The organism is Synechococcus sp. O70.1 (assembly GCF_047462215.1).
Lineage (GTDB): Bacteria > Cyanobacteriota > Cyanobacteriia > Thermostichales > Thermostichaceae > Thermostichus.
Window position 1 is genome coordinate 56938 of sequence record NZ_JANSIT010000003.1, and the last position, 55648, is coordinate 112585.

Sequence of the window (55648 nt, forward strand, 5' to 3'; positions counted from 1 at the left end):
AACTGGTACAAGCACCGCCGCCTGCTGGATCTGCAAAACGCCTTGCTGGACAGCCTGCGCCGCCTAGGCCAGGTGCCAGCAACGCCAGGAGACGAGGCCACGCGCTGGCAAAAGGTGGTGGAAATTGCCAGAGGGCTGCGGGATCTGGCCGCCTCCGTGGAGCCCTTGTTGCAGGCAGAAACCTGGCAGGCGCAGCCGCAGTTGCAGTCGCTGTCTGTGGCTACTTTAGTGCGCAAGAGCCTGCGCCGGCTGGAGGGTCTGGCCCAGAAACGCAAGCTGTGGCCGCGCGCCCACGGCGACCTGAGCCTTACCGTCTGGGGGGATCCCGGACGCCTGGAGATGGTCCTCTGGGAGGTGCTGGTTGCCGCTGCTTTGCGCAGCCCGGAGGGGGGGCGGCTGGATCTGTGGAGCCGGGTCGCCGTTGGCGAGAGCGGTGCGGAGCACTCTGGCTATGCAGAACTGCTGGTGGTGGATCAAGGCCGCTTTGATCCCCACCTGCTGGCAGCCCTGCAAGGGGATCCCCAGCAAGTCGTCTCTGCCGATCCCTTGTTCCAGTCCCTGCTAGCGGCCAGCCCCGGCTTGGAGCTTAGCCTTTGCCAGCGGATTGTGCAGCGCCTGGGAGGGCAGCTGTTTTTCTACCTCTCCTCTGATGGGCGCTCGGTTTCCCAGCTGCTCCTGCCGCTATCTTTAGGGCGACAAAGCTCTCAGCAGCCAAAACAGGGGCAGGAGGGCCAGCGCTCCTCGATCTAGCCGCCGTAGCTGCAGACGGTGCCAGCGCAGAGGATGGTCGGGACCAGTTAGCCCTCGAGCTTGCATGGCCGCCGCTATCTCCTGCGCTCGCAGGAGCAGGTTTTCAAAAAAGCGCTCCACCAAAGCCAGAAGGGTTTGCATTCCACCCCGAAAGCTGAGGGATCCCCAGCGCACATCGCGGGTGCGCACCGCCCGCACCAAGTTCTGGACTTCCTCCATCACCAGCGGCAGGAAGCGGAGGGCCAAGGTGAGGGTGAGAATCACCTCGGCAACCGGCCAGCCCCAGCGCTTGAGAGGCTGTAACAGCCGGGCAATCCCTGCCGTAATTTCCTCGGGGGCGGTGGTCAGCAAGAACAAATTGGTGGCATAGAGCAGGGTAAAGATGAGGGTACCCAGCCGCAGAGCTACGGAGAGGGAACGCCGCGAGACTTGAAACGTTCGCCCTAGCAGGGAAACCTGCAGCAAACGGTAGCGGTAGGGAACTGGCCAGGCACGGGTTTGCTGCTGCCAGGCCTGGCTGGCCGCTGCCCTCTCCTTCACCTCCAGGTTGGAGTTGGAGATAAGTCCATAGCCCACCACCTGCGCATCCTGCCGCTGCGGCTGGGGGAAGACCCCTAAGCCATCGGGGGCGAAGCTGGTGATTCCAAAAGCAAGCAGGCTGAGGGCCAACACCAGCGAAAGCTGGCCCGACCAGACCCGGCGGGGCAGACGGGCTGCTACCGTCAAGAGCAGGAGAACCGCCACCACGGCCAGCCGCCAGCCACTGCTGGCCAAAATTGGGCTGAGGAGAAAGCTAAGCAACCAGGCCAACTTCACCCGCGGGTCAAGACAGTGCAGCCAGGTGCGCGGCTCTTCCAGATAGATCCCTAGCGGGGCATTGCGCAGAATATCCACCACCGGAAAGCGGGAAACAAGCTATTGCCTAGGCAAGGCAAATGGCAGAAAAGGCTTAGAGTCGCTCAACCAGGCGAGTTGAGCCCAATTGAGCAGCAACCCACCCTCCTGGCGCCCCCTCTTGCTCGACGCGCAACCAGACAGGTACCCGTCCTTCACCTACTCGCACCTCTACCACCCGCAGTAAAGCTTGGCGGGGGGCCGTCCCGACAATGGCTCCGCCTAGGCTAGGCTGCTGGCGGATATTGATGCCATCGTTGGAGATCACCCGCACCCGTTGGACTCCTTGCCACTCAGCCAGGGGGCCAATCAACTCAGGCTCAGGCGAGGGCTTGGCCTGATCCGAATTCTCAAGAGTAACCGGTGGCTGCTCCAGTTGCACCTGGGGCTGTTCCAGCGGCGGTGGTGGGGTGAACAGGCTGCGCAGTATCTGCCAGCTAACCACGAGGGAGAGAATGCCCCCGCCGACCACGGCAGCCAAACGAAGGTGGAGGGAGGGGGCAGGACGCTCAGGCCGACTTCGTCTAGAACCCAAGTGGCTGCGGTGGTGACGCTCCACCTCCTGCAGCCCCCTCTTGTAGGCCTGAAGGCTCCCTTCTGATGGGGGAGAGCTGGCTGGCTCCCTGTCCCATGGAGCAGGCCACTTGGGCAAGTGCGACGGCTCTTGGGAAACTCCCTGCGGGAAGGGAGCAGGCGGGTGATTAGCACCCCCAGCAGCGGGCGGTTGGGATAGAGGCAGGGTAGGAGGTGGAGATGGCGTACCTGCTGGCGAGCTCTCGCGGCTAGGCATCTCGTCCAGGTAAGCCTGCACCTGAGGGTTGTCGAAGTAGGCTTTCAGGCTAGCCTGGGCAGGATCCAAGGCGTAAAACTCTGGGAATACCTCCTCCTGGAACCACTTTTCCGTAAAGCGACAGAGGCCTGGCAATTGATCCGGGGATCCGGCAGAGTGCTCCTCAATAAACTGCAAGGCTTCGGTTTCCTGACTGGCGCGTAGGTGACTAAGGGCTTCTTCAGTTTGCCCCAACAACAAGCTGCAGATAGCTTGCTCCAGATGCACATCTTGCCGCTGGGCGAGGCGAATCAGGTAGCCGCGCGCCCGCCGCACTAGAGCTGGCCGTTTCTCCACGTAGCCCGCTGTCAGCAGCACCTGCGCAGCCAAGTAGGCAGCGACCAAGGAAGGGCGCTCCGCCTCTTGCTCAAAAAGCTCCTGCTGTTCTTGCAGGGTGAGGTAGCGGCGCACGCGCTGGATGAAGCGTAAGAAATCTTCCGTACTCAAGCCAGAGCCATCTTGCCCACCGCCCTCAATGCCGCCCCGCTCGTCGAGCATGGCCTTGAGGAGAGCCAGCCCCTGCTGCCGCGCCAGGGCAGGAGCTGCAGCTACTCCTTTGCCCATGGCAGCTGGAGCATTGGGGTCAAGGAGCTGCAAAATGCGGTAGGGGCGCAGCTTGCCCAGGTCGATGCGGAGCTCTGCCTGGAGCTGAGGAAAAGCCTGACACTCCTCCAGTTCGGCCAAGCCTGTCTGCAAAGAGTGCGCGGCTTCTTCATAGGCTCCTTGTCGCCAGGCTTCCCGGCCTAGCTCTAAACGGGCCACGGCCCGCCCCAAAATGGCATCAGAACGGGCGGGGTGTCCTTGATCAAGCATTTGCTGAGCCAAGCTTAAAGCCGCTGGGTACTCTCCAACTTCACAGCACAGGCACAGCACTCCCGGCAGAAGGGCCTCGTCCACCGTCAGGGTGGGATGCGCTAGGGTTAGGTGTTCGTCGTAGCTGCGCCTTGCCTCAGGGTCGAGCAGCACAGAAGCGGCCTCCTGGACAAGCTGGGCACGAGCCTCCACGGCCTGCGGCGAGAACCCCACCAGCCAAGAACGTTCGCCTGGCTTGAGCTCGCGGCGCTCTTGGTAAGCCTGTTCGATCTGATGCTTGTCTGCCCGTGGCGACAGCATCAAGATTCGGTAGTAGTCGAGGGGCACCCGCACCGTCATCATCTCTTACGTTGTTCTCCTGCTTGGGTCGGCGGGGTGGCGTTTTTGAACACCTGACCCGCCTCGACCTTAACTGTAGTCCTTTTCCTTAACAAAAGGGATCCCCCTGGAAGAGCTGGGGCAAGAGGCTGATCAACCCCTCAGCGCTTTGGTTTGGAGCTGGGATCGTGCCCTAGGCCAACGCTTGCCACGACAGCAAGAACGAGCTGACCAAAAGCAGGGATCCCAACAGCCGCCGCCAGCCCCTCCAGGGAATCTCCGCCAAGACACCGCCAGCGCTCAGGCACAAGAAGGGCAGGGCCACTAGGCCCCAGCGGGCGCTTTGTTGCAGGAGGTACAGGGGCGGCTCCCCCCGACCCTCCAGCCAAGTTGCTAGCAGGCCCATCCAGAGGGCATGGCCCAAGCCGGCCAGGCTGAGCAAAGTTTGTTGGCGTTCTTCCCAAGGCCAGCCCAGCCGCACCAAGGCTAGCCCTAGGGGCAACATCAAAGTAGCCAGCGTAGGCAGGCCAGTTGGGCCTCTGGGCGAATAGGATCCCATGGCTGGAGAGAGAGTCTCTGTTCCCCGGAAGCGATCCCCAAGCCCCTCCGCTCCCCCGAGCCAGGAGAGGCCCATCACCAACAGCAGCAAGGCTGATCCCTGCAACCCTTGCCGCGGCCGGTGTTGGCTAATCCACAGCAGCGCCCAGAGCAAGGCCAAGGGCCAAACTCGGTAGCTCAGCCCACAGGCCAGCGCCAACCCCTCCCAGCGCAGGCGGGATCCCGGCCTAATGCCGCTGCTAGTTAGTAAGACCAGGAGAGCGAGGATCTCGCTGCTCGGCTCCAACCCCTGGGTCAGCACCCAGGGGCTAAGCCCCCACAGGCCAGCGCTCCAGAAATTGCCCCAGCTCCAACACAACAGTAGGATGGCCAGACAGGCTAGGGTCGACAAGGTTGCCAGCAGTCCTTGCGGCGGGATCCCGCTTTTTTGCCCTAGCCAAGGCAAAAGTTTCTCTGCCAGCCAGTGGTAGAGGGGGAGTTCCAGCGGAGCAAGGGATCCCCCAGAGCTACTGGCAGGCAAAACGCGCCACCACGCTTCCTGAGCCGGTTCTGCTAGAAGGCGAAGCCGTTGCCCAAAGAGCAGTCCTACTCCCCCGCACAGCAGGCAGGGGCCTATCCAACTCAGCTTGGCCGGCTGCCGGCGCCGGAGTAGCCGTTTGCCCTGAGGAGGCATGGCGGGAGGAAACCTCACGGAGAAGAGGGCCTAGTCAACTCTAGATCGCCTGCTGAGGGACACCCCGACTGCTGCCAACGGCGGATAGCTTGGGCGGTGAGCCCGTTTGTAACGTCGCGAACGGGGATCCCGGCTCCAGTTACTCGGAGGCGCACCAACTGCCAGGGGTCTCCTGGTTTATCCCGCAATACACAGGCCTCATAGGCCAGATGCAGGGTTTCGCTGCGCCGTCCCGCTAGAGGGTTGTCCGGCTGCGGCGGCTGCCGAGGGAGAACCAAGCGGCGCTCCAGCGTGGTGAAGTAGAGGCAAAAGCCCTGGGCAGTGGAAGCGGCTGGGCTATCCGCCAACTCCTTGGCAGCAAGAGGCTCGACCTGCGGCTGACCCACGAGTACCACCTGAAACTCTGAGCGGGAGCGGCTCAGGGCTAAATTGAGAAACAAAGGCAACTGGGCCGTCAGGGCCTGGGACCAAGTGTGGGGATCGCTGGCACAGACTTCTCCCCTGGCTAGTGTAGGAGCGAGGCCGGACAGTCCCAAAACCACTGCTAGAGCGGCTCCTCGCCTGCCCCTCAACGCCATTTCCCCAACCCTCAGCCCGCAGTCTCCACCAGCGCCTGAAAGCGTTGCCAGGCTGCCAGAGGATCGGTAGCGGCCGTGATGGGGCGACCCACCACCAGATAGTCCGCCCCCGCCTGCAGAGCTGTTGCAGGGCTACAGACCCGCCGCTGGTCGTCCCCCGCCTCTGGATCCCCCAGTCGGATCCCTGGGGTTACCAGCAGAACCTCCGGCCCCAGAGCTTGGCGCAGCCGCCCCACCTCCTGAGGAGAGCAGACCAGACCCCTCAAGCCCTGTTCCAAGGCCAGCTGGGCCAACTGCAACACATAGTCGCCGGGATCCCGCTCGATGCCCAGCTCCCGCCGCACCTGTTCAGGGCCAAGGCTGGTTAAAAGGGTAACTGCCAACAGCCGACAGGAACTGCCCTGGACGGCCGTTGCGGCTGAGTGCAACATGGCGCTCCCGCCGGCCGCATGGACGGTCAGCAAATCCACCCCATGGCCAACGGCTACTCGAACTGCCCGCCCCACTGTGCGGGGAATGTCGTGCAGCTTGAGGTCCAAGAAAATGCGCTTGCCCCGCTCCTTCAGGGCTTGCAGAATTGGAGGGCCAACTGCCGTAAACAGCTCCAGGCCCACCTTCCACCACTGCACTTGGGGTAAACGCTCCACCCACTCCAGCGCTTCCTCAAGGGAGGAGGTATCTAGAGCAACAATAAGGCGGCTATCCTGCATAGCCCACGCCCTCAGGCCAGCTAGCGCGTAGAGCCCTCCTCCCGCGGCTCATAGTGAGGACAGCCCTTGCAAGGGCCATAGGGGTTGACGGCACAGCGCAATTGCGGGGAAAGGGCATTGTAGCGACAGGTGGGATCCCCAATCCAGCCAGGCGGTGAAGCGATATAGTAGGTATAGACAACTACGCCCCCAAACCCCCAGGGGCTGACGAAAAAGCGGCTGGTGCTAAAGGACTGCCCCTCGGCAGGGTTAAACGCTTCCTCTGAGCGCTCGGGTTCCTCCTCCAGCCGCCAAAAGGTCTCCCACTGCCTGAGGGTTTGCTCGATAGGGGTGGCCAGCTGTTCTCCCAGCTCCCTCAAGGCGGCTTCTAGAGCAGCAAGGCCTGCCTCTGCCGCCTGCCTAAAGGCTGCCACCCATTCTTCCAAGAGCTTCTCCCAATCCATTCTGCAGCGACCTGAGGGCTTCCTTTAATACCTTAGCCGCTTGCTTAGGCGATACGGCTAACTTCCTCTGACAGTTGCCCCTGCAGACATTGGCACGGGTATGCCACTTCGCCCGCCTCTGCGCCGAGGGAATGCTAGGCTCGCGACTTGAATTCTTCTCAAGGTTTAGTTGCCGTACGCTGTCGCGGTTAAGGCCTGTCACAGAGGTCTGGGCCGCGGCTTGGCCACCAACAAGCAAGAGGGACAAAACTATCCACGATAATCCCCCAAGGGCAGCGCGGCGCATCTTGGGACTGGGCAGCGGAGGGCTGTTCAATCATAGCAGCTCTCTTGGGCAGCTGGCGGCTTGTCCAAGGCCGCTTTGGGCAGCCCAATCCCCGACCACTGCACGCAACGGCGGCCCTCTTCATCCTCCAGGGATCCCTCGCGGCGATAGGAAAAGAAATCCTGGGGCTGGCCAAAGGTGCAGTGGGGACTGATGGCAATGTGCTCAGGCGGGATCCCTTGCGCTTGGGCCTGGGCAGAGTTGACCCAGCGCAGATCCAGGCGAACCTTGCCAGGGATGGGATCAGGCCAGAGGGCAAGCTGCGGATCCACGCCTGCCGGCAGCGTCTGCAGCACCTTGTCAGCCACTGCTTGGGAAACTTGGTAGGCTGGCCCGGAAATGGCTGGCCCCAGGGCAATGCGGATTTCCTCGGCAGGGATCCCCCCCCCAAGAAAGACCTGGAGCACCTTGGGCAAGATGCCGGCAGCCGTCCCCCTCCAGCCAGCGTGAACTGCTGCCACCCACCGGCGACTGGCAACCAGAATCGGCACACAGTCAGCAGTACCAACCCAGGCAGAGTCTTCTGGGCAGCGGGCAATTACGGCATCGACTGCGGGACGCTGAACCCTGCTTTCTGCTTTCCCTGCCGGGATCGTGGTGAGGGCATCGGCCCACATCCACTGACAGCCGTGGACCTGGTGGCCCCAAGCTGCCCGTTCGGGGGTCAGCCGCAGCTGCTCAGCCAGTTCAGCCGGTTGATAGAAGGAGCTGCGCCGGCACCCAAAAGCATGCGGCCAGTCTGCCAAGAGCTGACACTGCAGCCAACGCCACCCCCCTTTCTCTTGCCAAACCCAGCCCTCCGAACTACTCATCGGCCCACGCCGCGAAAAGGGGATCTCTGGGCGTGCAGATGTCCCACGTGCTCCTCTAGGCAAAGTCGCAGCTCAACTGGGTTAAAGAGCATTGGCAGAAAGTGGATGCCTCGGCTTTCCCGGAAGAAGAAGAGAATGGGTACAGGTCGCCAGAAAATCTGCCAATCCTGCCATTCGCTGTAGGGGAACTCGCGGATGCGCCGGGAGCCGCTGTAGACTTGCAGGGCTGTGCGGGTAAAGGCCAGCCCGATAAGACAAGTCTGCACCAGCAAAAACAGGCCCAACAATCCCATGGCCAGCCCTGCCCAAAGCGAAAGCCAAAACAGCGGCACTGCCAAAACCAACACTGCCAGACTGAGGCGAAAGTCGGGGGTCAACAAGTGGGCAGAGTAGGGTTTGATCACGCCTTGCTTCTCCTCCGGATCCCAGGGCTATTCTAGCCCCTCCCAACAGCGCTCCCTGGGGTTTCCCCACCTAATCTCCAAAGAGCTTGATGGCCGGCGGCCTGGGATCGAAGACCTCGTTGGGATCCACCTGCGGCTGCCCTACCCCCTGCAGGGGATAGAGAGGACGACCCGTGTCGAATTGAAAGAGATAGATGGGCAACTGACTGCTCCCCAAAGACAAAAAGGCCATGGTATCGATCTGGGTGAGGGCATTGCGGCTGGCCGGTCGGGTGAGGTTAAAGGCGGCGATGCGGTCTTCCAAGGGGGTCTCTGCAGCAGTGCGTCTGCCCAGGCCAATTCTAAACTGCTGGTTCCCCTGCTCATCCACCCCCAAGACCTGCACATCCCCCAGCTCCAGTTGGGGCGTGCTCTCCGGCAGGCCGGCCACCACTGGCGGCGCATCCAGCGGCGGCTGCGAGGGCAAAAAGCGCAACTGCACTCCTTCCGGCAAGATGCGATAGTCCTGGTAGTCGTGCCGGATGGCAAGGGATCCTCTGAACACGCGGCGGGTCAGGCCCTCCAGCGTCCAAAACCCATAGCTCAGGTTGATGCGGGTGCTCTCCGGCAGCCAATAGCGAAGGCCTCCCTCGGGCGCGGGCACTGCCGTAAACCCCATGAGGACGTAGGCCTGTCCCCACACCCCTGACAAAAACAAGAGCACCTGCCGCGGCAGCCCCGACTCCGGATCCAGCCACAGCTCCCGCACCTGGCCTTTCTGAAGGGGTTCCAGGCGCAAGTGCTGGACAGGGGATCCCGCCAGATCCGCCCGTTCTGAGGAGAAGACGTGGTAGCGGGTGGGATCAGCCTCTAAGTGAAAGTTCACCGAGGGCAGGAGCGCTTCGGGCCGGCTCACGTACACCGAATACAGCCTGAGTAAGTCCGATTGGTTGACTGCTTCCAGTTGCCGCGAATCCAACAGGCGGACGCGATCCCCTTCGGCTACCCAAGCCTGCCAACTGCCGTCGCGGCGGCGGAGCACATCCAGGGTGGCTGTAAAGGTCTGGGATCCCTCAACCCGCACCTGCTGGCGGTACTGCAAGTTGGGCAAAGGGGGCAGTTGCTTCAAAGCAGCGTTGTAGCGCTCCAGCCAAAGCTGGGGATCCTGGTCGGAGCCTCTCGAGGAAATGAGCTCCGCTTGGGCCAAAGCCAAATCTGCTGAGGGTAAGCCAACTAGCCCCGCAAGCCAAAGCACAACCCCGCCCAGATAGCCATAGGGGGATCCCTGCCGTCGCCACCTTCTTACAGATTGCCCGGGGGGCATCAGCTCACCTTGGCCTACTTTGCTGAATGGGGAGGCTCTCTCCTGTCTCCATGCCTACTCAATGGCAATAGACTGGGGGCCTTGCGTGGAGGCAGGCGGATCCTCCACCCTCAAGCCCTGCGACTCTAGCCAACTGCGCAGCGGATCCTGCCTTACATCCAAACGCAGCAGGCCGCTGAGAAAGCCCCCGCAGAAGACAACAGGGTTGCTCAGAAAGGTCTTCCAGACCTCGTTGTGAGTAAACATAGTTGGCATCTCAAACCCTTCCCCATCCTAGCAGGGCCCTCAGGGGAGAGCCTCCTTCCTTGCTAGACGGCAATTAACTTCTGGCGATCTATGTTTTGCAGGATACTGAAGATGTTATCGCCGAGGCGCTGGAACTCCTTGCCGCTTTTGTCGGCAAAATGGAGCACCCAGGGCAGCCTACAGGCTTGGAAGCCACTGGCAGGATGAAGTTGAGAGAGGTGATAGGTTTGTAAAGCCAGAACTTCCAAGGGAGTCTTGCCGTGCTCGTGGATCGCTCGCAGAGGTCTTGCACTGCCGAGGGAGTTCCCACCTTTTCTAATGGGCTGGCTTGTTATTAGAGTAAACGACTTTCGCGAGTAGTCGAAAACAACAGTGCCTATTTTGGCATCTTTGTACTTACCTTTTCCTTCTTCTATCCCCATTCTTCCTGTACCGCTTTTGCGTATGCCAACAATATCCACAGCAATCTTTTCTTTTTCTAGCTCCTCAATTGTTCTACTAAATTCGCCTCCTTGAACTAAACCATCCCTCATCAAGAGAACCTTGCTTGGATATCGGCTAAGCTTGTCATAAAACCTATTGACAAGTTTGGACACAGTTTGATAAATTGCGTCCCCGGAGAAGGTTTCTCCTCTCTGCACAGCAGGTAGCTCCCAACCTAAGCTCTGCCCATCAGCAAGAACAGCGAAAGCAGAGGCTCCGTAGTATAGCCGCCGATTGGTTCCCACATCGAAGCCGATGATCAGCTCAGGGCCTACAGGATCGTCGAGGGGTTCCAGGAGTACCGGCTGCCACGCTGCCTTGCACAGAAGCCCGAGGACGACGTTTAGAGCCTTGTAGGGATCAGCCCCAGGGATCATAAACTGAGTCGCTATCCCTGCTTCAAGGGCCTCCATGCGGATCCTTTGCTTGCGCTCATTGGGTGACCAAGGCATAACGACCAAAACCGTTTTGATCCCTTGCTCAGCCCAGGTTTGCCAGAACCTTTTTCGGGCGAGATCGCCCTCAGGCAAGTCTTGCTGAGTGGCATAGAAGTCTACTTCAATTTCCGCGCCGCTTTTTTGGGCTACCTCAAGCAAGCAGTTGAGCACTTCGCTAGGGTACTCTCGCTTGTCGTCATAGAGGTTTAGACATGCAAACTTGGTCTCGCCTACCTTCGCACATCCCCAGTATCTAACCCGAGCAGGATTTTCAACTGGTCTGCGACCCGATCCCAATAGCTTTGGCTTGGGCAGGATGTAGCCTTGGGTCTTTAGCGGCTTAATTTCCTCAGGGGAAAGTTTGTAGACTTCCTTTATAATGGTCCTCGCAGTCTCTTCGGACTCTTCGAATCGTTCTTTCAAACTTTTTCTGATGCACTCGATAACAGCGGCGCTAACTTTTCCGCCAGGGCTTCTGTTGTCTTCTAGACTGGCTAGCATCTCCAAGGTTAAAGCAGGCGATAACCTTCGGGAGAGATGGGGATAACGTCTTTCCTTTGATGCTACTTCGACTACCCAAGAGCTCTCAACTTCTTCTACAAGTGCATTGTACTTCTGCAAATGATACTCCGCCAGACTGATGTTCTGCTCTGGTAACCGAATCTCCCGTGGGGATTGGTTAGAAAGAATACCCAGATATTTCCAAGTCAAACGTTTGCCGTTCGCATCAAAGTATGTATTTCGCACAATCTCGATTGGAACGTCCGGATAGCTTTCCAACCATTCATGCAAAGTCCACGGCGTGTAGAAGCGGTAATGAATATCGACTTCTAAGTAAAGCTTTCCGTCTGGTTCGACGGCAACATCTATCATTCTCCCTCTGTGGATTTCCCAGCCTTCTCCGGAAAGTTCTACCCCTTTCTGAGCAGTCACCCACCAGAGCAGGCCGCCTCCTATCCATTCGACTTCAGTTTTCTTGTACTGAGATTTAAGGCGCAACCCTATCCTCTTGCGCTCAAAGCTTTCGAGGGCGCTTCTTTCTTGAGCATTGGCACAGGTTAGAACCCTAAGCCCACGCTCTTCCAACTCCCACTCTGGTGTTTTGAGCTGGCTGGGCGAAACTCTTTCCTGCGTGATAATGCGACTTCCCAAACGAGCAGCTATTACATCTAGCCGATTGCAAACCCTAGCGATAGCTCTCTGCTCTTCTCCTAGCTCCGGGGGTGGGTTTGGCCTACAGTCGTACTCATAAAAGGTGAGGTCTTCCTGAGCTAGCTCCTTAACAAGAAAGCGATTGAGGATAACTGGGACTTCCTGCTGAAGCAGTCTCATTGGCAACCTCTGAGTTCAAGCTTCTCTCTAGAATAAGCCCTAATTTTCCCGATCGCGCCTTGGGGATCCCCCTAGGTTAGAGCTGAAACAGCTCGGGCGGAGCCAGGTCGTGGCTAAGCGCCTCAGCCTCAAAGTGGCCGCTCATGCCCACCACCTGCCACTCAGCACTGCGATTTCCCTGGCGGAAGCGCAGCCGTCGAGCCCGCAACGGCACCACGGCTACAACTTCTACTGGAAATTGTTGGTATTCGCCCAAGTACTCCCGGTAGTCCGGCGGCAGGTCGGCACTGCTTTCGATTTGAATCCAAAACACCCGCCCTGCCTGGTTGCCGTAAGCGCGGATCTGCTCCTGACCCTGGTACTGCTCCACGCCGCGTAGCCGCTGCCGCCCCACTTGCATAGACTGAGCCCACTCCGGCAAGGGATCTCCCAAACCAATTGGCCAGGCCGGCCCGCCCAACCCCAGCCAACACACTAGGAGCAGAACCCAGATCCAGGGCCAGCGACGTGCCCTTCTGCGCGCAGGGATCCCGTCCTGGGCAAGCATTGGTTTCCTCCCCAGTTCAACTCAAAACTTGGTCTCAACGCAGGCGAAAGCCAATCCGACCACGTTCGATATCGAAAGCAACGTCGGCGTTGAAAAACAGGGGCATGCCCAACAGTTGCACGCTCTGGTTGCCGTTGACAAAGATCCGATCCCGGCTGGGCGTTACCGGAAAGCCAACCCGGATGCGGTAGTCAAAGGCTCCTCCCAGCACAGCTCGCCACTCCGAGCCTGAGGGTAGGGTAGCGGTGGGAAAAGGAGCGGATCCCAATAGTCGAACGTTGAGGAAGATGTCGGAAGCGCCGCTGTCAAATACGGTGGGGCTAGGGACATTTTGAATAGAAGTGTTGCTGATGCTGTAGGCCACTTGCAGAGCTTCATCCCGCCAGATGGGCGTGCCATCGGGAAAGCTTCCCACCTGGGGCAGTGGCCGAAAACTGAAGCCAGCGGTGTTGGCCTCGGTCAGGCCGACGGTGAAAAGGCCCTGAGCAGACTCAAAGCCGCCGGTTTGGATGATGTACCCCGAGCGAAAATTGCCCGGCAGGCGAGTGAGAGGGCTAAACAGGTCGCGGTCAGGGCTGCGCTCGTCCAACGAGGTGCCCAGGATCCCGGCAAAGGGCCGCCCTGGTCCAAACAGCCTGTCGGAACAGCTGGCCACCAGCGGCTCCACACAGGTGATTTGGTCAATCAACTGAATCGTGACCGGCTCTCGGCTCTGGATCCCACCCAAGCTGAAGGGAGCGCGAGCCAGCACGCCAATAAATCGCGTGCCATCGGCGAAGGTTACCGTGGAAGGGATCCCCGTCCGCTCTAAGCCAAAGCGCCCCGCCACCGACGACAGAATACGCAGCCCTGCCGAGCCGGTATCCAGAAGCACTTCAGCCTCGCTTCCAGCCACACCCACTGTCAAGCCCAGCAACTTGAAGCGGCTGGTGCCCAGAGTGCGCACCGCTAGAGGGATCGACCGGCTGCCCGGCTCAGGCGGAGGAGGGATCAATCCAGGAGGGGAGGTCCCAGAGCCCTTGAGGCTAGAACAGGCGATCCCCAGCAGCACCACCAGCGCCAGCACCAGCCCCCTTAGCCTGCTCCAGATTTCCACCGTCCAGGCTTTCCTCGGGAGCTGCGCTCCTGTCTGCATCAGATCCTCCAGCCACCAAACGCTCGAGCAGGGAAAACCGGACTGTGCCAACCCCCCTGCCCCTAGCTTGCCGAGGGGGCTGCCAAGGCGCGCAGTGCTCGGATTCCCGGCCATGAACAGTGTAGCCAGAGCCCGAGGCGGGATCCCCCCCCTCTGCTAGCGGGACGGGTTCTCGCCCTGCGGGCTAGCCTCCGGCATCAGACAGCCGAGGGCATCACACCCTGCTGGCCCCTCTGCGGTTAGGGCGAGGTTGCGGTCATAGCGCGCCAGCGCCTCGTAAAAGTTGTCGGTCTTTCGTCTTTGCTTGACCTCGGCCATCAGCCGCTCGTAGGTGGCCTTGTCGATTTTCTCGAAGGGCAAGCGGGGGAAGGGAGCGTCGAAGCGGGCCAGCAGTGCTGCGCTGATGTAGCCCTCGTCGTCGCGGATGGCCTCGTAAATGCGGGATCCCAGCGCTTCGATCTCGTCCTCGCGCAGCTCGATGGTGGCGGAGGTGTTGTGGGTGGTGTAGTACTTTTGCACCTGCATGTAGAAGTCAAACTGAGCCAGGGCAGAGAAGCGCTCAACCTCAATCTCCTCGGCGCCGGGCAAATTGGCCCACTCCACCTCCACCGGCAGCTCTACCAACCACTCGGTGCAGCGGGGATCAAAGGGGTCGTTGAGCAGGTTGCCGTGCTCATCCTTGTCCGACTGGGCGGGCACCACCGAGTAGCCGTAGTCCAGACAGGCCAGGGCCACGGGGTCGTTTTTGGCAAAGGTGATGCGGCGAATGTAGCGCTGAGCCTTGGGCGGGTGCCAGCCGGGAGAGGCGTTAGTCAGGAGCGACTTGGTGCCGGCAGGTTGAACGGTGGTGCAGCGGTTGGGGCGGCGCAACCCGTGACGGTCGCAGTAGTCCCAAACCACGCGGTGAACGACCTCCTTCCAGAAGCTGAGGTATTCCCGCTCCTGCTGCTTAAACTCCCGCCCCAGAGGCGTATCGGGCCTCCCTTCCTGCCACCAGCGCAGCCAGTCCACCCCAAAGGCTTTGACGCAAAAGTCAAATAGACCAGTAAACGAGACGCCCACGATGGGATCCCATTCCCTTGAGCGCTGGAAGCGGGGCTCAACAAAGCGGTGGTGCAATAGCGCCGCAGCCGACAGGGCCCCTGCCGTAAAGGCCTCCTCTTGCTCCTGGCGGTTGTGGGGATCTAGCCGGTTGAGGTGGATCTCGGCCAGATTGCAGTGGAAGTCGCATCCGATGATCTCACCGCAGTTGTGGACAACCAACCCATTGGCATCAAAGCAGCTTGGGCCGGGCACGGTGCAGTCATAGACCGGTTCCACGCCGTCAGGCTCTAGGGCTGCAACTGTAACCGTAAACCGCTCCCGGTTGAGCCGGCGCTGGTAGCTGCCGAGCAGTTCACCTAGCTTCTGAGCTTTGCGCGGTTCTCGAAAGCCCACCACTGCCTGAAACTGGTGCAGGTTGTCCCCGCTAATGACCAGCTCGTGCTGCACCTTGTAGGCGTAGGGGGCTGGCTGGCGCTTGCTATCAGGCAGCAGACGATACCCAGCGGGACGGCGATTCTCGTAGATGACCGAGACAATCCCTAGACGCGCCAGCATGCGCTGCACAGCTTTGAGGGTGTCCAGGTTGCTTTGGGAAAGCCGCACACTAACTCCCTTCTCTTGACCGCCCTGCACACTGCCGTCTGCGTCAAACAGGCCGCACAAAAAGCCGCGGTGGAAATCAAAGCTTGTGGCTTCCAGTGCCGCAGTCATTTGCTTCTGTCCTGGAGCCATGCCGAACTTAGCTGCCAGTTTCGCCAAGCCGGTGGAATGGATAACCCGGCACTTCAGCTTGGGGTGATAATAGGTCTCTGGCCGGCGAGGTTCGTACCCTACTGCAGCCTGCAACAACTGAGCCGCGTGTAGGCTCATCTCCTGCTGCGTATCCTGCCCATAGCGCAGTACAGCCGTGTCATTCCACTGGGTTGTGGCAAGGCTGCCGTCGCCCAGCCAATTCCCCAAAAGCCAGCCTTCCTCCCAGGTCCCCTCACCATCCCAGGGGGTTAGGTCGCGATGGTTGTGCAGCAGAATGCGGTCGCCCGGGCGGAGCTCTTCTGCCGGCACCCATTCCGTGTATTGCGCCTTTGGAGTCTGGGCAATGACTTTGAGAACACGATGGTTGCCCGTCAGCCGAAGAGAAAATCCCTCCTGGGTCACCAGCTTGAGCACGGGCTTGGTGCCGGAGTAGAAAAACCCCTCTGGGGTCGTGCTGAATAGCTCGCCGTTGACGTAGGTGCTGTGCTGCTTGCCAATAAGGTCTTTCACCTGGCGCGGGCCGTCGCCCGTGTGGATCCAAGTGTCTGCGGTAACGCAGGGGTTCAGCCCATACCGTTGCACCCTATGCCACGTTGGCGGTTGGACAGACGGAGAGCTACTAGCTGCCTGCCGCTCCTCTATCCAGCGCCTAGCTCCCTCGGGTCCCTCCGAGGCATAGACGTTGAGGAACTCCCGCTTCAGCTCGGGGGTGTTGATTAGGTCGGCGTTGGCCCGCGCTACGGCTTCCCCAGCCCACTGGATAGCCCCCTCGCCGGAGTAAAACTGCTTGCGCACGGCAGCAATGCACTCTTCCCGCGTTGGCTTGCGGTGAAATACCCGGGTGTGGTTGGCCATGCGCAGGGCATCTCGCTCAGGGTCAATTCTCCAGTTGCCCTGCTCGTCCTGCTGCCAGAGATTGTCTTTGGCGCTAGATCCCAGCTCGTCGTCGGCGGCAAACTGGCGCATACCTGCACTACGGCGGATATTCCCCGCCACCACCGTTGCGGCCGCCTCATCAATGAGCAGGCAGCACTCTACCGAGTTCAGTTGCCTGCCCACGGCTTTGTTGAGGATGGCGGCACAGCGCTGGTACAAGCCGGGCAGCTTGATGGGGTTGGCCACGCCCCCAAACCCTTTTAGCCGCTCCCCAGCGGGGCGCACATGGCTGAGATCCACCGTCACCTCCACCTGACCCCCAAAACTGGGATCCGCCGCCAGCTCCAAGAGAGCTTGGTAAGACTCCACCCAGCCGCGGCGGCTATCGCCCACCTGGATGTGCACGTGAGAGCCCTGGCGCTGGATGCGGGTGTGTTCCTGCCGCGCTTCGGGGGGGGTGGAACCAATGGATCCTACTACCTGCACCTCTAGGCGGTTGAGGATGGGGGGCAACTGGCTGATGAACTGAGGCTCCAGCACCGCTCCCGTGCCACAGCCCATCATGGCCAGATCCATCATCAGGCCAAAGGAGCGCCAGTCCACCACGGTGAGGCTAGTGCAGTTGTAGGCGCCGGAGTAGTTTTCCGGCTTCTGGATCCACTCGGTGCCCATCACCCACAGGGCCCGACCTGAGATCAACGCTTTCAACTGCCGCTGCAGACGTTCCAACAGCTCCCGCTCCTGGGGAGTAAGGCGCCCTAGGCGGGCAATATCGGCCAGGGTGCGATCGCAGACGTCGCTCCAAGTCTCGCGGCTGCCATCGGGGCGGCGCCGACTATAGGTGCGGTAGAACACTGGGGCAGCCGTTGGGGCTGTCGCGGGGAACTCGTCTACAAAACCTGGCGCTTGTTCCTGGGGCGAGGGTACCGCTTTGCTCTGCTCGTAGGAGGAAGTCGATACCATAGCTGTTTCCGTCGTCCCCCAGAAAGAGGGACAAAAAAATAGGGTCACTGCGGCTAACCCGGCCGCTCTAGCAGGGTTGCCTGGTTTGCTGGACAGCTACCCAGGGTACCACAAGGATTCGCTGCGAAGTCCCGGAAAGGGCTAGAGTGGAAAGGAAGGGATCCCAAGGAGAAAGGTTGCCTGCTGTCCTAAAAGCCCTCCTGGGCAAGAGCTGTGTAGGAGTTAAGGCCATGACCAGTCGCCTGCGCATCGGGAATTTGTGGGGGATCCCCTTGTTCCTCGACTACACCTGGTTTCCAGCGGCTCTGCTGCTGGTGCTCTCCTACGGGGTGGTGCCAGCGGTGGGGCTTTTTCTTTCGCTATTGGCCCATGAGTTGGCCCACAGCCTAGTCGCCCGGGCCTATGGAGTACGGGTGAGCTCCATCACCCTGTTCATCTTTGGCGGCATGGCGGCCATTGAGCGAGAAGTGCCTCGCCCCCTGGGCGCTTTTTGGGTGGCTTTGGCAGGGCCCCTTCTCAGTTTGGGCTTGTTTGTCCTCTTCAGCGTGGCTGGAGCTTGGGCGGGGCCAGGGTCGCCGCTGACCTCAATGCTTGCCAGCTTGGCTGCCATCAACCTAGTGATTGCCCTGTTTAACCTGCTGCCAGGGCTGCCCCTGGATGGGGGGCAGATGCTCAAAGCAGCCATCTGGGGTTGGACAGGGGATCGGCAAAAGGGCATGTTGTGGGCAGCTCGAGCTGGCCAGGGAGTGGGCTGGGGCTTGGTGGGCCTGGGTCTAGTAGTGGTATTTTTGGGGAGCCTCAATGGCCTTTGGACGGGGCTAATTGGCTTGTTTATTTTAAATAGCGCCCGTCGCTACGATCAGTATGCGCAGCTGCAGCGGGTGTTGGCTCGCCTGAAGGCCGCAGATGTCATGAGCCGCCGCTTTCGCGTGGTGGATGCGGGCATGAGCCTGCGGGAGTTTGTCGATCGCTACCTGATCCCTGCCTCCCTCCAGCCAGAGACCGCAAGAGGCGTTCAGGAAGTGTACTTTGCCGAGGAAGACGGTCGCTACCGGGGCCTGGTTAGGCCGGAACTGCTCAACGACATCGAGCGCAGCCAGTGGGATCACCTCACCCTCAAAGCCATTCTCAAGCCAATGGAGCAACTTCAAGGGGTGCGGGAGGAAACTCCCATTGTCCAGGTCATCCAGATGATGGGCCAGGCGGAGTCGCGCCGAGTCTTGGTCTTCACCCCCAGCGGCGCCATTGCCGGCCTGATCGATCGGGGAGACGTGGTGGCCGTAGCCGCGCGGGAGCTGGGAGTGACCCTGCCTAAGGAAGTGGTGCAGCGGGTGCGCGAAAGTGAAGAATGGCCGCCTGGCTTTCAGGTAGAAGAGAGCCTAGGCGGTGACGGATCCCCCAGCTTGTTGCGGCCAGGATCAACGGATACCCCTTCCCAAGACTAGTAAAGATAAACCCAATTGCTCCCTGAAGGCTCTCAGCGGCGGTTGTGCGGGTAAGATTAAGTTTGTTCTCTGCTGATTAAGAACTTTGACCTTGAGCCGCGCACCGCGTCTTCTTCCTGCTTACACCCATCGCCTAAACAACGGGCTAAGCGTCATTCTTCACCCCCTTCCCATTGCCGATTCGGCCACGGTGGACGTCTGGGTCCAAACAGGCGGGCGCAACGAGCCGCCGCAGTGGCTGGGCATATCCCACTTTCTGGAGCACATGGTCTTTAAGGGCAGCGAGCGGCTGGCCCCCGGGGAGCTGGATCGGGTTATTGAAGGGCGGGGAGGGAGCACCAACGCTGCCACTGGCCAGGATTACACCCACTACTACATCACCGTAGCTGCCACCGACCTGCCGGATACCTTGCCCTATCTGGCGGAGGCAGTGTTGCGGGCCAGGATCCCTCCGGAGGAGATGGAGCGGGAGCGCCAGGTGGTTTTGGAGGAGATTCGCCGCGCTGCCGACAACCTAGGGCACACGGCCTATCAGCTTCTCCTGGAAACTGCCTTTGGGGTGGAGCACCCCTATGGGCGACCCGTGCTGGGCACGCCAGAAAGCCTGATGGGGTTGACCCCAGAGCTGCTACGCGCCTACCACCGCGGCTGGTACCGACCCGAGTACATGACGGTGGTGGTGACGGGAGGCATCGATCCTGACCAGGTGCTGGCGCTGGTGGAAAGAGAGTTTGGGGATCCTGCCAGCGGCTCTGCCTGGACAAGGCCCCCAATCCCGCCTCAGCCTCCTCCCCAAGGGATTCTGCGCCGCGAGAGCACCCATACCCGCCTGGAGCAGGCTCGTCTAAAATTGGCCTGGCCCACCGTCAGCCTCGAGGCCTGGGAGCAGGTTTGCGGCCTGGAGCTGTTGGCCGCGGTACTGGGGGGAGGCCGCACTTCGCGGCTAGTGCATCTGTTGCGAGAGCAGCGCGGCTGGGTGAGGAGGGTGGGCTGTTCTTCACTGGTGCTGAAAGAGGGGGGGCTTTTTTGCATTAGTGCTCGCCTGGAAGTGGAAAACCTGGAGCGGGTGGAGGCAACCATCTTGCGCGAGATTGAGAAGCTGCAGCAGGAGGGTATCGGTCAGGCTGAGCTAGATCGAGCGCGGCGCCTGCTGACCCACGAACTCCTCTTCTCTGCCGAGTCGCCTAGCCAACTGGCAAGCATCTACGGCTACTACGAGACCCTGGTTGGGGTGCAGCGCCTGCAGGAGTACCTGGAGCTGTTGCAAGCGTTTACCCCAGCCCAAGTCCGTGAGCTAGCTCAGCAGTACCTCTCTCTGGAGGCTTACGTGGTGGTCTTGCTCAAGCCAGCTGCCTCTGGCGCTGCTGCAGCTTCGGAGCTGCAACTGGCCTGCCGGTAGATCCCTTGCCCCTAGGAGCTTCCCTCTCTTTGCCATGCAACGGGGCCGTTTACAGCGCCTTCGCCTGAGCAACGGCATCACGCTGCTGTTGGGCCAGAATCCGGCGACGGAAATCCTGGCTGCTCACTGTTTTTTTCGCGGCGGCAGCCGGGTGGAGCGACCGCAGCAGGCAGGCTTGAGCCACTTGCTGGCGGCTGTCCTCACCAAGGGCACCCAGCAGCGCGACTCCCAGGCCATTGCTGCCTGGGTGGAATCCCTAGGGGCTGGGCTTGGGGTGGAAAGCTCTGCCGACTGTCTCGAGGTCGCGCTACAGTGTGTGGCGGCTGATTTCCCCGAGCTGCTGAGGTTGCTTGCGGAAATCCTCCGGGAGCCCAGCTTTCCGGAAGCGGAGGTAGAGCGCGAGCGGGAGCTGCTGTTGCAGACCATTCGCGCCCAACAGGAGCGACCCTTCAGCCTTGCCTTCAACCAGGTTCAGCAGACCCTCTATGGGGATCACCCCTATGCCCTTCCCGAGCTGGGATGGCTGGAGACGGTGGGATCCCTGACCCGGGAGGACTTGCTGGCCTACCACGCTACCTACTGCCGCCCGGAGGGAATGGTGATGGCGGTAATCGGTCCAGAGCCGCCGGAGACGATGGCGGCCCAAGTGGAAGCTGTCCTGGGAGATTGGGTAAGCACCAGCCCGCCTGCTCCTGAACTAGACCTGTCGCTGCCCCCTTTGGAGAAGCCGCAACTGCGAAAGCTATTCCAACCCACCCAGCAGACAACGATTGTGCTTGGCTTTCGCGGATCCCCCGCTGCTTCTGCGGATTATCCGGCCCTGAAGCTGCTGGCCACTTACCTAGGCAGCGGCCTGTCCAGCCGCCTGTTTGTGGAGCTGCGGGAGCGCAGTGGCCTGGCCTATGAGGTCTCGGCCTTCTTTGCCACCCGCCGGGATCCTGCCCCTTTTGTGACCTACCTGGGCACGGCAGCGGAGAACACTCCAGTGGCCCTGGAGCGCCTGCAGGCGGAGATCCATCGCCTACACAAAACCCTCCTTAGCGATGAGGAAGTGGAGATGACTCAGCGCAAGCTCTTGGGCCAGTATGCCCTCAGCAAACAGACCAACGCCCAGGTGGCGCAACTAGCCGGCTGGTACGAGATTCTGGGCCTGGGCATGGAGTTCGACCAGCAGTATTTGCAGAGGGTGAGGCAGCTCACACCTGCCCAGCTCCAGCAGGCCGCAAAAACCTACCTAGTTAACGCCGCCATTGCTCTGGTGGGGCCGGAAGAAGCTCTGGCAGCGGTTGAATTGTAGGCACGTGCCCCAATAAGGGGTTGGCATTCTCCCCAACCCTGGAGGTGGGATTCTTTACTTACTCCTTGCAGGCTACACCGGTGCGCCGAGGTGGATGCCACCACCTACCCCTGAAGGGCGCTATTCTCCCGTTACCGAGGTCTGCCCACCTCTTGCGCAGCGCGGGGAGACCCAAGCGAGGTTCGGCGGGAACAGGATTCAGTTTTGGCAGCGGCTGTCTCTTCCAGGGCACAACTAGCGGAGGATTTCCGCGTCTGATGGTTCCTCCGCACCTCCCATCAAGGTCGTGTTTGAGGACAGCACGACGTTTACACCGGCTGGCGGGAAAGGCCGAGCAGCCTGCCCGCAACGGCATCACGCCCTATCCTCCACCGTAACCAAGCGATAGGGATGATGGGGACGACCAACGGAGCGGTAGAAATCGCTGCAGACATTGTGAGTAAAGCGATTGCTGAGGCTGCGGGTAACCTGCTGCACCACTTGGCTGCCCACTTTCTGAACCAACTTGCGCGGCAGAACGTGCAAAAACTTGGGCAAATGCAGGCGCACATCCAGATGCAGATCCCAGTGGACACGGGTGGTGGCAGGGGATCCCGGCAGCTCCTCCAGCCGGAAGCTGGCCTGACAATCCACCCGATAGGGCAGGGCAGCATCCCCCGGCAGCTCAATGGAGGTGAGCCGAAATAGGTAATCTTCCTCCGGCCAAATCTTGATCCCAAAGCTGGGCTCCAGCTCAAATCCTAGGCCGCCCATGCGGAAGAACTGCAGCCTGTAGGTTTCAGCAGAGAGGGGCTCCACTCGCAACGGCTGGAAGCAGCGCTGGATCCACTGGCCATGGCCCCGCAGGTAACAAGCCAACGTCTCCCGATCGGTTTCCAGATCCACCTGGCCCCGTCGCCCGGCCTGCAACTCCAAGGGGGTCTTGGCTGGGGGCTGATCCATCTCCTCCAAAAGCGGCTCCCCTCCCTTGGACAGAGCACCTTCACTGAGGGGAACGACGGGCTTGGAGCTGGCGATAGACATCCCGAATATCCACCTGATAGTGAGCAAGAGCCACAAGGCAGTGGTACCAGAGATCCGCCACCTCGCGGGCCAGGGCTGTCTTGTCCCCCTCCTTTGCCGCCATCACCACCTCAGCCGTCTCCTCGCCGAGTTTCTTCAAAATGGCATTTTCCCCCTTGGCTAGCAAGCTGCTGGTGTAGGAATCGGGCCGGGGATCCGCCTGGCGGGCCTTGACGACGGCAAACACCTGCGACAGGGTATCGGCTGCCGGAATGGGATCCCCTTGCAGCGTGCGGAAGAAGCAGCTCCGCGCCCCCGTGTGGCATGCCGCATCCCCCACCTGCTCCACCAAGATGACCAGCGCGTCGCTGTCGCAGTCGTAGCGGATTTGCTTGACCCACTGGACGTGGCCAGAAGTTTCCCCTTTGGGCCACAGCGCCTGCCGCGAGCGGCTCCAAAACCAGGTGCGGCCTGTTTCCAAAGTTTTCTGCAGGGACTCCCGGTTCATCCAGGCCATCATCAGCACCGTCCCATCCAGGTAGTCCTGCACGATGGCCGGGATCAAACCCTGTTCGTTGTAGCGGAGGCTGTCTAGACGAGCAACCTCTGCTTGTAGAAGAGGGCGGGGCAGATCTGCTGAAGCAGAAGAAGCCATAGGAAGCAGCAGAAAAGTATTGAAAGCAAGATAGCAAAACCAGCTTCAGAAAGGATATCCCTCCAGGTCCCAACCCCCCTTGGCCACTTTCAACAGTCGCAACCAGCCCGGCTGCTGTCAGAACCCAGGGGGTGACAAACTTCACCCCGCAAACCAAGGGAACCTGGCCTAGCTTTGGCCTCAGCTTGAGGTTAAATGCTGCGCTCACCGACTCTTTGCAGCCATAGCTCAATCTAGAGCCACCCTGGGCAGCAGTTTCCGGGTTGGCTTGCGCTCCAGAGGCCAAGTTGGCCGCTCCAGGCGCGTATCCACCAGCACAGCGCTAGGAGAGAAGTCCACCCGCTCCAGCAGCCGCTTCAGCAGTTGGGCGTCGATGGCGTCCCCGCCTCCAGACAGAGGGGCAGTTCCCGCGCCTAGGGGTGTAGGGGTTGCTAGAGGGGATCCCTCCTCACTGCGCCCAGGTTCGGCTAGCAGCAGTTCCGCCACTGCCTGGGCCAGTTCTTGGCCGTACACGCCATCGGGGCCAGAGGGGAGCAGATCCAGCCGTCCCTGCTGAGCAGCCAGGTGGCTCAACCCCAGTTGCACCGCCACTACGGCCGGGCCCCGATCCCCCTGCCTCAAAGTGCGCTGGCCGGCCAGAATGCTTTTCAGTTGGGCCCTGGCTGCCTCTTGGTCGCTAGCCGGCAAAAGTTGCACCAGCCCTTCCAGCCGATCTCCCTCAGAGCCAGCTTCGGCTTCTGGATGGGGATCCCTTGCCCATAGGCGGTTCAGGTCGTAGAGCAGAATGGCATGGGGCACAGGGCGGCTGGGCTGGTTGGGGCCGGCATGGCCAGTGGCCAAAATCTGTCCCCGGTAGACTAGCGATGTGCTAAAGCCAGAGTCCAGCAGCACCGCCTCGCGGATCCCACTTTTGGGCAAAAGACGGGCCAGGATGGCGGCGTTGACGTGGGTTTTGGTAACTCCGATCACTACCTGGTCTTGGTTGTCCACCCCAAAGAAAGCCCTGGGGCGAAACTCGGCGGCGCTAGAGAGGCGGAAGGAATCGATCTCCGCCTGGGAGAGGGCATGGCCGTCCTTAACCAGCCACAGGCCCGCCACAAACAGATCCGTAACCTCCGGCATCAACTGGCGGATGTTCTCAAGCCGGGTCATAGTGTCGGGATCAAAGGGCACAAAGCGCAGTCGATCCCTGCCCAGCAGCACCAGGGGGCGACCGCGCAGCACCTTGTCATCTTCGGGGCGACCGGGGATGAAGGTCTTGTGGTTGGCAGCCATCACCGGCCCCACCATGACGTTGCTGGCGGAGTTAATCCAGGGAATGGAGAAGAAGCTGCCGTTAATGCCCGCATCGGCCTGGTAGCGCTGGACTAGCGTCCTTACCTCGTAGCGCCGTTCTGCGTGCACTGTGGCTGCCCGTCCGCCGCGGATGGTGAGTACCCGCACCCCGTCGATCACTTCATCGGTCAAGGCCAACGGCTGAGTAACATCCAGCCAGTAGTCGGGGCTGCGGCCAAGGGTGAAGGTGCGAGCGCCAATAATGGCTTCGGTAAGGCGAAACTGGTTAAAGCGGCGCACCTCCAGCAGGTTGGGAGACTGGCCTGTAAAGCCAGGATCCATGGTGAAAGCCATCCGGTAGCCCGCCTCGGCAAGAAACCGCTTCACTCGCTCGTCCCGATTGCCTTCGGGATAGGCAAAGTAGTAGATGGGGTGGCCCAGCTCCTGCTCCAGCTTGACCTTGCAGTCAAATACCTCTCGCCGCAGACGGTTGTCGTCTAGCACCCGCAGGTCGGGAGGATGGTTAACGGTGTGGGCGGCAAAGTCGATCAACCCACTGGCGTCCATCTCCCGCATCTGATCCCAGGTAAAGTGATCCTTGCTGGTGGGCACGCCGACAAAGCCAGTTTGCACAAAGTAGGTGGCAGGGTAGTTGTACTCCTTTAGAAGCGGGTAGGCGTTCTCGTACAGGCCCAGGTAAGCGTCGTCAAAGGTCAGCAAAATGGCTTTTTCCGGCAAGGGATCCCCGTCGCGTAGGTGTTTGTACAGTTGGTCAATGTGGATGGGGGTCAGCCCCGCCTGCTTAATGGCCTCGAAGTGCTGCCGCAGCTCGGCTACCGTGGTGTCAAACCACACCTGTTTGCGGCCAGCTACCACGTCGTGGTACATGATGGCCGGCACGTAAGAGAGGCTGGCTGTGGGATGAAGGGCAAAGGGATCCCGCTTTTGGGGGAGGGTCAGGCGCTGTTGGGACGCCTTGGCTTGGGCGCGGGGAGCAGGTATCTCGGCTGCAGGCACTAGCCCCAGTAGGCGGCTAGCCCAGTTGGGATGAGCAGTTACCCAGGCCACTAGGGCGCCGGCGCCAAACCCCAGCACCGTGACCAATAAGGCCAAGAAGCCGAGGAGCCGGAAGCGCAACTTCGTTGGCGGTTGCCGTACGGGAGCAGAAAAACTTCGGTGGCGGAAGGAGGAAGGAGGGAGCTGGCTTCCCCTTTTTGCGCTAGGGACTGGATAGCCACCCCAGCGCCTCGGCGGCTGTCGAGACGTCATGTTCTCCTCCTCACCGGCAAAACCAGCGTTAGCCTACCACCCTCATCTGCTGGTGGGGATCTAGCAGAGCCACAGCTGCCTTCTGGGCAAGTTAGCTGAGGTTGCTCAACAAATTGGACTCTGTAATGCTGACGATTTTGCCCCCCATTCGGGTAATCCGCTTAACTTCTTGGGAGAGCCGGCTGAAGGGCACTTTGTACTCGACAACGCTCTTGCGCACGCCTCCTCCTACCAGGCCGGATACCTTGATGGTAAAGACCTTATCGCGGTTGGGCGCCGAGGGGCCTGAGGCAGAGCTAGCTGGGGCAGCCTTGGATGGGGAAGCTGCTGCCGCCTGGGCAATCTCGGCACTTGCCCGCTCCAAGAGGAGTCGCCAGCTGCGGGGATAGGCAGGTGCCAAACGATAGACCACCTTGTAGGAGCCCGCTATGTGGTCATCCTCGGACTCCACCCTCACCACCGTTCCTGGGGGGATATCTAGCTTAGCTCCCTTGGACATGACTTTAATTCCAGGCCAATTGGTGGGCACATCCGTTAGCAGCTCCACCTCAAAGGACTGATCCCCCAACAACAACTTGGCCATGGGAATAACTCCGTTGTGCTCGCTAGCGTCTGCAGCCAGGGATCTGCCCTCGGCCGCCCCTTCACCGCTAGACATTTTACCGTCGCCAGGTGTTCCCCTGAAGCCTCTGGCTAGCCGCTGTCATCCAGGGTAGGTTTGTTGTAGATTTGTTACAGACTGTGGGTTTGTGGCGCTAGTGGAGGGATCCCGATGTTGGGCTTGGCCTTGCCCGATCTGTCGGCAGTTTCCGAGTCGTTGACGGCTGCCTTGCAGCCAGTAGCCCAGTTCTTTGCTGGCTTCAACCTGCCCCAACCAGTTGTGCAATGGGGACATCCTCTGATGATGGGCATTGTAGTAGTGGTCATGGGCAGCTTTGTTGGCCTAACGGGCTGGCGGGGGCGGGTCTTGCGCCTGGCAGGCGGGGGCTCCCTATCGGAATCGGCCCAAAAGCCCCTCTTGGATCACCGCAAAGTAGCCCCCTGGATGGCCACCTTCATTGCCTTGGGCTACACCGGCGGCCTTCTTTCTCTTGTGATGCAGGGCCAGCCCCTGCTGAGGAGCCCTCACTTCTGGACGGGATCCCTGGTGTTGCTGCTGCTGGCGGCCAACAGTGCTTTGTCCCTGAGCGGTTTTGGCGGCAACCGTGAGACCTGGCGCACAGCCCATGCCTATTTGGGCAGCCTCATTCTTTGCTTGCTCTTTACCCATGCCCTGCTGGGCCTAAAGCTGGGTCTATCTCTGTAGCGAGTCCTTAGTAGCCCCTGGAGCCAAACCTAGCGAAGGTACTGCACCAAAGTTCGCGAAGAACGGCCCACCCGTAGCTTGCGCAAGGCATCCCGTTCGATCTGCCGAATCCGCTCCCGCGTCAAGTTAAAGTGATCCCCCACTTCTTGCAGGGTTCTTGCCCTTTGCCCGTCTAGCCCATAGCGCAACTCCAACACTTGCCTCTCAATGGGCTTCAGGGTCTGCAGGGCAGAACGCACATCTTGCCGCAGGGATTGCTCCAAGATCTCCTCAAAGGGTTGCTCCTGCCGTTCATCTGGCAGCAGATCTCCCAGGCGGCTTTCCCCTTCCTGGCCAACCGGCACATCCAACGACAGAGGCAAAGCGGCAGCCTGTTGGATCAGGCGCAACTTCTTGATCTTGATGCCCAGTGCCTCAGCCAGCTCGGCTTCGGTAGGCCGTCGTCCTCGGGCCTTCATGAGCTCGCGGTTGGTGCGCTTGAGCAAGCGCACTTTGTCCACCATGTGCACTGGCAGGCGGATGGTTCGGGCTTGGTTGGCAATGCAGCGGGTAATGCCTTGGCGAATCCACCAATGGGCGTAGGTGCTGAAGCGAAAACCTCGCTCGGCATTGAATTTCTCAGTGGCTCGAATGAGGCCCATGTTGCCCTCTTGGATTAAGTCCAGAAAGGGCACCCCCCGGTTGAGGTACTTCTTGGCCACACTGACCACCAGACGCAGGTTGGCGTTGATGAGCTTGCGCTGAGCTTGCTCTCCCTGGCGGATGCGCGAGCGCAGAGTAGCTACAGGGATCTGCAGGGCTGCCGCCAATTCCTCATCGCTGGGATCCTGCCCCCGCTGCTGCCGCCATTCCTTGCGGGCTTGATCAATGAGCAGCTTCTGCTGAATTTTGCGCGCCAGCTCGATTTCTTCCGCGTGATCGATGCGGGGCACCCGGCCAATCGTATTCAAGTAGTGGTCGACCGCATCTTCATTGAGGCGCCGGCTACTGGCCTCTAAGTCAGCCTCTGCAGCCGAATCCAGAGCCTCCGGCCAGGGCTCCTCGAGCTCTTGAGGGGATAGGGGACGAGAGAAAACCACAGCCACCTGAGGAGAGAACTTCACTCCCTAGTCTAGGAAAGTTTCTCCTCCTGTGTAAGCGAAAATCGATCATGCTAGTCATTCTCGCTAAGAATTCTCCTCTCTGTAGGCGGGAGTAACAGAGATTGATAGGTCAAGCATCCTGGACATAAACGGCTGTGAGCAATTTTCGATCCAGAGCTTGATGTAGGATGCCTAGGAGACCGCTAGGCTACCTGCTCCGACAAAATCGTGCTAGCTTAAGCTACCATGGGGCGCCGGAGAAGCCATCAGACCCCCCAAGCTGGAAAAGACCAGCACCGCCCTGCGGCCAACTTGATTGGAGAGCGGGTGCGCTGGGTACGAGAGAAGTTGCAGCTAACCCAGGATCAACTGGCGGGTCGCCTGGCCAAGTACGGTGTGCATTTGGACTACGTTAAGGTTGGCCAGGTGGAAAAGGGCAAACGGCGGGTCATCGACAAAGAACTGGTGGCTTTTGCCAAGGCGCTGGGGGTCTCAGTTACTTGGCTGCTGAGCGGCGACGAGTCCCACCTCTAGTTTGTTGGGGAAGGCCCGCCGTACTCCCCGGCAGCGCGAGGGCGGCTAAGAAGAGCAGCCCCTGCTGGGGCTGGGCTTAGTCTGGCCTGTAACTGGTAGCAATCGTTACAGATAGTTGAGAAGCTGCAGCAGAGCAAAGCAGAGACTGGCGCTGCCCAATGGCACAGTCAGATTGTCCAGCCCCCACCAAGACAACATCTCCAAGCCCATGGCCACCCCTCCCACCCCGACGCTGATGGCAAGCAACAAGGGAGAGAAGCCAAAGTACCCCACAAGCAGCAGCGCCATCACCAAGCTGCTCACCACCCACATGGTCAGGGATCCCTCCCAGCTTTTTTGGAGAGATCCCAGTCGATACAGGTGTTTGCCCCAGCTTTTGCCCACCAGCCCTGCCAGGGCATCGGCCCAGGTCATCACCAGAATGCCAATGACAGCGAAAACTTGTTGCTGGGGCCGCCAAAACCAGAAGAGCAATAGACCAATGCTGACAGCGTAAAAAAAAGTACCGAAGCTGCGCCGCCCAACGCCGTTTAGGCTAGGCAAGATGGCCACGCGGTAGGAGAGCAGCGCCAAGCCCGCAAACACCAGGGAGAACCCCACTCCTACCCAGCGGGGCACCTGGAGGGCCCAGGCCAGCAAGATGATGTTGCCTACGCCAATGTGGATAACTTTGCGCACCCATTCGCCGTCTACCTGCTGGGAGCGCAGCCATTCCGCAAAAGCAAAAACGGAGGCCAGCCAGAGAGCATAGCAAGCAAGCTGCTGTGTCAGGCCCATGAGCCGGCCTCAGAGCGTTTTCAGGTAGCTAAGCAAGTCTGCCATTGCTTGGGGATCGGGCTGAAACTGGGGCATGGGCGGAGTTTTGCCGCTAGTTACTCGGTCAATGATAAACCGGTCGGAGCGGCGGCTGCTTACTCCCCGCAGGCTGGGGCCCACACGGCCATCCCCTTCTTCGCCATGGCAAGCCGCACAGTTAAGGGCAAATAGCGAGGCTCCCCTGCTGGCTTGTCCTTCTAGACTTAAAACAGCCTCGGTGTAGGGATCCGGCCGCATGGCTGCCGCTAGCCAACTCCAGCCAAAGACCGCTAGACCAACAAGAGCTAGACCCAGTCCCAGGTTCCTCGCCCAGTCAACTGACCACATCGCCTGCAGGAGGGCAAAAAATGGGCTCAGGGGCTGCCACCTGGAGGGCTGAGAGCAGGCTTGCCCTCCTCCCCCGCCAGAAGCCAAGCGAGGGCTACCGGAAATGTCGAGGTGGGGGAAAAAGAAAGGCACAGCCGACAACCCTGAGAGAGACGTTTCAATCTTTTACATTTCCACCAATACAATAGCTTAGGAGCCCCTTCCTGCCAACAATCCGTAACGGCATTTACTTTCTCTTAATGATCTGCAGCAGCTTGCTGAAGCCTGCCCTTCTCCAGCAGGGGTCGGCTGGGAAACAGGCGTTGCATGACTGCCAATTGAGCAAGGGAATCGGCGTTGAGGCTGTGGATGGCGTTGGTCCATTGGAAGTAACTCTGGAGGCGATGACAAACCGCCAAGTTTCCATAAGTAACAACGGCTGCTATCCGCTCCCGCCACCGCCTTAGCCAATCCACCACGTAGTTGGGCAGAGCCTCGTGGACAAAAGCCTGGAGAATCAACTGGCCGCCGCTGCTAAGGGCTGCCTCCAGCAAGCTCAAGGGGGTAAGGGAATGGCTGAGTAGGGGCGGAAGACCCAAGCTCGCGGGAATGCTTAGGGCAGGGGACTCGGCTAGGAGCACTGCCTCAGCGCCCAGGGAGAGATCTTGCCAGATCCAGTTCCAACTGCCAGGCGGCAAGGGGAGAGGCAGAGGCTGACCGCCGGTCACTCCGCCGCGGGCCATGGCTGCCTGACAAGGGGCAATGTCGCTCTCGGCTAGAAGAGATCCCAACTGGGCAGCCCTAGGAAGATGGGAGCGGGCGCTAAACAGCTTGGCAAGGGGTGAATCTTTGGCGAGGGGATCCCCCAGTAGCAAGGGTTTTAAGTGCTCGTCGGGAAAACCGCGGTTGACCTGAGCCCCCATCCAGCCAGGCAGCAAGCTAAAGTCCGTTTCTGCCAGGGGCGGCCACACCTGCTTGAGTAGGGCGGAGGCGGAGGGAAAAAGCCGCTGCTTAGCCCGCAGCAGCCGCGTTACCGACTGGGCAATGGCCTGGGGGTCTAGGGATCCCCGCTGCACAGCTTCCACAACGGCTGCGAGAGCCGCCAAAGGGTCGGGAGGGGCCAAAAGGAGGTCGGCGCCGGCCTGGAGAGCCCGCACCGCCAGCAGGGGGGGATCAGCCAGGTTGGCTAGGAAGTTTTGGTCGAGGCCCTCTGCCACAATGAGACCGCTAAACCCCCACTCTTGGCGCAGCAGCTGGGTCAGCCGCCCCGGCAAAAGAGAGAGCGGCCAGCGCTCGTCCCACTCCGGCAGCACCACTGGCGCAACCGAGATGGCTCCTACCTGGTCCACCAGACCGCGGAACGGCAGCCAGGGTCCTGCTTGCAGCTCCTCCAAGGTGAGGCTTAGGCGAGGACACCAGGGGTCAGCAGTTGGCTTTAGCAACAGCAGGGGGTTGGCCCGCCCCTCTGCCCAGCCCTGGCCGGGGAAGGCTCTGGCGGTGGTTAGAATCCCCTCCGGAACCGCTTGCTCGCAGCCGCGCACAAAGGCCCGCGCCAGTTGCAACGCCAGCTGTGGCTCCTCCGCCAGCGCCAGTCTTGCTAGACCCTGCCCTAGGGGCTCAGCCACCGGGCCAAGCAGCCAGTTGATGCCGATGGCCGCCGCCTCCCGCGCCGTGATCCTTCCCCACTGTTCCGCCCAGCGCTCGGCCTCAGAGCCCAGGCGGCTCAGGCCCAGGGGGTGGGGGAAGGAAGTGGCTCCCTGCAGAGCCAGGCCGCGGCTGGCCTCGGCTGCCACAAGAAGGGGCAGAGTCGCCCAAGACTGCGCCTCCTCAATGAGGAGCAGGGCCTCAGCCACATGGCCATCGGTAATCCAGATGCCTCCAATCCCCACCTCTTGGATCAGCCGCTTGAGAACCTCTCGGGGAGGAGCCTGGGATCCCAGGCGGGCCGAGACCGGCACCACTAGCAGTTGCGCCACCTGCTTTGCCAGGGACAAGGGCTGCTCAAGCGCTGCAACCGGGGGTCCAGAACTACCCATGGACACTCCAGGAAAGTCTTCAGCGAGGGGATCCTATCGCTGGCCACAAGGCTGGGCAAGCACCCATCAGCGCCTTTGGGAAGCCCGGCAGCGGTCGCAGGTGCCGCAGGGCAGACCAGGCTGGTTCTCAGGGTAGCCAAAATGCCGCAGGATGACCTGCCAGCGACAGCCGCGGCTGTGGATGAAGTCGTCCATCCCCTGCCAGGGATCCTGCCGCGGCGGCGGCTGCCAGCGGCGGTGCAGCACTTGAAAGTGAAAGGGAGCTGGCCAATGCAGACAGCCCATCTCCTGCAGCAGGCCCAGGGCCACCCGCGTCTCTCCGGGGGGCAAGTCGGCGTAGGATCCCTGGGGGGGCAGCGTTTGCAGCAAACGCCGCGCCTGGGCCAGCAAGCGCTCCTGCTGGGAATAGAAATAGGCTTGGCGCTGGCGATCGGTGGGATCCAAGAGGCCTGTCGGCTCGGAGACCAACATCAGGGCCTGGCAAGGGCCGCCATCCCGCCCGCCCCGCCCCACCTCCTGCAGGTAGTCCATTAAGTTGGGGGGCGGGTGAAAGTGCAGCACCCAGCGCACGTCGGGCTTGTTGATCCCCAAGCCGAAGGCGTTGGTGCAGACCAGAAAGCGCAGCTCGCCCTCCAGCCAGGCCCGCTCCAGCCGACGGCGGGATCCCGCCTCCAGGCCGCCGTGGTAGGTGGCGGTTTTCTGGTTGTGGCGGCCCAACCACTCGGCCAGCTCCTCCCCATCCCGTCGCGTGCGCACGTACACCAGGCCCGAGCCGGGGTTTTCCGCCAGAAAGCGCAGCAGGCGCCGACGGCGATCCGCTGGGCTCCAGGCCACCGCCACGTTGAGAGAAATGTTGGTTCGCAGCGGGTCAGCGCGAATGCATTCCGGATTCTGCAGGTCGAGGATGTGGCGCAGGCGGCTGAGGGTTTCGGGATCGGCAGTGGCGGTAAAGGCGGCAATGGGAAAGGTAGGCTGGCCCAGGGCAGGGCGCACCAACCCCAGACGGCGGTAGTCGGGCCGGAAGGATCCCCCCCAGTGCACCAAGGTGTGCGCCTCGTCAACAATGAGGCCGTTGAGGGGCACCTGCTGCAGCCGCTCCCAGACTGGCGGGCTGAAGAGGGTTTCCGGCCCCAGATACAGTAGACGCAGCCGGTTCTCCTCCAAAGCCCGCAACACCCGCTTGCGCAGAGCTGGATCCAGCTCGCTGTGCAAACAGGCCGCCGGCAGACGGCGCTTCCAGAGATCCTGCACCTGGTCTTCCATCAGGGCAATCAGAGGCGAGACCACCAGGGTCAGCCCTGTCTGCAGCAGAGCCGGCAGTTGAAAGCACAGAGACTTGCCGAAACCCGTCGGCAACACCACCAGCGCATCCCGCTTCTCCAGCAAGGCGCGGATGACCTGCTCCTGAGGTGGGCGTAGCGCCTCGTAGCCCCAGTACTGCTTGAGGGCCCGTTGAACTTGCTGCCAATCCTGCAAGGAACACTCTCCCCCTCTGCAACCTGAGCCCGCCTGCCCCCCTTGCGAAAGACGCTGATTCTGACACCCCTACCTGTGCGATCCTAGAGCTGGGACTTCCTAGTGCTCCCCTACCCTTGCCATGACAGCCATCGACTCCCCCCGCCTACTGCAGCCCAGGACGGCCTCGGTTCACCGCCGCACCAACGAAACGGACGTTCAAGTGCATCTCAACCTCGATGGCAGAGGGCAGTACGAGATCGACACCGGGATCCCCTTCTTGGACCACATGCTGGCCCAGCTCAGCACCCATGGGCTAATTGATCTCCAGATCAAGGCCGTGGGGGATCTGCACATCGACGACCACCACACCAATGAGGACGTGGGCATTGCCCTGGGACAGGCGCTGGCGCAGGCGCTGCAGGATCGGCGCGGCATTTACCGTTTTGGCCATTTTTGGGCGCCTTTGGATGAGGCCTTGGTGCAGGTGGTGCTGGACTTTTCCGGGCGCCCCCACCTCAGCTATGGTCTGGAGCTGACCGTCGAACGCATTGGCCGCTACGAAACCCAGTTGGTGCGCGAGTTCTACCAGGCGGTGGCCAACCACGCCCAGCTTACCCTGCACATCCGCCAGGTTGCTGGTCTCAATGCCCACCACATCGTCGAGGCCAGTTTCAAGGCCTTTGCCCGCGCCCTGCGCATGGCCGTAGAACGGGATCCGCGCCGACAAGATGGGATCCCCAGCTCAAAAGGGGTGCTGTAACTCTCGCCCAAGCCGGGGACGGCGCGACTGGCCAAAACAGCAGTGCCGCAAGCGGGCCAACTCCGCCTCGCTGAGATCTTGCCACTGGCCAGGAGCCAGACCTGCTAGGGAAAGGGGGCCTAGTCCTACCCGCACCAGCCTTAGCGTTGGGATCCCGACCGCAGCAGTCATGCGGCGCACCTGGCGATTGCGACCTTCCCGCAGCGTCAGCTCCAGCCAGGTGGTGGGGATGGAGCGGCGAAAGCGAATGGGCGGATCCCGCGGTGGCAGATCCGGCTCCTCGGCCAGAACTCTAACCTCAGCCGGTCGGGTCTTTCGCCCCTGGATGATCACTCCCTCTTGCAACTGTTGCAGAGCCTGCGGCGTAGGGATCCCTTCCACCTGCACCCAGTAGGTGCGCTTGTGGCCAAATTTGGGATCGATCAGGCGGGCGTGGAGCTGGCCGTCATCGGTGAGCAAGAGCAGTCCTTCGCTATCGCGATCTAGCCGCCCCACCGGATAGACGCTGGGCACTGGGATGAAGGCCTTGAGGGTGAGGCGCCCTGCCGGGTCGGTAAACTGGGTGAGCACGCCGTAGGGTTTATAAAACTTGAGGTAGCGCATGGCAGACGGCTTCCGTCTTTGGACTAGGCAGTGCAACTTCAACGGTAAGATTCAGGAAGCAGCATTTCTCCACAGGCAGCAGCGTTTGGTGGATTGCACCTGATGGCGATAGACAACACTCTATTCTGGGTTTTAGTGGCAACGGCAGGGCTCTCCCTTCTCAGCTTGGTCTACGTCTGGGTGGACGAAGCCCTCAAACGGCGCCGCTATGAGCGGCAAAAGCAAGAAGAAGCCGTTCCCTCCGCCGCTGCTGCTTCTGAACCTGAAGCCGGGATCCCGCCTGCTGCTTCTGACACTGGATCCGCTGCCCTAGAGCCAGAAGCCGAGCCTAGCCCTCCTGCTCAGGAAGTAACGGCAACCCCTGAAACCCTCGACACCACGCCCGAGCAAGTCGATAAACCAGGGGAAACGCCGGAGACCTAAGGGCAACCTCCTTTCTAACCTCGCTCCAGGAGCAGCTGCGCTAACCTGAGACAGAACTGCCCTAGCCACCGCTAGCGACGCCTCGGGCGACGGATCCCTATGCTGAGCCTGTTGCGGATTGAGAACTTCGCCCTGATCGAGCAGTTGGAGATCCCCTTTGGGGCAGGGCTCAACGTGCTTACCGGGGAAACGGGGGCAGGTAAGTCCATTATTCTCGAGGCCCTCGATGCGGCTTTGGGCGGGCCAGCGCGGGCTTTGCGCAGTGGCAGCCAGCGGGGCCTAGTGGAAGCTATCTTTCAACCCAATGCCGATCTGGAAGCCTGGCTAGAGCAAGAACAGATTGAGCCCCTGGAAGAGGGCCTGGTCTGCAGCCGCGAACTGGCGGTGCGTAGCGGCAAGCTCACCAGCCGCCTGCGAGTCAACGGGGTGGTGGTCAACAAAGCTCAGATGCTCAGGCTGCGCTCCCAACTGCTGGAGATCACTGCCCAAGGGCAAACGGCTCAAATTCAGTCCCCTCAAGCCCAGCGCCGTTGGCTGGATGCCTTTGGCGGCGAAGAGCTGCTGCGGGCACGGACCCAGGTGGCAGCTTGCTACCAGACCTGGAGCCAGCTCAAAGCTGAAATGGAGTCCCGGCAGCAGAGTCAACAACTGCGCCTGCAGCGCCTAGATCTGTTGGAGCTGCAAGCCCGAGAGCTGGCTGCCCTGCGCCTGGAGGATCCCGACGAGCTGAGCAAACTGGAGCGGGAGCGGGAGCGCCTGGCCCAGCGGGTAGAGCTGCGGCAGCAAAGCCATGCCGCCTACCAACTGCTCTACCAAAATGACAGCGGCTCGCCAGCCATCGCCGATCTCCTGGCCCAGGCCGAGCGGCTGCTGCAGAGCATGGCTCAACGGGATCCCGAGCTTGCCCCCTTGGCGGAAATGGTTAGCAACGCCCTCGTGCAGGTAGAGGAAGCGGGGCGGGAGCTGCTGCGCTACGGCGAGGCCCTGGAGGCCGATCCCAGTCGGTTAAGCAAAATTGAACGGCGCTTAGCTCAACTGCGCCAGGCCTGCCGCAAATACGGCCCCACCTTGACGGAGGTGATGGCTCATGCGGAGCGGGTGCAGGTGGAGCTAGCCCGCCTGCGGGACGAGAGCACCGACTTGGAGGAACTAGAGGCGCAGCTGAACCAAGCAGCCCAGGAGCTGGAGCACCACTGCCAGAGGCTCTCCCAACTGCGGCAGCAGGCAGCCCGGAAACTGGAGAGAGCCCTGCTGGAGGAACTCAGGCCCCTGGGGATGAGCGGCGTGCAGTTCCAGGTGCAGATTCAAGCCGGATCCCCCACTGCCGAAGGGGTGGATCAGGTGAGCTTTTGGTTTAGTCCCAACCCTGGGGAGCCCCTGCAACCGCTAGCCGACATTGCCTCCGGCGGCGAGATGAGCCGTTTTCTCCTGGCCTTAAAAGCAGTCTTCAGCCGCGTCGATCCGGTGGCTACCCTGGTCTTTGACGAGATCGACGTCGGCGTATCCGGCAAGGTAGCACAGGCCATTGCCGCCAAACTGCACCAGCTTGCCCGTAGCCGCCAGGTTCTCTGCGTTACCCACCAACCCTTGATTGCTGCCCTAGCGGATCACCACCTGCGGGTTCACAAAGTGGTGCAAGAAGGGCGAACTTGCGTGCGGGTGGATCCTCTGGGAGAAGAAGAGCGCCGGGAAGAATTGGCCCAACTGGCTGGCGGCCACTCCGCCCAGGAAGCGATGAGCTTCGTGGAAGCCCTTCTCAAGCAAGCAGCCCAATTGCGCCAGCTGCAGCTGGCTAGCTCTGTTTAGCCCCTGCCTCAGCCCCCTAAAAACAGCTCCAGCACCTGGGGATTGCGCAACAAGTTGGGGCCAGTATCTTCAAAGCGGTTTTCTCCCATCGAGAGGACGTAGCCCCAGTCCGCTAAGCTCAGGGCCTGCTTGGCATTTTGCTCCACCATCAGGATGCTGACGCCAAGGCGCTTGATTTCTTGCAAGAGGGCAAAGGTCTGCTCGACATACAGCGGCGACAGGCCGGCTGTCGGCTCATCCAGCAACAACAGTTGCGGCTCCGCCATCAACGCCCGCCCTATGGCTAGCATCTGCCGCTGCCCGCCGGAGAGGGATCCCGCCGCTTGCTTTCGCTTTTCCCTTAGCGGCGGAAACAGCTCGTAAACCCGCTCCCGTTGGGCAGTGTAGTCGTCGTGCCGGATAAAGGCTCCCATCTCCAGGTTTTCCTCGACGGTGAGGGAGGGAAAGACATTGTTGGTCTGAGGCACAAAGCCGATCCCCCGCCGCACCAGTTGCTCGGCAGCAAGATGCGTGATGTCAGAACCTTGGAACAGCACTCGGCCCGAGCGGATGGTGGCCAACCCAAAGAGGGATTTAAGCACTGTCGATTTGCCTGCTCCGTTGGGGCCGATGATCACCACGATTTGCCCCGGGTTGACCTTGAGGCGGATCCCTTTGAGGATGTCCACGCCGCGGTAGCCGCTATAGAGATCTTGAATCTCGAGCAAAGGAGTCATGGCGGGGATCCCTCCGGTGAGAGGGTGGAGGCCGGTTCCGAGCTGAGGGCATCTGCTAAAGCGATGGATCCCAAATAGGCCTCGCGCACGGCAGGGTTTTGCCGAATTTCCTGCATGGGTCCCTGGGTTAACACCCTTCCCCCCGCCATGACCACCACGTGGTGGCAAAGGCGGGTCACCAGATCCAGGTCGTGTTCAATGATGCAGAAGGTGCAGCCGCGCTCGCGGTTGAGGTACTCAATAAAGCGGATTAGGTCTGCCAGCAACGTGCGGTTGACCCCAGCCCCCGGCTCGTCCAAGAGGATGACCCGCGCATCGGTCATCAGGGTGCGTCCCAGTTCCAGCAGCTTCTTTTGCCCGCCCGAAAGGTTGACTGCCAGTTGATCCCGCAGGTGGATGAGGTTGAGCCGTTCCAAAACTTCTTCAGCCCGAGCCTGAAGCTGGCGCTCCTGCCGCTGTACTCGCCGCCAGCGGAACCAGGCGTTAAATAGGTTTTCTCCAGCCTGATGGGGAGGAACAACCATTAAGTTTTCCAGAACGGTCATGCGGCCAAACTCCCGCGGGATCTGGAAGGTGCGCACCAGCCCACGTTGAAACAACTGGTGGGGAGGCAAGCCCGTGACGTCTTCCCCATCTAGCCAGATGCGTCCGCTATTGGGCCGAATAAAACCGGCGATGATGTTGAAAAGAGTTGTTTTCCCCGCCCCGTTGGGACCAATCAAGCCCGTGATCCGACCAGCTTCGATGCGGAAGGAACAGTGATCTAGGGCATTGACGCCGCCAAACTGTTTGGAGATGTTGTCAATAACGATCACACCGCTACCCTGGGAAAGCTCCATTCCCTAGTAGATTCACTATTTTATGAGCTTTCGTCGTAGGGTAAAGAAGCTTATTTAACCAAACTCGCCGATAGGCTTGCCAAGAAGCCCCCTGGCAGGGGTTGGGTTGGCTCTTGGAGGGAACCCCTTGAGGTGGGCTAACGTCTACTTCTATACCATCGACCTTTGAGAATTGCAGTTTTATTCCCTCATTGGAGCTCATTGGAGGTTCTTGGTTATGTCTCCCATGCACAAACTGACCCGGCGGGCCTTCGCGACGGCGGCAGCCCTGACGGCAGCGGCGCTGGCCACCACCCTGCTGCCAAGCACAGCTCAGCAAGCAGCCAAAGCCCCGATTAAGATAGGAGCGCTGCTGTCTTTGACGGGCGACCTGCAGGCCTATGGGGAGAACTGCCTCAAGGGCATCAAGCTGGCCCTCAAGCAGATCAACGAAGCTGGCGGCGTCCTCGGATCTCAAATTCAAGTGGTGGAGGCGGATGACCAGACGTCAGCCCAGCCGGCTATTGATGCCGCCAAGCGGCTAGTGAACGTGGAGAAGGTGGCCGCCATTGTTGGCGCTTTGGGCAGTGGCGTTACCATTCCGGTGGCCACGACAGTCACGGTTCCCAGCAAGATTCCGCAAATTTCACCGGCCTCTACCGCGCCCACCATCACCACCTTGGACGACAATGACTTTTTGTTCCGCACCGTTCCTTCCGATGCTTTCCAAGGGGTAGCCCTAGCGCAGATTACCCGTGAAGAGAAGCTGGATCGCCTGGCTGTTATCTACATCAACAACGACTACGGCCAGGGTCTAGCCGACAGTTTCAAGGCTGCCTTTGAGAAGCGGGGGGGCAAGATCACCAAGGCCGTCCCCTACGAGCCAGGCAAAGCTTCCTACCGCGGCGAGCTGGATCAGCTCAAGGAAGGGAACCCCCAGGCGCTGGTGGTCATTGGCTATCCAGAAAACGGCGCGGTTATCTTGCGGCAAGCCTTGGAAGGGGGGCTATTTAAGCGCTTTGTCTTAACAGACGGCATGCGCTCTCCTGATCTGGCTGCCCAGGTGGGGGCAGACAAGCTAGAGGGATCCATTGGCACTTCGCCCCAGGCCCGCACTGACACCAAGGCTTACCAGAGCTTTGTTCAAGCCTACAAAGCTGCCTACGGGGAAGTGCCCCCCACTCCCTACATCGACACTGCCTACGATGCTGCCTTCCTTCTGGCTCTGGCCATCCAAAAAGCGGGCAGCACCGATGGCACTGCTATCCGCGATGCCCTGCGGCAAGTGGCCAATCCCCCTGGCACCGAAATCCTGCCTGGCGAGTGGGCCAAGGCGGTGGAGCTGCTGAAGAAAGGGGAAGACATCAATTACACTGGCGCTTCTGGCTCGCTGGACTTCGATGAAAACGGAGACGTAGCCGGAACCTTTGCCCACTGGACCTTCAAGGGCGGGAAGATCGTAGACTTGAAGGTGTTTGAGCCGAAGATCTAAAGACTGGGCTGCTGTTTTCGACGAGTAGGGGTTTGCTGGGGAGATGACTGGCAAGCCCCTGCTTTTCACTGCCAGCGCAACTCCCACTCGTTGGATTTTGGGGTAAGGCCAACCCTCATTGAGGGGAGGACGTCACGCGTACTCGGCAATGACGACCGTGATGTTGTCCCGGCCCCCTCGCTCTTTGGCTGCCTCGATTAACTCCAGGACAAGCTGCTCCAGGTCTGGCACCTTCAAGCAATATTCGGCAATGACTTCGTCGTCCAGCTCCTCGGTTAGTCCATCGCTGCACAACAGGAGGCGATCCCCAGGAAGCAGGGTAATGGGTTGGATAGCAGGTGGCCCTGTGTCAGGCCGGCCCAGGCAGCGCTCAAGGATGTGCCGCCAGGGGTGGATGCGGGCCTGCTCTTGGGTTAACTCCCCCTGGCGAACCGAGCGGGCGACTAGGGTGTGATCTTCCGTCATCTGCTGCAGCTGGGATCCGCGCAGGCGGTAGAGGCGGGAGTCGCCGATGTGAGCACTCCAGCAATTGTTGTTGGGATCCACCATCGCCACCACCACAGTGGTGCCCATGTCTGCCCGTTGCGGGTTTTCCCGCTGATCTTTGAGAATGGCCTCGTTGGCGGCTTCCACTGCTTCGCTGAGGAGCTTGGGCGCCGGCACCATCTCCCAGCCTCGATCCAAATAGGCTCGAATGGTCTCAACTGCCAGCTGGCTGGCTACGGCTCCTGCTGCATGTCCACCCATGCCATCGGCAACGATGAAGTAGCGACCTTCCGGATCGCAGTAGTAAGCATCCTGATTGCCGCTGCGAACCTTGCCCGGATCCGTAGCGCCAGCATAGCGTCGCATCACCTCAGCCGATCCAATTCCTTTGCCTTTAAGAGTACCCTGAGCAGCGCCGCGGCGGCCAAGACAGCCAAGGCCAGGGTGACCATCGCTAAAGTAGCATGCCCAGCCAAAAATAGCTGCGTGGCGCTAAGAAAAAAAGTTGCAAACAGCACCGCGTAAGTGGTGCCCCAGCCCGTCGAGTTGAGCTGACGCAGCAGGCGTTCCGTCTCACTGGAGCGAACCCGCAGGCGCAGCTCCCCCTGTTCCAATTTACTTAAGGCCGTCTCCAGGCGGCGGGGCAGGCTAAGGCTGGTGCTGGTAAACTCTACCGCCTGGCGGCTGACCTGAGCCAGCAGGGTTTCCCTCTCCGGTTGGCTACTGTTCATGAGCTCCTCTGCAAAAGGCTTGGCCACCTCAATAAAGTTAAACTCCGGATCCAGCCCTTTTCCCAGCCCCTCCAGGGTCGTGAGGGCTCGCAGGACAAAGGTAAAGGTGGCGGGGAAGCGAAACGGCTGCTCATAGGCCAGCTCGTAGAGGTCTTCGCTGATGGCCGCCACCGAGATCTCGTCCAGCTTGCTGGAGAAGGGTTTGTCTAGGAAGTGATCCAGAAGGTACTGCACCGAGCGGCGTACTGGTGCCAGATCGGCAGTGGGTACTAGAACACCCAGCTCCACCAGCAGGGCCACCACCTGCTCGGCATCTTTGGCCACCACCGCTGCCAGCATACCTGCCAGTTTTTCCTTGATGCCGGGGCGAAGGCGCCCCATCATACCGAAGTCGTAGAAGATCAGCGTGCCATCTGGCTTGACGGCAATATTGCCGGGGTGGGGATCGGCGTGGAAAAAGCCGTCCTTGAGCAGTTGCCGCAGATAGGCCTCCGCCCCCAAGCGGGCCAAAGCCTTGCGATCCAATCCCGCCGCGCTCAGCGCCTCGTAGTCGCTAATTTTGATCCCTGGCAGGTATTCCAATGTCAGCAGACGGGGGGAGGTGTAGCGCCAGTACACCTTGGGAACAGCAATCTGGGGCATGTCGCGAAAGTTGCGGCGGAAAGTGTCGGCGTTGCGGCCCTCGTTGAGATAGTCCACCTCCTCCCAGAGGGTGCGGCGACACTCTTCGTAGATGCCAATCCAGTCGCGGCCCGCTCCACCCCACGGGGTGTGGTGCTGAAAAAACTCAGCAATGCCGCGACCGATCTCCAGGTCAATGGTAAATAGCTGCACCAAGCCCGGCCGCTGTACCTTCACCACCACTTCTTCGCCGCTTTTTAGCTTGGCGCGATGCACTTGCCCCAAGCTGGCTGCCGCCAAAGGGGTGGGATCGAAGTAGCTGTAAATCTGCTCAATGGGCTTGCCGAGCTCCTGCTGCACGATGGTCGCCACCTGTTCGTAACCAAAGGCGGGCACCTGATCCTGCAGCTTGGACAGCTCCTCGACGTACTCGGAGGGGAAGAGATCGGCGCGGGTGGAGAAAAACTGCCCCACCTTAATAAAGGTAGGGCCGAGGTGGAGCAACGTCTCGCGGATCCAAATGGCTCGGGCGCGGCGGCGTTTAGCCTTTCGCTCTGGCGTGGGCTGCCCCCCATAGCTCCAGGCCTGCTGATCCAGCCAGAGATAGAAGAGCCAGGTCAGCACAAAGCGCCAGATGTCGAAAAGACGGCCCCAACGGCTGTAGTTCTCTCGGGCCCACCGGTAGGCGGTATAGGGCTTAGCAGGCTTGGATCCCTTTGCTGTGCTTGCCTTCAAGCGCTTCGATTCCGGTACTTCTGCAACTCAGAGCGTAGCTGCGCCACCTCGGCCCGCAGGTCATCTAGAGTTGCCTGCAAATCCTCCACCTTGTAGGTGGACGAGGCCATCTCTTGGGTAGCTAGCGATGCTTCCGCCTCAGCTCGGGCCATGACATCCTGGGCAAAAGTCTGCCAGCCCTCCTGCAGCTCTGCCCACAGCTTGCCCACCTCCGCAGCAAGGTCGGCAAGAGCGCCTTCCCAACGCTCGCGCAGAACATCGGCCACTGCTTTGCCGACGAAAAAAGCTCGCACAACGGGATTCCTCATGTAGCCCAAGTGTTAAGAAGCATCACCCAGATTATAACGAATCTTGCCGCAACCGAACTGCCGAGCCCCCCCAGCCAAACAGCCTCGGAGCATCGGCCCGGCAGTCCCGCAAGCAATTGTCCTAGAGAGCTTGTCTAGGGCTAGCGACGGTTGGTGGTCATGTCGGGAATCTTTAGATCGAAGACGCTAATGTTTTGCCGCGCTGCCGGCTTGGGATTGAGCATGCGAGCCATGTTGAGGAAGTTCTCCGGATCGCCGGGCTTAGGCAAGCGAACAACCCGATAGGTGCGCACCACCTCCCGAGCCGAGGGCCTCACGCCGGAGATATCCCGCCAACGGGCTCCGTAGCGGGGGGTAACCAAGTTGGTTGGTTTCTCCGAAAGGCGGCGGCGCTGGTAGGGCACCACATCGTCCCCAAAAGCAGCGTCGTACTCCTCGCTATCGACAATGGCGTCGATAAAGCCGTCTAGGCCGCGGGTGGCCAGAATGATGGAGTACTTGATGCGCTCCATTTGGCTGTAGGTGGGCCGACCCAGGAAGCGCTGGAAGGTGATCTCAACGAAGCGGTAGTTGTCGTTGGGAACCATGACCAAGTCGCGGTAGACCTCCGACTTGCCCAGGCCCCGGATAAACTCTTTTACCGAAATTGCTCCATTGCGCAGCTGGGATTCCAGCGCTTTCTGCCGGTAGCTCTCCAGCATCAGGTGCTCGCTGAAGATTTGGCGGTAGGCGGCGCGGATAACATTCTCAATGCCCGCCGGGTCATCGGGGCGGTAGACGGGCGGAGTTTCGTCGCTGGGTACAAAGTAGCGGTTTACCCGCTCGTTTTGCGTAGTGGGGCGATCGGCAATCAACGGAAGAGACATAGGCTGTGCTCCTAACAAGAAACAAACAACAAAGAAAAGAGCCTACGCCTCCCTAGCCAGTTCCTGCTGGCTTAGGCGAGCGCGGAGAGGGATCAGAGGATCCGCATCCTGCAAAGCTATCTGAAGGGCTGCCTCGGCAGCAGCTCGCAGAGAAAGTTCTCCCAGGCGGGCTAGATCCGTTAGGGCTGCAACGGCGGCATAGCGCACTCCCCAATCGGCATCCCCCAGGCATTGCCGCAGTAGCTGCAAAGCTTGCTCTTGATCGGACAGGGGTCGCTGGGCAGCCACCCGTCCCAGCCCGCGCGTTGCTGCCCGCCGCACGCTGGGGGCAAAATCGGCCACAATGGCCTCGACCAAAAAGGGGTAGGCATCCCCATGGCCAATGCGGGCTAAAGCTCGCACCGAGTAGGCCCGCGCCCCGTAGTCAAAGCCGTCAATGTTGGCCAGCAAGGGCTGTACTGCCGCTTCTCCAAAGCGCAGCACCTCCTCCAGAGCCGCCTCCCCTACAGCAGGACGGTTGAAGCCAAAAGCGCGAATGAGCAGGGGGATCCCTTCTACCTGTCCTAGGGATCCCAGGGCTCGCACCACCCCCAGCAGCTCTGCCTCTGAAGTGGCCTGCTCCAGCTGGGTAGCCAGTTGGGCCACAGCAGGAGGAAGCCCTTGTGCAGCTGATGAAGAGGACATGACCAGCCTAGAAGCTAAGGTAGTAAGGTTAGAGGTTCCAGGTCTAAAACAGCTTGTCCAGCTGGGGGATAATTGCCGCTGCCACCTGATCTGGCGGCACCCACCCCAACTGCAAGGCCACGTCAAACAGCCGCTTTAAAGCATTGAGGCGCAGGTTGAGGGCTACGTTGGCGGTTGCCAGCAGGGATGCCCCCGCCAGCCAGCCCGATTCAGCCAGATCAAAGAGGGCCGCCTGGCGCAAGCTAAAGTTAGGGTGGGCTAGCAGCGCCACCAAAATCTGGGTCAGCTCCTCCGCTTGAGTAAAGCGATAGAGTACCCAAGCTGCTGCCGAGCGCACTCTTTCTGAGGGGTGATCTAAGAAGGGCCGAATGGCCGCTTCCGCTTCTGTGGCGTTGAGGTGGCCCAGCGCCTCAATGAAAGCCTCCCAAGGCTGCTCCTCTTGCGACCTTAACAAAGCTAAAAGAGGCTGCACCGCTCGCCTGTCTCCCAACTGGGCTAGAGCGTAGGCCGCCTCCTCTCGCACCAGCAAATCGCTACAGCTAAGCGCCTCAATTAGCCCAGGTACCGCCCGGACATCGCCAATCTGCCCTAGAGCTTTAGCGGCACTGCGCCGCAGCGGATAGCCTCCCAACGCTGTGCGATCCCGCTCGTCCTGCAGCGCCAATAGCAAAGGCTCCACTGCCCGCGCCTCGCGAGTCGTGCCCAGGTACCAGGCTGCATAGTAGCGATCCTGCGGATCGTCTCCTTGCAGCCAAGCTATTGCTTGCTCCCAGGTAAGCTGCTGGGGCAGCACCGCCGTGTTGGAGGCTATGCGAGCTGTTGCCGAACCGTTCATGTAACTAGGGCAGCTCTCTCAACGACTGCTTGCCCAGAGCCACGCTCCAGCGCAGCCAGATCCTTCACTGGGAAGTAGGAGATCCCGTAAGAGGAGTAACCCGGAGAACCTTGCCACCCATCCGGAGAATGCGCTGCATCTCAGCAGACAGCCGGCTGTAGGGAACTGTAAGCGTAGCAGTGCTGCGGCGTACCTTCGCTGAGGTGGTCAGGGCATCGGGCGGGTTAAGGAGGCCAGTGTACTCAATCTTGTAAACCCGGCTACCGGCTTCCGTTAGAGCTTCCGGGCTGCTGGTGCTTTGACCAAACATGGCTTTCCCCCGCTGTTAACACTCCCGCTTATCAAAGTCGCATGGGCAAAAAGGAGCTTTTCCAAAGGGCTATCAAGCTGCTTTGCAGCAAGTTTAGGAATGCCTTCCCTCTGGCTTGAGCCTGCAGGCAAGCAACCCGGCTTTCTCCAGGCTGCTGCCTGCCAGGCAAACTGCTAGAAGGAATTGCCCTCCTGCCTAAGGAGGCCTAGCTTAGCCTCCCCTAGCTAAGGGCGTTGATGGCGTAATCGAAGTAGATGGCAGCTTCATTGGCCGCTTGGCCCTTCAGCATGCCCAGAGCACGGCTCTTCATGTGTTGCAGAGCCACAATGTACCAGCTGGGGGAAAGGTTAAAAGCGCGGTTCACTTCCCGCAGACCGGCCACCAGGTATTCATCGAGAGGACCAGTGCCACCGGCAACCAGCGAGTAGGTGATAAAGCGCAGGTAGTAGCCGATGTCACGGGCACACTTGGCCTGGAAGACCTCGCCATGCCCCATTTCACCCGGCTGGCTCAAGTAGGGGAAGCGCTTGAACACTTCCTGCACCGCTTCGCGCACCAGCGTCTGCTGGTTCTGGGTCAACACCCGAGCCGCTTCTAGGGAGGCAGCAGCCCGCTGGTAGCGACCGCTCACCGCCTGCAGCTCGCTGGCGTTGAGAAAGCGCCCTTGATTGTCAGCAGCGGCAATTGCTTCGGTGATAACGGTTTTCATTTGCAACTCCTCAATACGTTGACTGTTAGTAAAAGCAACCAACAGGCAGCTCCTTTACTGCCCCGTTAGATCTCGGCTGGCTATGAAAGAAACTGACCCTCGCCGAAAACCGAGATACCTTACAGAATGGCAGCAGCCGCCTTATCGAAGTAGCTGGCCACTTCGCTTTGGATTGCTGAGCAGTCGCCAGGGGTGATGCCGTTTGGATCCATAATCTTGGCCAGGGCTTCCCTCTTCATGGCCGCAATGGCATTGGCCATGGAGCTGGTGGGCACCCCCAGGGCAATGTAAGTTTCTCGCAGACCGTTCAGGCAGCGATCTTCCAGCACTGAGCTGTCCCCTGCCAAGGTGGCATAGGTAATGTAGCGCAGGATAATCTCAAGGTCGCGCAGGCAAGCAGCCATGCGACGGTTAGTGTAGGCGTTACCACCAGGAGCAATGAGATCTGGCTCCTGGGCAAACAGAGAACGGGCTGCGTTGACCACAATTTGAGCAGCGTTGCTGGTCATGCGATTGACGGCATCCAGGCGCTTGTTGCCTTCTGCCACCAAAGCTTCCAAACGAGCAAAGTCTTGTTCGCTTAGAAAAGCCCCACGTGCATCTGCCTGAGTAATCACCCGGGTAAAGGCGTCTTGCATAATGGATCTCCTTTTTGTTTTTTTCCAAAGTCAAGGATGAGCGACTGGCTGATCCTCTCAAAAGCCAGCTACCGAGCCTTGCTGGATGCGGAATCTGCTTCCCAAAAACCGGGGATACCGTGGAGGTTGCTTGAAACTCCCCCACTGAAGCCCCAGAGTTTGAGATCGGTCGAGAACTCCTGCAACCTTCAGACAGCCGAGCATCCAGGTCAATTTTATAGCGCGGGAGCGATGAGGATTTTGTGAAGATTTACAAACAAGCCGACACCGAAAGGTCTAGTCGGCTGCCGAGCTTCCAGTTCTAGAGTCCAGCGAGCAGGGAATTGGCCGGCAGGGGGCTAAAAGGATGTAAATATTTGTTTCATTCCCTTTGAGGGCTCCGGCTGCAGCCGTCAAAGGTGCAGAGTTCCCACTCCTTGCAGGGCAGCCTTGAGATCGCGGCAGAAGTAGGCAATCTGTTGCAGCCCCTGGGCAGGGGTGGGAGCTCTGGTCAGCCGCTGCACAAAGGCGCTGCCAACAATGGCTGCATCTGCTCCCCAGAGGGCGATCTGGCGGGCTTGCTCGGGGGTAGAGATGCCGAAGCCCACCCCAATCGGCAGGGAGGTGGATTGGCGCAACTGCTGCAGCAAGGCAGGGAGCCGCTGCTCCAGAGTGGATCGCTCGCCGGTAACGCCGGTGGTGCTGACCAGGTAGACAAAGCCGCTGGAGTGTTGGGCGATGCGCCTCATGCGCTCAGGGGGGCTGGTGGGGGCCACCAGTAAGATGAGGTCGATCCCCTCTGCCTGCGTCGCTTCCCGCAGGGGTTCAGCCTCTTCTAGGGGTAGGTCGGGGACGACTAAGCCGGCACAGCCGGCCCGGCGCAGCTGCTGCACAAAGGTGGGAATGCCGAGCTGGTAGATGGGGTTATAGTAGGTAAAGAGGATGAGAGGGGCCTGCAGCGAGAGGCCCTGCAACCCCTGCAAAATGGCGCCCAAGGTCACGCCCCGCCGGAGAGCACGGCTAGCTGCTGCTTGGATCACCGGCCCATCGGCCAGGGGATCCGAGTAGGGCACCCCCAGCTCGATAAGATCGGCGCCGCTCTGATCCAGAACCTGCAAAGCCTCAAAGGTGGTTTCCAAGTTGGGATCCCCGGCGGTGAGGTAGGGGATGAGGGCTTTTTCGCCGCGGCTGCGCAGCGCCTGAAAGCAGGCTGTGATCCGAGTGGGCATGGGATCCATTCGATTCTGAGGAGATTGAGAGCATCCCCCACTGTAGCGCCTGCCGGGATCCCTAGGGGAGAGGCACGAAATCGTAGCCGGTACCGGAGCGGTTGCCGGGCTCAACCCGCACCAGCACATAGGGAGCATTGCGGTCGCCGGAGGGCAAAAAGCGCACCTCTCCCGAAGCCCCGTCCTGGAGGAGGAAGTTGGGATCCTGCAAACGGGCCAGCACAGCGTTGCGGCTGGTGGCTCCTTGGCTGAAAGCTTGCAAGAAAACCCGGGTGGCATCATAAGCCAGAGCGGTGCGCCAGCTCACCTGCCCTCCCCAGAGCTGGGCTGCCTTCTGGGCAAACTCGCGGCTGCGCGGCACCTGGGGATGCCAGGGTACCGCCACCACCAAGCCCTCTACCGCTGCTCCCCCTTCTTGCAATGTGGTGAGGCTGAAGAGCACATCGCCGCCCAGAAGAGCAAGGGGCTTACCAGCTACAGCGTTCTCGCGGGCTACGGCCAGGGCTTTTTCGGCTACGGAAGCCGTGGGAGCTAAAAAAGCTACCTGGGCTCCTTGGCCGACGGCCCTTTGCAGGCTGGCCTGGGGGTTGAAGTCCGACGCCGATAAGTCGAACTCCGCCAGCACGATGCCCCCTTCGCTGGTCAGGGTGGAGGCAAAGGCGTCCCGCAGGCTGGTACTATAAGCGCTGTTGGGGTTGTAGAAGATGGCCACCCTTTGCAACCGCAACGTGTTGAGAGCATAACGGGCCAGTTGCGTGCCGGCCACTTGATCCGAGGGCACGGTGCGAAAAATGGCATCCCCCAGCATGCTGATGCGAGTGCTGGTGGAGGTGGAGGAGATCATGGCCAAGCCGGCAGGCTGATAAACCTCGGCCGCAGCCAGGGTGGCATCGCTGGTGTTATGGCCAATCACCCCCAAGATCTCAGGCTGCGCCACCAGGGCTTTGGCCACCGCTGCTGCTCGCTCAGGGTTATCGCCATCGTCGGCAATCACTACCCGCAGCAGCCGTCCTCCGATTCCCCCCTGTTGGAAAAGCTCCTCCTGAGCTTGCGCCACCCCGCGCAGGGTCTCTTTGGCGCGGTTGGGGTTGCTGGAGATGGGCACCACCACCGCCAGGCTCAAGGGACTGCCCTGCTGCTGGGCGCGGGCGTTGTTCAAGAAAATGCGAGCTTCTGGGTCGTTGCGGTTGCTTTGCAGACCCATCTCCAACACCGAGATGGCCGCGCTGAGGTTACCTTGGCGCAATAGCTCCGCCGCTGCCGTGGCCGTGGGGCTGCTATCGGCAAACAAGGTGCGCTCGCCGCTGGTCAGGAGCAGATCTTGTGCTCCACCCCTCAACCCTGGCAGCGATACTGGCGGTAGAGAAATGCGTTCCGGCCAGCGAACATAGCCCGCCCGCCAAGCACGATGACCGCCCCAGAGTAGCAATAGACCCAGGACGATGTAGACAATGGGTGGCGGAGACTTGACAACCATGATTCAGGGAAGAAAACGCCGACCTTCGGCCAGCAAAGACACTGATCGCGCCCTCAGGGATCCTCAAAAACCCGTCTTTTCAGGGACTTTCAGAGGCTTCTCGAAGAATAACTTAAGGGTGGGGACGGTAGGAAGGGCTGTTGCGGTATTGGCGCTCTAGCTGCTCCACAATGGAAATGGGAACGGATGAGGTCTCGGAGGGCTCTTCTGGCGAGGTGCCGATCTGCGTCTCGGTCTCCACATTGAACTGCCGAGATGTTGCCCAAACCACTGCTGCAATCAGCAAAAGGACGATAGCGGCACCGTAAAGAAAGGCGACGATGGCCATCGGGTCAATGGTTTAGCTTTCCCCTTCCATGATAAAGGCTGTCGAGAATTACCCACTTCAGGATCCCTTAGAGCAAGCCCTATGGGACTGGCACCGAGGCCAGGCCAAGGGATCCCTGCTCTTGCATGCCTACGGCCTGGAGGGGATCCCGTTGGCGGAAGAGCCCCAGGTGGTCTCCCCCGAGGTGTTCTTCACCCAAGAGCTGCCGGAGGTGGAGGCCATGGCTTTGGATCTCTGTCGCGGTCGGGTGCTGGACATCGGCGCCGGCACGGGCCGCCACAGCCTGCTGCTGCAGGAGGAAGGATTGGCCGTGGCTGCCTTGGATCGCTCGCCCGTGGCGTTGCAGATCATGGCCGAACGGGGAGTGCGCTGCCGCATTGCTGCCGATCTTTTCCACTGGGCAGGGCCGGAAGAGCCCTTCGACACGCTGCTATTGCTGATGAACGGCGCTGGCCTCCTGGGATCCCTAGAGGGGTTGGAGCGTTTTTTGTGCCGGGCTCGCCATTGGATTCAGCCCACCGGCCAGTTGCTTGTGGACTCTACCGAGCTCAGCGACTTCAGCGAAGAGGGCGACTCGGCGCGTCTGGAGGATCTGCTGCAGGATCCAGAGCCGACCGTTCCTAGGGACTTAGAGGGGGGGAAAGCAGAAACCAAGGTAGTGAACTTTGTGGCTGAGTACAACGGCCGGCGCGGGGATCCTTTCCCCTGGCTTTTTGTGGACCCGGAAACCCTGCTGCACTATGCCCACGCCAACGGCTGGCAAGGACAAATTCTCTACCAGGAGGCGGAGGGGGCTTTCCTAGCGCGGCTTACCCCTTTGTGAGCGGCTCATCTCTAGGGAGGCCAGCCAAACCCCACAGCAGGGCTCTAGGCGATACTCTAGTAAGGTGTTCTCGAGTTCAACCGGTGCAAACGATGGCTCAGCCTGCCCTGCGCATCCTGCTTGTGCGCCACGGTGAGAGCACCTTCAACGTCGAAAATCGCATCCAAGGTCGCTCCGATCTCTCTCGCCTCACCCCCAGTGGAGAAGCGCAGGCGCAACGGCTAGCTGAGGCCCTGACCGGGATCCCTTTGGATTACGTCTACTCTAGCCCTCTCTCCCGCGCCCTCGACACTGCCCACATTCTTCTCAAGGAGCGAGCGGGGGTCCCTTTGTTGATTAGCGAGCAGCTGCGGGAGATTGACCTAACGGAGTGGGAAGGCCTGACCTTTGCCGAGGTGAAGGAAAAGTACCCAGAAGAGTACTCCCGATGGCGGTACCATCCCGAGGAGCTGGAGCTAGGGGGACGCTTTCCGGTGCGGGATCTCTGGCAGCAAGCCCAGGGCTTTTGGCAACAGTTGGCTGAGCAGGTGCAGGCGGATCCCCGCTCAGAGCGAGGGAAGGATCCTAAGCATCCCCTCAACGTTCTTATCGTCGGCCACAGCGGCCTCAACCGTGCCCTGGTCAGCACGGCCATTGGCTTGGGGCCAGTCCACTACCACCGCCTGGGGCAAAACAACTGTGCCATTAGCGTCCTCAACTTTCCCCAGGGCCTGGGGGGGCCACCCCAACTGGAATCCTGGAACATCACCGCCCATCTGGGCCAATCCCTGCCCCAGCGCAAGCAGGGGATGCGCATTCTGCTGGTGCGCCATGGAGAGACGCAGTGGAACCGGGAGCAACGCTTCCAGGGGCAGCGGGATATCCCCCTCAACGCCACCGGCGAGGAGCAGGCAGCCAAGGTAGCCGAATTTCTGGCGGATCAGCCGCTGAATCTAGCCTTTTCCAGCCCCCTCAAGCGGCCCTGGGCTACTGCTGATGCCATTTGCCGCTACCACCCCAACCTCATTCTGCGTCCAATGGTGGAGCTGCAAGAAATCTGCCACGGCGACTGGGAGGGCAAGCTGCAGAGCGAGGTGGAGGCCCAATACCCCGGCGAGCTGGAGCGCTGGCAGCGGGATCCTGCGGCCGTGCAGATGCCCAACGGGGAAAATCTCTACCAAGTTTGGGCCCGCACCCGCTCAGCCTGGGAAGAAATTTTGGCCACTACTGCTGCTCAGTTTCCTGAAGGTACGGCAGTGGTGGTAGCCCATGATGCCATCAACAAAGCCATCATCTGCCAGTTGTTCGACCTTTCTCCCCATGCCTTTTGGATCTTCAAGCAAGGCAATGGCGGCATTACCGTCATCGACTACCCGGAAGGAAAGGAGGGTGCCCCAGTCTTAAGAGTGCTCAACCTCACCACCCACCTGTCCGGCCAGATTTTCGACTGCACCACGGCGGGCGCTCTCTAGGGGGTAAGAGATGGGATCCCCTCTCCTTGCCGACCTGGGTTTGCCAGACATTTGCCTCCAAGGGGTACGCCTGTTGGATCCCTGCCGCCAGCGCGATGGCGTGGCTGACGTTTGGCTACGTCGGGGCCGCCTCCTGCTTGTCGAGGCAACGGCAATCCCCCCCGCCAAGATCCCACGTCTGGACGCCGCCGGCTGGGTGCTGGGCCCAGGCCTGATCGATTTGTACACCTCTAGTGGCGAGCTGGAAGACAATGGCCTCTCCGCTGGCCGCGAGACTCTCACTTCCTTGGCAGCAGCGGCGCGGGCAGGCGGCTTTACCCAAGTTGGCCTGCTGCCCACTCCTCTTGCGGGGACGGCAGCCTTTCCCGTGCTGGATCAGCCAGAGCAGCTAGGTCGCTATCGTCGCCGGCCTGGGGATCCTCGCTGGCTGCCCTGGGCTGCCTTGAGCTTGGGTGGCCGGGAAGAAGCTCCCAGCCCTTGGGGAGAGCTGGCCCGCGCTGGAGCCATTGGCTTTGTGGCCCGGCTTGGGGGAGCAGAGTCGCTGCGCTCCCTGGCCCTGGTGCGACAAGCTCTGGAGTACTTGCGGCCCTGGAACAAGCCCCTGCTGGTTTGGGCCTGGGATCCCACCCTAGGTGGTTCGGGCAGTCTCTACGAGGGGGTATGGGCTCTGCGCCTGGGGCTAAAGGGCATCCCAGCCAGTGCCGAGACCGCCGCCCTAGCCCGCCTCCTGGAAGTGCTGCGCAGCGTTCCCTCGCCGCCGCCAGTGCATGTGATGCGCCTCAGCCAGGCCCGCAGCCTGGAGCTTATCCAGCAGGCGCAGGCAGAGGGGCTGCCGGTTACCGCCAGTACCACCTGGATGCACCTCCTCCTGTCTGAGGAAGCTGTCTTCGAGCGCGGCTACGATCCCAACTTGCGCCTACTGCCTCCTCTTCCCCGTGCCGCCGACCGGGAGGCCCTCATTGCCGGGATCCGCAGCGGTAGCCTGGGCATTGCCGTCGATCATGCCCCCTACACCTACGAGGAGAAGACCCTGCCCTTTGCCGACGCACCCCCTGGGGCCATGGGCCTGGAGCTGGCCCTGCCGCTGCTGTGGCAGAACTTGGTGGAGACGGGAGCGCTGACGGCGCTACAGCTCTGGTCGGCCCTTAGCCTCTACCCGGCCCGCTGCCTGGGGTTGGAGCCGCCCAGCCTGGAGCCCGGAAGCGATTGGGTGCTCTTTGATCCAACCCATACCTGGACAGTTTCGGCAGCCACGCTCCGCTCCCACTCGCAGGCCACTCCCTGGCTGGGCAAGACCCTACGCGGCAGGGTGCTGCACACCCACGTGGAGGAAGAGAGCAAGCGCTGAGCTGCAGAAGGAGACATTGCCCTCCCCCTGGCTTGACAATGGAGGTAGGAAGGGGATCCCCAGCTTGCCCAATGCCAACGCAGATTCTTCCCCCCACCCCCGAGCACCTTGCCCTAGCCGCTGAAGCCCTGCGGCAGGGTCAACTGGTAGCCATGCCTACGGAGACGGTGTACGGCCTGGCGGGCCACGGCTTCAACGAACAGGCAGTGGCCACCATCTTTGCCGTCAAGGAGCGCCCCCGTTTCGATCCCCTGATTCTGCACCTGCCCGCTGGGGTCTGCCTTGAGGCGCTGGACGGGGAGCTGGTGGATCTGTCGGCTTTTACTGCCGCCGCCCGCGCTCGGCTGGGATCCCTTGTCGACACCTTCTGGCCGGGCCCGCTGACGCTGGTGCTGCCCAAGGGACCCCGGGTGCTGGATCTCGTCACCAGTGGCTTGCCTACAGTGGCGCTGCGGATGCCTGCCCACCCCGTGGCCCAGGCTTTGCTGCAGGCAGTTCAGGTGCCTCTAGCTGCCCCCAGCGCCAACCGCTTTGGCCGCCTTAGCCCCACCTCAGCTCAGGCTGTCTATGCCGAGTTGGCGGGGCGGATCCCCTACATTTTGGACGGAGGAGAGTGCAGCGTGGGTTTGGAATCGACCGTGCTTAAGCTCAGCCCTGACGGCACGCCCACGCTGTTGCGCCCTGGCGGGATCCCGCGGGAAGTGCTGGAAGCTCATCTCGGCCTGCCCCTCCAGACTGCACCGGACAGCAACCTAAGGCCCGAAGCACCGGGAGGGCTCAGCAGCCACTACGCCCCCACCAAGCCCCTCTGGTTGTTGCCCGTTGCCTTTGACCAGCTCCGCCCTGAGGAGTGGCAGCGGTTGCGGCAGGAGACAGCTGAACATGCCCACCTGGGCGTCCTCAGTTTCTCAGCCGATGCCCAGGCGCTGGCGGAGAGCTTTGCCCACCACTGGGCGGGAGTTGCGCTGACCTTTGAATGCCTGGGGCCGGATCCCACTGCGGCAGCGCGGGCTCTCTTTGCCAGCCTGCGCCGCTTGGACGAAGGGGCAGCCACCCTGCTGCTGGCTGAGCCCCCCCCGGTTTTGACAGGGCTGGGCTATGCGATTATGGATCGGCTACGACGGGCCAGCAAGCCATGGAAGACTCCCCTCTTGTCGCCATCGTGATGGGCAGCGATTCGGATCTGCCCACCTTGGCCCCCGCCGCTCAGGTGTGCGAGGAGTTTGGGATCCCCTATCTCCTCCAGATCCTCAGCGCTCACCGCACCCCCGAAGCAATGGTGGAGTTTGCCCGCAGTGCCCACACCCGCGGCATCCGCGTCATCATCGCCGGCGCTGGCGGGGCGGCCCATCTGCCGGGGATGGTAGCCTCCCTTACCCCTCTGCCAGTCATCGGGGTGCCGGTGTTCAGCCAATCCCTGCAGGGGCTGGACTCCCTGTATTCGATAGTGCAGATGCCCAAGGGGATCCCCGTGGCTACCGTAGCCATTGGCAACGGCTATAACGCCGGTCTCTTGGCGGTGCAGATCCTAGCCAGCGGGGATCCTGAACTGCTGCAGCGGGTGCTTGCCTACCGGGAAAACCTCAAGCAGGCTGTGCAGGAGAAAAATGCCCAGTTGCAAGCTCAGGGGTGGAAAGCCTATCTCCGATCTGCCGACAGAGCATAATTAAAGCGTTGACCTGTCTTGGCGAAGAAAAAGTTGGGAGAGTTGCCGGCGGTGAAGAAGGGATCCAGTCGCCCCTCTTCTGGCCAGGGATCCTGGCAGGAGTATCTTCAGCGGGTTCAGAAAGGGGCAGAGGAAAGGGGAGCTCAAGCGGCGGGGTGGCTGCTGGGGGAATCGCAGGGGCGGGTTTTGGCGGTGTCAGGCTTGGCGTTGGCGGGGCTAGCCTTTTGGCACTGGCGCCTGGCCCTTTCCCTAGCAGTGGGCACTGGGGTGATGCTAGGGGTGTACGCGGCTTGCAGCCCTGAGTTTAGCCGCCGCTGGCAGGAGTGGCAGGCTTGGTTTCGCCAAGCTGACCGCTCCCTTTTGCTAGCCGTTACTGGTGGGGCAGCCGCCACCCTCGGCACCTACCTTGTGGTCTCAATCTGGGCAGAAGCCAACCAGCGCTGGCTGGCCACGGGCGCCATTGTGCAGGGGCTAGCCACCTTTGCCTTGCTGTCACTGCTGTTTTGGGAGTGGCTCAGCCGCCGGCAAGAGCGGCAGCGTTCTCAATGGGAGCGGGATCTTAGCGACATTGCTTCCCCCGATCCCTACAGGCGGCTGCTGGGGGTACGCCGGCTGCAGAGCCGCCTGCCCCATCTGGATCCCGAACAAACTCGGCTGGCAGTGGATTATCTGCGCCTGGCCCTTGACCAAGAAACCGTGG

At 61.0% G+C, this 55648-nt stretch carries 54 protein-coding genes (2 of these 54 running past the window's edge); 16 read left to right on the plus strand and 38 right to left on the minus strand.

The features are described 5' to 3' along the window. On the plus strand, positions 1-750 hold the 3' end of the coding sequence (locus NW833_RS02430; RefSeq protein WP_414411430.1) for a GAF domain-containing protein. The gene continues 2187 nt to the left of window position 1, outside the view; 750 of the gene's 2937 nt are visible here — the last part of the coding sequence; the start codon falls outside the window, past its left edge; the stop codon is at positions 748-750. On the opposite strand, the gene NW833_RS02435 is transcribed toward NW833_RS02430, so the two are convergent. The 14 genes from NW833_RS02435 to nrdJ all read right to left on the minus strand — a co-directional run bounded on the left by NW833_RS02435 (position 688) and on the right by nrdJ (position 17226). Further along, on the minus strand, positions 688-1644 hold the full coding sequence (locus tag NW833_RS02435; protein WP_414411512.1) for an energy-coupling factor transporter transmembrane component T family protein: 957 nt from the start codon (positions 1642-1644) through the stop codon (positions 688-690). The two genes, NW833_RS02430 and NW833_RS02435, sit on opposite strands and share 63 nt — an antisense overlap. Before the next feature lie 55 nt (positions 1645-1699). Next, positions 1700-3628, minus strand: a complete 1929-nt coding sequence (locus NW833_RS02440; protein ID WP_414411431.1) for an SH3 domain-containing protein — start codon at positions 3626-3628, stop codon at positions 1700-1702. A 169-nt stretch (positions 3629-3797) separates the two neighbouring features. Then, the gene (locus tag NW833_RS02445; protein ID WP_414411432.1) at positions 3798-4835 is read right to left on the minus strand and encodes a hypothetical protein; all 1038 of its coding nucleotides are present in this window, start codon (positions 4833-4835) and stop codon (positions 3798-3800) included. 14 nt (positions 4836-4849) lie between these two features. Continuing rightward, complete coding sequence (locus NW833_RS02450; RefSeq protein ID WP_414411433.1) at positions 4850-5377, minus strand: hypothetical protein; 528 nt, start codon at positions 5375-5377, stop codon at positions 4850-4852. A 47-nt stretch (positions 5378-5424) separates the two neighbouring features. After that, complete coding sequence (gene pyrF, locus NW833_RS02455) at positions 5425-6123, minus strand: orotidine-5'-phosphate decarboxylase (RefSeq protein WP_414411434.1); 699 nt, start codon at positions 6121-6123, stop codon at positions 5425-5427. Positions 6124-6143: 20 nt separating this feature from the next. Next, positions 6144-6566 carry a DUF6464 family protein gene (locus NW833_RS02460; protein WP_414411435.1) on the minus strand — a complete coding sequence of 141 codons (423 nt, stop codon included), beginning with the start codon at positions 6564-6566 and terminating at the stop codon, positions 6144-6146. A 312-nt stretch (positions 6567-6878) separates the two neighbouring features. Next, on the minus strand, positions 6879-7703 hold the full coding sequence (locus tag NW833_RS02465) for a polyphenol oxidase family protein (RefSeq protein WP_414393223.1): 825 nt from the start codon (positions 7701-7703) through the stop codon (positions 6879-6881). Next, positions 7700-8107: a DUF3119 family protein gene (locus NW833_RS02470; RefSeq protein WP_414411436.1), complete on the minus strand. Its 408-nt coding sequence runs from the start codon at positions 8105-8107 to the stop codon at positions 7700-7702. Before NW833_RS02470 ends, NW833_RS02465 begins: the two co-directional genes overlap by 4 nt. Before the next feature lie 70 nt (positions 8108-8177). Continuing rightward, entirely contained in the window at positions 8178-9410 is a 1233-nt protein-coding gene (locus NW833_RS02475; protein ID WP_414411437.1) for a hypothetical protein, read from the minus strand. A 54-nt stretch (positions 9411-9464) separates the two neighbouring features. Further along, complete coding sequence (locus NW833_RS02480; RefSeq protein WP_414405478.1) at positions 9465-9665, minus strand: hypothetical protein; 201 nt, start codon at positions 9663-9665, stop codon at positions 9465-9467. Between the two features lie 53 nt (positions 9666-9718). Then, positions 9719-11728, minus strand: coding sequence for an argonaute PAZ domain-containing protein (locus NW833_RS02485; RefSeq protein WP_414411438.1), 2010 nt, complete (start codon positions 11726-11728; stop codon positions 9719-9721). A gap of 256 nt (positions 11729-11984) precedes the next feature. Then, complete coding sequence (locus NW833_RS02490) at positions 11985-12455, minus strand: hypothetical protein (RefSeq protein WP_414405476.1); 471 nt, start codon at positions 12453-12455, stop codon at positions 11985-11987. A gap of 34 nt (positions 12456-12489) precedes the next feature. After that, a complete protein-coding gene (locus NW833_RS02495; protein WP_414411439.1) occupies positions 12490-13590 on the minus strand; it encodes a hypothetical protein in 1101 nt (366 codons plus the stop codon). Positions 13591-13746: 156 nt separating this feature from the next. Then, a complete protein-coding gene (gene nrdJ, locus NW833_RS02500) occupies positions 13747-17226 on the minus strand; it encodes a ribonucleoside-triphosphate reductase, adenosylcobalamin-dependent (protein ID WP_414411440.1) in 3480 nt (1159 codons plus the stop codon). Between the two features lie 230 nt (positions 17227-17456). Between nrdJ and NW833_RS02505 the strand changes: the two genes are divergently transcribed. From NW833_RS02505 to NW833_RS02515, 3 genes are all read left to right on the plus strand, one after another. Next, positions 17457-18671, plus strand: a complete 1215-nt coding sequence (locus tag NW833_RS02505) for a site-2 protease family protein (RefSeq protein ID WP_414411441.1) — start codon at positions 17457-17459, stop codon at positions 18669-18671. Positions 18672-18762: 91 nt separating this feature from the next. Then, positions 18763-20070: a M16 family metallopeptidase gene (locus tag NW833_RS02510; RefSeq protein WP_414411442.1), complete on the plus strand. Its 1308-nt coding sequence runs from the start codon at positions 18763-18765 to the stop codon at positions 20068-20070. Between the two features lie 34 nt (positions 20071-20104). Then, positions 20105-21367, plus strand: coding sequence for a M16 family metallopeptidase (locus tag NW833_RS02515; protein ID WP_414411443.1), 1263 nt, complete (start codon positions 20105-20107; stop codon positions 21365-21367). Between the two features lie 354 nt (positions 21368-21721). Here NW833_RS02515 and NW833_RS02520 read toward each other — a convergent pair whose 3' ends face one another. The 4 genes from NW833_RS02520 to NW833_RS02535 all read right to left on the minus strand — a co-directional run bounded on the left by NW833_RS02520 (position 21722) and on the right by NW833_RS02535 (position 26226). Then, positions 21722-22390, minus strand: a complete 669-nt coding sequence (locus tag NW833_RS02520) for a DUF1997 domain-containing protein (RefSeq protein ID WP_414405470.1) — start codon at positions 22388-22390, stop codon at positions 21722-21724. After that, positions 22350-23024 carry a bifunctional phosphoribosyl-AMP cyclohydrolase/phosphoribosyl-ATP diphosphatase HisIE gene (hisIE, locus tag NW833_RS02525; protein ID WP_414411444.1) on the minus strand — a complete coding sequence of 225 codons (675 nt, stop codon included), beginning with the start codon at positions 23022-23024 and terminating at the stop codon, positions 22350-22352. Before hisIE ends, NW833_RS02520 begins: the two co-directional genes overlap by 41 nt. Before the next feature lie 228 nt (positions 23025-23252). Continuing rightward, positions 23253-25412 (minus strand): polysaccharide deacetylase family protein, encoded by a 2160-nt coding sequence (locus tag NW833_RS02530; protein WP_414411445.1) that lies wholly within the window; start codon positions 25410-25412, stop codon positions 23253-23255. 247 nt (positions 25413-25659) lie between these two features. Further along, on the minus strand, positions 25660-26226 hold the full coding sequence (locus NW833_RS02535; RefSeq protein WP_414411446.1) for a phycobilisome linker polypeptide: 567 nt from the start codon (positions 26224-26226) through the stop codon (positions 25660-25662). Positions 26227-26340: 114 nt separating this feature from the next. Between NW833_RS02535 and NW833_RS02540 the strand changes: the two genes are divergently transcribed. Then, positions 26341-26874: a DUF4079 domain-containing protein gene (locus NW833_RS02540; RefSeq protein ID WP_414393251.1), complete on the plus strand. Its 534-nt coding sequence runs from the start codon at positions 26341-26343 to the stop codon at positions 26872-26874. Positions 26875-26903: 29 nt separating this feature from the next. On the opposite strand, the gene NW833_RS02545 is transcribed toward NW833_RS02540, so the two are convergent. After that, complete coding sequence (locus tag NW833_RS02545; protein ID WP_414411447.1) at positions 26904-27953, minus strand: RpoD/SigA family RNA polymerase sigma factor; 1050 nt, start codon at positions 27951-27953, stop codon at positions 26904-26906. A gap of 249 nt (positions 27954-28202) precedes the next feature. Between NW833_RS02545 and NW833_RS02550 the strand changes: the two genes are divergently transcribed. Then, on the plus strand, positions 28203-28490 hold the full coding sequence (locus tag NW833_RS02550; protein WP_414405467.1) for a helix-turn-helix domain-containing protein: 288 nt from the start codon (positions 28203-28205) through the stop codon (positions 28488-28490). A 105-nt stretch (positions 28491-28595) separates the two neighbouring features. Here the strand turns inward: NW833_RS02550 and NW833_RS02555 are convergent, their stop codons facing one another. From NW833_RS02555 to NW833_RS02570, 4 genes are all read right to left on the minus strand, one after another. Next, positions 28596-29267: a diacylglycerol/polyprenol kinase family protein gene (locus tag NW833_RS02555; protein ID WP_414393257.1), complete on the minus strand. Its 672-nt coding sequence runs from the start codon at positions 29265-29267 to the stop codon at positions 28596-28598. Between the two features lie 9 nt (positions 29268-29276). Further along, positions 29277-29633: a c-type cytochrome gene (locus tag NW833_RS02560; RefSeq protein ID WP_414405465.1), complete on the minus strand. Its 357-nt coding sequence runs from the start codon at positions 29631-29633 to the stop codon at positions 29277-29279. A 236-nt stretch (positions 29634-29869) separates the two neighbouring features. Further along, positions 29870-31606: a glycoside hydrolase family 3 N-terminal domain-containing protein gene (locus NW833_RS02565; protein ID WP_414411448.1), complete on the minus strand. Its 1737-nt coding sequence runs from the start codon at positions 31604-31606 to the stop codon at positions 29870-29872. A gap of 108 nt (positions 31607-31714) precedes the next feature. Beyond that, positions 31715-33124 (minus strand): RecQ family ATP-dependent DNA helicase, encoded by a 1410-nt coding sequence (locus tag NW833_RS02570; protein ID WP_414411449.1) that lies wholly within the window; start codon positions 33122-33124, stop codon positions 31715-31717. 121 nt (positions 33125-33245) lie between these two features. Here NW833_RS02570 and hisB point away from each other — a divergent pair, with 121 nt between their 5' ends. Continuing rightward, positions 33246-33866 (plus strand): imidazoleglycerol-phosphate dehydratase HisB, encoded by a 621-nt coding sequence (gene hisB, locus NW833_RS02575; protein WP_099812743.1) that lies wholly within the window; start codon positions 33246-33248, stop codon positions 33864-33866. On the opposite strand, the gene NW833_RS02580 is transcribed toward hisB, so the two are convergent. Beyond that, positions 33849-34469 carry a pseudouridine synthase gene (locus tag NW833_RS02580; protein WP_414411450.1) on the minus strand — a complete coding sequence of 207 codons (621 nt, stop codon included), beginning with the start codon at positions 34467-34469 and terminating at the stop codon, positions 33849-33851. The two genes, hisB and NW833_RS02580, sit on opposite strands and share 18 nt — an antisense overlap. Before the next feature lie 102 nt (positions 34470-34571). Between NW833_RS02580 and NW833_RS02585 the strand changes: the two genes are divergently transcribed. Beyond that, positions 34572-34892: a hypothetical protein gene (locus NW833_RS02585; protein WP_414411451.1), complete on the plus strand. Its 321-nt coding sequence runs from the start codon at positions 34572-34574 to the stop codon at positions 34890-34892. Between the two features lie 99 nt (positions 34893-34991). After that, the gene (gene recN / locus NW833_RS02590; RefSeq protein WP_414411452.1) at positions 34992-36698 is read left to right on the plus strand and encodes a DNA repair protein RecN; all 1707 of its coding nucleotides are present in this window, start codon (positions 34992-34994) and stop codon (positions 36696-36698) included. A gap of 8 nt (positions 36699-36706) precedes the next feature. Here the strand turns inward: recN and NW833_RS02595 are convergent, their stop codons facing one another. Continuing rightward, positions 36707-37414 (minus strand): ABC transporter ATP-binding protein, encoded by a 708-nt coding sequence (locus tag NW833_RS02595; protein ID WP_414411453.1) that lies wholly within the window; start codon positions 37412-37414, stop codon positions 36707-36709. Beyond that, positions 37411-38229, minus strand: coding sequence for an ABC transporter ATP-binding protein (locus NW833_RS02600; RefSeq protein WP_414393270.1), 819 nt, complete (start codon positions 38227-38229; stop codon positions 37411-37413). Before NW833_RS02600 ends, NW833_RS02595 begins: the two co-directional genes overlap by 4 nt. 250 nt (positions 38230-38479) lie before the next feature. Here NW833_RS02600 and NW833_RS02605 point away from each other — a divergent pair, with 250 nt between their 5' ends. Beyond that, positions 38480-39724, plus strand: a complete 1245-nt coding sequence (locus NW833_RS02605; RefSeq protein WP_414411454.1) for an ABC transporter substrate-binding protein — start codon at positions 38480-38482, stop codon at positions 39722-39724. Between the two features lie 132 nt (positions 39725-39856). Here NW833_RS02605 and NW833_RS02610 read toward each other — a convergent pair whose 3' ends face one another. The 12 genes from NW833_RS02610 to NW833_RS02665 form a co-directional block, all read right to left on the minus strand. Then, complete coding sequence (locus tag NW833_RS02610; RefSeq protein ID WP_414393273.1) at positions 39857-40576, minus strand: Stp1/IreP family PP2C-type Ser/Thr phosphatase; 720 nt, start codon at positions 40574-40576, stop codon at positions 39857-39859. Next, positions 40576-42297, minus strand: coding sequence for an ABC1 kinase family protein (locus tag NW833_RS02615; protein WP_414411455.1), 1722 nt, complete (start codon positions 42295-42297; stop codon positions 40576-40578). Before NW833_RS02615 ends, NW833_RS02610 begins: the two co-directional genes overlap by 1 nt. Then, positions 42294-42605, minus strand: coding sequence for a DUF6825 family protein (locus NW833_RS02620; protein ID WP_414409672.1), 312 nt, complete (start codon positions 42603-42605; stop codon positions 42294-42296). The genes NW833_RS02615 and NW833_RS02620 overlap by 4 nt, the downstream gene beginning before the upstream one ends. A gap of 140 nt (positions 42606-42745) precedes the next feature. After that, positions 42746-43471: a phycobilisome rod-core linker polypeptide gene (locus tag NW833_RS02625; protein ID WP_414393278.1), complete on the minus strand. Its 726-nt coding sequence runs from the start codon at positions 43469-43471 to the stop codon at positions 42746-42748. 42 nt (positions 43472-43513) lie between these two features. After that, positions 43514-44155 (minus strand): HEAT repeat domain-containing protein, encoded by a 642-nt coding sequence (locus NW833_RS02630; RefSeq protein WP_414393280.1) that lies wholly within the window; start codon positions 44153-44155, stop codon positions 43514-43516. Positions 44156-44198: 43 nt separating this feature from the next. Beyond that, on the minus strand, positions 44199-44990 hold the full coding sequence (locus tag NW833_RS02635) for a HEAT repeat domain-containing protein (protein WP_414411456.1): 792 nt from the start codon (positions 44988-44990) through the stop codon (positions 44199-44201). Between the two features lie 64 nt (positions 44991-45054). After that, complete coding sequence (locus NW833_RS02640; RefSeq protein WP_414393284.1) at positions 45055-45300, minus strand: phycobilisome linker polypeptide; 246 nt, start codon at positions 45298-45300, stop codon at positions 45055-45057. Between the two features lie 220 nt (positions 45301-45520). Further along, positions 45521-46009, minus strand: a complete 489-nt coding sequence (locus NW833_RS02645) for a phycocyanin subunit alpha (protein WP_414359365.1) — start codon at positions 46007-46009, stop codon at positions 45521-45523. Positions 46010-46128: 119 nt separating this feature from the next. Further along, on the minus strand, positions 46129-46647 hold the full coding sequence (locus tag NW833_RS02650) for a phycocyanin subunit beta (protein WP_414393286.1): 519 nt from the start codon (positions 46645-46647) through the stop codon (positions 46129-46131). Between the two features lie 392 nt (positions 46648-47039). Continuing rightward, positions 47040-47855 (minus strand): tryptophan synthase subunit alpha, encoded by an 816-nt coding sequence (gene trpA, locus NW833_RS02655; protein ID WP_414393288.1) that lies wholly within the window; start codon positions 47853-47855, stop codon positions 47040-47042. Between the two features lie 61 nt (positions 47856-47916). Next, entirely contained in the window at positions 47917-49332 is a 1416-nt protein-coding gene (locus NW833_RS02660; protein ID WP_414411457.1) for an ABC transporter substrate-binding protein, read from the minus strand. 112 nt (positions 49333-49444) lie between these two features. Continuing rightward, the gene (locus NW833_RS02665; RefSeq protein WP_414405379.1) at positions 49445-49660 is read right to left on the minus strand and encodes a hypothetical protein; all 216 of its coding nucleotides are present in this window, start codon (positions 49658-49660) and stop codon (positions 49445-49447) included. A gap of 28 nt (positions 49661-49688) precedes the next feature. On the opposite strand from NW833_RS02665, the gene NW833_RS02670 reads away from it, so the two are divergent. From NW833_RS02670 to NW833_RS02695, 6 genes are all read left to right on the plus strand, one after another. Then, positions 49689-50483 (plus strand): class I SAM-dependent methyltransferase, encoded by a 795-nt coding sequence (locus NW833_RS02670; RefSeq protein ID WP_414393294.1) that lies wholly within the window; start codon positions 49689-49691, stop codon positions 50481-50483. A 92-nt stretch (positions 50484-50575) separates the two neighbouring features. Beyond that, a complete protein-coding gene (locus NW833_RS02675; RefSeq protein WP_414393296.1) occupies positions 50576-51934 on the plus strand; it encodes a histidine phosphatase family protein in 1359 nt (452 codons plus the stop codon). Positions 51935-51944: 10 nt separating this feature from the next. Further along, positions 51945-53282 (plus strand): dihydroorotase, encoded by a 1338-nt coding sequence (locus NW833_RS02680; RefSeq protein WP_414411458.1) that lies wholly within the window; start codon positions 51945-51947, stop codon positions 53280-53282. Between the two features lie 71 nt (positions 53283-53353). Next, positions 53354-54448: an L-threonylcarbamoyladenylate synthase gene (locus NW833_RS02685; protein WP_414411459.1), complete on the plus strand. Its 1095-nt coding sequence runs from the start codon at positions 53354-53356 to the stop codon at positions 54446-54448. Further along, positions 54418-54948 carry a 5-(carboxyamino)imidazole ribonucleotide mutase gene (gene purE / locus NW833_RS02690; protein WP_414405382.1) on the plus strand — a complete coding sequence of 177 codons (531 nt, stop codon included), beginning with the start codon at positions 54418-54420 and terminating at the stop codon, positions 54946-54948. Before NW833_RS02685 ends, purE begins: the two co-directional genes overlap by 31 nt. Before the next feature lie 18 nt (positions 54949-54966). Next, positions 54967-55648: the 5' portion of a hypothetical protein gene (locus NW833_RS02695; RefSeq protein WP_414411460.1), read on the plus strand. 131 nt of this gene lie beyond the right edge of the window; the window shows 682 of its 813 coding nt (coding positions 1-682); its start codon is at positions 54967-54969; its stop codon lies beyond the right edge, outside the window.

Bases quoted from the DNA above. Each gene is read 5' to 3' on its own strand.
- NW833_RS02480 (WP_414405478.1), bottom strand. From the start codon at position 9,665: ATGCCAACTATGTTTACTCACAACGAGGTCTGGAAGACCTTTCTGAGC.
- NW833_RS02445 (WP_414411432.1), bottom strand. From the start codon at position 4,835: ATGCCTCCTCAGGGCAAACGGCTACTCCGGCGCCGGCAGCCGGCCAAG.
- NW833_RS02645 (WP_414359365.1), bottom strand. From the start codon at position 46,009: ATGAAAACCGTTATCACCGAAGCAATTGCCGCTGCTGACAATCAAGGG.
- NW833_RS02610 (WP_414393273.1), bottom strand. From the start codon at position 40,576: ATGCGACGCTATGCTGGCGCTACGGATCCGGGCAAGGTTCGCAGCGGC.
- trpA (WP_414393288.1), bottom strand. From the start codon at position 47,855: ATGCCCACTCGGATCACAGCCTGCTTTCAGGCGCTGCGCAGCCGCGGC.
- NW833_RS02540 (WP_414393251.1), top strand. From the start codon at position 26,341: ATGTTGGGCTTGGCCTTGCCCGATCTGTCGGCAGTTTCCGAGTCGTTG.
- pyrF (WP_414411434.1), bottom strand. From the start codon at position 6,123: ATGCAGGATAGCCGCCTTATTGTTGCTCTAGATACCTCCTCCCTTGAG.
- NW833_RS02605 (WP_414411454.1), top strand. From the start codon at position 38,480: ATGCACAAACTGACCCGGCGGGCCTTCGCGACGGCGGCAGCCCTGACG.
- NW833_RS02490 (WP_414405476.1), bottom strand. From the start codon at position 12,455: ATGCTTGCCCAGGACGGGATCCCTGCGCGCAGAAGGGCACGTCGCTGG.
- NW833_RS02535 (WP_414411446.1), bottom strand. From the start codon at position 26,226: ATGTCTAGCGGTGAAGGGGCGGCCGAGGGCAGATCCCTGGCTGCAGAC.
- NW833_RS02660 (WP_414411457.1), bottom strand. From the start codon at position 49,332: ATGGTTGTCAAGTCTCCGCCACCCATTGTCTACATCGTCCTGGGTCTA.
- NW833_RS02620 (WP_414409672.1), bottom strand. From the start codon at position 42,605: ATGAGGAATCCCGTTGTGCGAGCTTTTTTCGTCGGCAAAGCAGTGGCC.
- NW833_RS02465 (WP_414393223.1), bottom strand. From the start codon at position 7,703: ATGAGTAGTTCGGAGGGCTGGGTTTGGCAAGAGAAAGGGGGGTGGCGT.
- NW833_RS02635 (WP_414411456.1), bottom strand. From the start codon at position 44,990: ATGAACGGTTCGGCAACAGCTCGCATAGCCTCCAACACGGCGGTGCTG.
- hisIE (WP_414411444.1), bottom strand. From the start codon at position 23,024: ATGGCTTCTTCTGCTTCAGCAGATCTGCCCCGCCCTCTTCTACAAGCA.
- NW833_RS02555 (WP_414393257.1), bottom strand. From the start codon at position 29,267: ATGGGCCTGACACAGCAGCTTGCTTGCTATGCTCTCTGGCTGGCCTCC.
- NW833_RS02650 (WP_414393286.1), bottom strand. From the start codon at position 46,647: ATGCAAGACGCCTTTACCCGGGTGATTACTCAGGCAGATGCACGTGGG.
- recN (WP_414411452.1), top strand. From the start codon at position 34,992: ATGCTGAGCCTGTTGCGGATTGAGAACTTCGCCCTGATCGAGCAGTTG.
- NW833_RS02475 (WP_414411437.1), bottom strand. From the start codon at position 9,410: ATGCCCCCCGGGCAATCTGTAAGAAGGTGGCGACGGCAGGGATCCCCC.
- NW833_RS02625 (WP_414393278.1), bottom strand. From the start codon at position 43,471: ATGTCTCTTCCGTTGATTGCCGATCGCCCCACTACGCAAAACGAGCGG.
- hisB (WP_099812743.1), top strand. From the start codon at position 33,246: ATGACAGCCATCGACTCCCCCCGCCTACTGCAGCCCAGGACGGCCTCG.
- NW833_RS02520 (WP_414405470.1), bottom strand. From the start codon at position 22,390: ATGTCTATCGCCAGCTCCAAGCCCGTCGTTCCCCTCAGTGAAGGTGCT.
- NW833_RS02505 (WP_414411441.1), top strand. From the start codon at position 17,457: ATGACCAGTCGCCTGCGCATCGGGAATTTGTGGGGGATCCCCTTGTTC.
- NW833_RS02440 (WP_414411431.1), bottom strand. From the start codon at position 3,628: ATGATGACGGTGCGGGTGCCCCTCGACTACTACCGAATCTTGATGCTG.
- NW833_RS02460 (WP_414411435.1), bottom strand. From the start codon at position 6,566: ATGGATTGGGAGAAGCTCTTGGAAGAATGGGTGGCAGCCTTTAGGCAG.
- NW833_RS02630 (WP_414393280.1), bottom strand. From the start codon at position 44,155: ATGTCCTCTTCATCAGCTGCACAAGGGCTTCCTCCTGCTGTGGCCCAA.
- NW833_RS02685 (WP_414411459.1), top strand. From the start codon at position 53,354: ATGCCAACGCAGATTCTTCCCCCCACCCCCGAGCACCTTGCCCTAGCC.
- NW833_RS02585 (WP_414411451.1), top strand. From the start codon at position 34,572: ATGGCGATAGACAACACTCTATTCTGGGTTTTAGTGGCAACGGCAGGG.
- NW833_RS02560 (WP_414405465.1), bottom strand. From the start codon at position 29,633: ATGTGGTCAGTTGACTGGGCGAGGAACCTGGGACTGGGTCTAGCTCTT.
- NW833_RS02495 (WP_414411439.1), bottom strand. From the start codon at position 13,590: ATGCAGACAGGAGCGCAGCTCCCGAGGAAAGCCTGGACGGTGGAAATC.
- NW833_RS02665 (WP_414405379.1), bottom strand. From the start codon at position 49,660: ATGGCCATCGTCGCCTTTCTTTACGGTGCCGCTATCGTCCTTTTGCTG.
- NW833_RS02550 (WP_414405467.1), top strand. From the start codon at position 28,203: ATGGGGCGCCGGAGAAGCCATCAGACCCCCCAAGCTGGAAAAGACCAG.
- NW833_RS02515 (WP_414411443.1), top strand. From the start codon at position 20,105: ATGCAACGGGGCCGTTTACAGCGCCTTCGCCTGAGCAACGGCATCACG.
- NW833_RS02680 (WP_414411458.1), top strand. From the start codon at position 51,945: ATGGGATCCCCTCTCCTTGCCGACCTGGGTTTGCCAGACATTTGCCTC.
- NW833_RS02640 (WP_414393284.1), bottom strand. From the start codon at position 45,300: ATGTTTGGTCAAAGCACCAGCAGCCCGGAAGCTCTAACGGAAGCCGGT.
- nrdJ (WP_414411440.1), bottom strand. From the start codon at position 17,226: ATGGTATCGACTTCCTCCTACGAGCAGAGCAAAGCGGTACCCTCGCCC.
- NW833_RS02595 (WP_414411453.1), bottom strand. From the start codon at position 37,414: ATGACTCCTTTGCTCGAGATTCAAGATCTCTATAGCGGCTACCGCGGC.
- NW833_RS02675 (WP_414393296.1), top strand. From the start codon at position 50,576: ATGGCTCAGCCTGCCCTGCGCATCCTGCTTGTGCGCCACGGTGAGAGC.
- NW833_RS02670 (WP_414393294.1), top strand. From the start codon at position 49,689: ATGATAAAGGCTGTCGAGAATTACCCACTTCAGGATCCCTTAGAGCAA.
- purE (WP_414405382.1), top strand. From the start codon at position 54,418: ATGGAAGACTCCCCTCTTGTCGCCATCGTGATGGGCAGCGATTCGGAT.
- NW833_RS02580 (WP_414411450.1), bottom strand. From the start codon at position 34,469: ATGCGCTACCTCAAGTTTTATAAACCCTACGGCGTGCTCACCCAGTTT.